Source organism: Pseudomonas sp. JE3303 (assembly GCF_056312565.1).
On record NZ_JBWGIF010000006.1, the window covers coordinates 1 to 55859 of the forward strand.

General features: G+C 63.1%; 51 protein-coding genes, 4 tRNA genes and 3 pseudogenes. 35 read left to right on the forward strand and 23 right to left on the reverse strand.

Going from position 1 to position 55859, the window contains the following annotated elements; all coding sequences use genetic code 11:
* Positions 1-53: 53 nt before the first annotated feature.
* The 5 genes from AC0ZZU_RS09735 to AC0ZZU_RS09755 are packed head-to-tail and all read left to right on the forward strand — an operon-like array spanning position 54 to position 1825.
* Positions 54-356 carry a hypothetical protein gene (locus AC0ZZU_RS09735; RefSeq protein WP_476340726.1) on the forward strand — a complete coding sequence of 101 codons (303 nt, stop codon included), beginning with the start codon at positions 54-56 and terminating at the stop codon, positions 354-356.
* Entirely contained in the window at positions 353-631 is a 279-nt protein-coding gene (locus AC0ZZU_RS09740; protein ID WP_476340337.1) for a tail fiber assembly protein, read from the forward strand. Before AC0ZZU_RS09735 ends, AC0ZZU_RS09740 begins: the two co-directional genes overlap by 4 nt.
* Positions 632-687: 56 nt before the next feature.
* Positions 688-1176, forward strand: a complete 489-nt coding sequence (locus tag AC0ZZU_RS09745; RefSeq protein WP_476340338.1) for a glycoside hydrolase family 24 protein — start codon at positions 688-690, stop codon at positions 1174-1176.
* On the forward strand, positions 1173-1550 hold the full coding sequence (locus AC0ZZU_RS09750; RefSeq protein ID WP_476340339.1) for a hypothetical protein: 378 nt from the start codon (positions 1173-1175) through the stop codon (positions 1548-1550). The genes AC0ZZU_RS09745 and AC0ZZU_RS09750 overlap by 4 nt, the downstream gene beginning before the upstream one ends.
* Positions 1547-1825 carry a hypothetical protein gene (locus AC0ZZU_RS09755; RefSeq protein ID WP_476340340.1) on the forward strand — a complete coding sequence of 93 codons (279 nt, stop codon included), beginning with the start codon at positions 1547-1549 and terminating at the stop codon, positions 1823-1825. The genes AC0ZZU_RS09750 and AC0ZZU_RS09755 overlap by 4 nt, the downstream gene beginning before the upstream one ends.
* A gap of 296 nt (positions 1826-2121) precedes the next feature.
* Here AC0ZZU_RS09755 and AC0ZZU_RS09760 read toward each other — a convergent pair whose 3' ends face one another.
* Together AC0ZZU_RS09760 and AC0ZZU_RS09765 are read right to left on the reverse strand one after the other, a co-directional pair.
* Positions 2122-2469 carry an addiction module antidote protein gene (locus tag AC0ZZU_RS09760; protein WP_476340341.1) on the reverse strand — a complete coding sequence of 116 codons (348 nt, stop codon included), beginning with the start codon at positions 2467-2469 and terminating at the stop codon, positions 2122-2124.
* A pseudogene (locus AC0ZZU_RS09765) lies at positions 2466-2761 on the reverse strand (type II toxin-antitoxin system RelE/ParE family toxin). The gene AC0ZZU_RS09760 and the pseudogene AC0ZZU_RS09765 overlap by 4 nt, the downstream one beginning before the upstream one ends.
* Before the next feature lie 525 nt (positions 2762-3286).
* On the opposite strand from AC0ZZU_RS09765, the gene AC0ZZU_RS09770 reads away from it, so the two are divergent.
* Both AC0ZZU_RS09770 and AC0ZZU_RS09775 read left to right on the forward strand, forming a co-directional pair.
* Positions 3287-3520, forward strand: a complete 234-nt coding sequence (locus AC0ZZU_RS09770; protein ID WP_476340342.1) for a hypothetical protein — start codon at positions 3287-3289, stop codon at positions 3518-3520.
* Between the two features lie 116 nt (positions 3521-3636).
* Positions 3637-3915: a DUF3077 domain-containing protein gene (locus tag AC0ZZU_RS09775; RefSeq protein ID WP_476340343.1), complete on the forward strand. Its 279-nt coding sequence runs from the start codon at positions 3637-3639 to the stop codon at positions 3913-3915.
* Positions 3916-4002: 87 nt separating this feature from the next.
* Here the strand turns inward: AC0ZZU_RS09775 and AC0ZZU_RS09780 are convergent, their stop codons facing one another.
* Complete coding sequence (locus AC0ZZU_RS09780; protein WP_476340344.1) at positions 4003-4905, reverse strand: LysR family transcriptional regulator; 903 nt, start codon at positions 4903-4905, stop codon at positions 4003-4005.
* Between the two features lie 81 nt (positions 4906-4986).
* Here AC0ZZU_RS09780 and AC0ZZU_RS09785 point away from each other — a divergent pair, with 81 nt between their 5' ends.
* On the forward strand, positions 4987-5937 hold the full coding sequence (locus AC0ZZU_RS09785) for an AEC family transporter (protein ID WP_476340345.1): 951 nt from the start codon (positions 4987-4989) through the stop codon (positions 5935-5937).
* Between the two features lie 39 nt (positions 5938-5976).
* Here the strand turns inward: AC0ZZU_RS09785 and AC0ZZU_RS09790 are convergent, their stop codons facing one another.
* Positions 5977-6300: a hypothetical protein gene (locus AC0ZZU_RS09790; RefSeq protein ID WP_476340346.1), complete on the reverse strand. Its 324-nt coding sequence runs from the start codon at positions 6298-6300 to the stop codon at positions 5977-5979.
* A 158-nt stretch (positions 6301-6458) separates the two neighbouring features.
* Positions 6459-7691, reverse strand: coding sequence for a M20/M25/M40 family metallo-hydrolase (locus AC0ZZU_RS09795; RefSeq protein ID WP_476340347.1), 1233 nt, complete (start codon positions 7689-7691; stop codon positions 6459-6461).
* A gap of 168 nt (positions 7692-7859) precedes the next feature.
* Here AC0ZZU_RS09795 and AC0ZZU_RS09800 point away from each other — a divergent pair, with 168 nt between their 5' ends.
* On the forward strand, positions 7860-8189 hold the full coding sequence (locus AC0ZZU_RS09800; RefSeq protein WP_476340348.1) for a DUF7673 family protein: 330 nt from the start codon (positions 7860-7862) through the stop codon (positions 8187-8189).
* 3 nt (positions 8190-8192) lie between these two features.
* Here the strand turns inward: AC0ZZU_RS09800 and AC0ZZU_RS09805 are convergent, their stop codons facing one another.
* On the reverse strand, positions 8193-8903 hold the full coding sequence (locus AC0ZZU_RS09805) for an SOS response-associated peptidase family protein (RefSeq protein WP_476340349.1): 711 nt from the start codon (positions 8901-8903) through the stop codon (positions 8193-8195).
* Positions 8904-9004: 101 nt separating this feature from the next.
* Here AC0ZZU_RS09805 and AC0ZZU_RS09810 point away from each other — a divergent pair, with 101 nt between their 5' ends.
* The 6 genes from AC0ZZU_RS09810 to AC0ZZU_RS09835 all read left to right on the forward strand — a co-directional run bounded on the left by AC0ZZU_RS09810 (position 9005) and on the right by AC0ZZU_RS09835 (position 15391).
* Positions 9005-9436 carry a LexA family protein gene (locus tag AC0ZZU_RS09810; protein ID WP_476340350.1) on the forward strand — a complete coding sequence of 144 codons (432 nt, stop codon included), beginning with the start codon at positions 9005-9007 and terminating at the stop codon, positions 9434-9436.
* Complete coding sequence (locus AC0ZZU_RS09815) at positions 9420-10697, forward strand: Y-family DNA polymerase (protein ID WP_476340351.1); 1278 nt, start codon at positions 9420-9422, stop codon at positions 10695-10697. The genes AC0ZZU_RS09810 and AC0ZZU_RS09815 overlap by 17 nt, the downstream gene beginning before the upstream one ends.
* Positions 10698-10851: 154 nt before the next feature.
* Positions 10852-13092, forward strand: coding sequence for a TonB-dependent siderophore receptor (locus AC0ZZU_RS09820; protein WP_476340352.1), 2241 nt, complete (start codon positions 10852-10854; stop codon positions 13090-13092).
* Between the two features lie 148 nt (positions 13093-13240).
* Positions 13241-13525: an iron transporter gene (locus AC0ZZU_RS09825; RefSeq protein WP_476340353.1), complete on the forward strand. Its 285-nt coding sequence runs from the start codon at positions 13241-13243 to the stop codon at positions 13523-13525.
* 1 nt (position 13526) lies between these two features.
* Positions 13527-15059: a PepSY-associated TM helix domain-containing protein gene (locus AC0ZZU_RS09830; protein ID WP_476340354.1), complete on the forward strand. Its 1533-nt coding sequence runs from the start codon at positions 13527-13529 to the stop codon at positions 15057-15059.
* Positions 15059-15391, forward strand: a complete 333-nt coding sequence (locus tag AC0ZZU_RS09835) for a DUF3325 domain-containing protein (protein WP_476340356.1) — start codon at positions 15059-15061, stop codon at positions 15389-15391. The genes AC0ZZU_RS09830 and AC0ZZU_RS09835 overlap by 1 nt, the downstream gene beginning before the upstream one ends.
* A 15-nt stretch (positions 15392-15406) precedes the next feature.
* Here the strand turns inward: AC0ZZU_RS09835 and AC0ZZU_RS09840 are convergent, their stop codons facing one another.
* The 13 genes and pseudogenes from AC0ZZU_RS09840 to AC0ZZU_RS09900 form a co-directional block, all read right to left on the reverse strand.
* Positions 15407-17635 (reverse strand): ATP-binding protein, encoded by a 2229-nt coding sequence (locus AC0ZZU_RS09840; protein ID WP_476340358.1) that lies wholly within the window; start codon positions 17633-17635, stop codon positions 15407-15409.
* Positions 17632-18234, reverse strand: a complete 603-nt coding sequence (locus tag AC0ZZU_RS09845) for a biliverdin-producing heme oxygenase (RefSeq protein WP_476340360.1) — start codon at positions 18232-18234, stop codon at positions 17632-17634. The genes AC0ZZU_RS09840 and AC0ZZU_RS09845 overlap by 4 nt, the downstream gene beginning before the upstream one ends.
* Before the next feature lie 146 nt (positions 18235-18380).
* The gene (locus AC0ZZU_RS09850) at positions 18381-19166 is read right to left on the reverse strand and encodes a sulfite exporter TauE/SafE family protein (RefSeq protein ID WP_476340362.1); all 786 of its coding nucleotides are present in this window, start codon (positions 19164-19166) and stop codon (positions 18381-18383) included.
* Between the two features lie 146 nt (positions 19167-19312).
* Complete coding sequence (locus tag AC0ZZU_RS09855; protein WP_476340727.1) at positions 19313-20098, reverse strand: methyl-accepting chemotaxis protein; 786 nt, start codon at positions 20096-20098, stop codon at positions 19313-19315.
* Between the two features lie 72 nt (positions 20099-20170).
* A pseudogene (locus AC0ZZU_RS09860) lies at positions 20171-21262 on the reverse strand (HAMP domain-containing protein); the annotation flags it as partial.
* A gap of 144 nt (positions 21263-21406) precedes the next feature.
* Entirely contained in the window at positions 21407-22192 is a 786-nt protein-coding gene (locus tag AC0ZZU_RS09865) for a methyl-accepting chemotaxis protein (protein ID WP_476340728.1), read from the reverse strand.
* A 72-nt stretch (positions 22193-22264) separates the two neighbouring features.
* Positions 22265-23293: pseudogene (locus AC0ZZU_RS09870) on the reverse strand (HAMP domain-containing protein); the annotation flags it as partial.
* Between the two features lie 148 nt (positions 23294-23441).
* Complete coding sequence (locus AC0ZZU_RS09875; RefSeq protein ID WP_476340363.1) at positions 23442-24434, reverse strand: hypothetical protein; 993 nt, start codon at positions 24432-24434, stop codon at positions 23442-23444.
* Positions 24435-24507: 73 nt separating this feature from the next.
* Entirely contained in the window at positions 24508-25194 is a 687-nt protein-coding gene (locus AC0ZZU_RS09880; protein WP_476340365.1) for a GntR family transcriptional regulator, read from the reverse strand.
* A 16-nt stretch (positions 25195-25210) separates the two neighbouring features.
* On the reverse strand, positions 25211-25915 hold the full coding sequence (locus AC0ZZU_RS09885) for a FadR/GntR family transcriptional regulator (protein ID WP_476340366.1): 705 nt from the start codon (positions 25913-25915) through the stop codon (positions 25211-25213).
* A 60-nt stretch (positions 25916-25975) separates the two neighbouring features.
* The gene (locus AC0ZZU_RS09890; protein WP_476340368.1) at positions 25976-27286 is read right to left on the reverse strand and encodes a C4-dicarboxylate transporter DctA; all 1311 of its coding nucleotides are present in this window, start codon (positions 27284-27286) and stop codon (positions 25976-25978) included.
* A gap of 233 nt (positions 27287-27519) precedes the next feature.
* On the reverse strand, positions 27520-32382 hold the full coding sequence (locus AC0ZZU_RS09895) for a dermonecrotic toxin domain-containing protein (protein ID WP_476340369.1): 4863 nt from the start codon (positions 32380-32382) through the stop codon (positions 27520-27522).
* Between the two features lie 66 nt (positions 32383-32448).
* On the reverse strand, positions 32449-34257 hold the full coding sequence (locus AC0ZZU_RS09900) for a sigma-54-dependent Fis family transcriptional regulator (RefSeq protein ID WP_476340371.1): 1809 nt from the start codon (positions 34255-34257) through the stop codon (positions 32449-32451).
* A gap of 213 nt (positions 34258-34470) precedes the next feature.
* Between AC0ZZU_RS09900 and AC0ZZU_RS09905 the strand changes: the two genes are divergently transcribed.
* The 6 genes from AC0ZZU_RS09905 to AC0ZZU_RS09930 are packed head-to-tail and all read left to right on the forward strand — an operon-like array spanning position 34471 to position 40402.
* Positions 34471-35565, forward strand: coding sequence for an ABC transporter ATP-binding protein (locus AC0ZZU_RS09905; RefSeq protein ID WP_476340372.1), 1095 nt, complete (start codon positions 34471-34473; stop codon positions 35563-35565).
* Positions 35565-36665, forward strand: a complete 1101-nt coding sequence (locus tag AC0ZZU_RS09910) for an ABC transporter ATP-binding protein (protein WP_476340374.1) — start codon at positions 35565-35567, stop codon at positions 36663-36665. The genes AC0ZZU_RS09905 and AC0ZZU_RS09910 overlap by 1 nt, the downstream gene beginning before the upstream one ends.
* Entirely contained in the window at positions 36662-37525 is an 864-nt protein-coding gene (locus AC0ZZU_RS09915; RefSeq protein ID WP_476340375.1) for a carbohydrate ABC transporter permease, read from the forward strand. Before AC0ZZU_RS09910 ends, AC0ZZU_RS09915 begins: the two co-directional genes overlap by 4 nt.
* 3 nt (positions 37526-37528) lie before the next feature.
* Positions 37529-38329 carry a carbohydrate ABC transporter permease gene (locus AC0ZZU_RS09920; protein ID WP_476340376.1) on the forward strand — a complete coding sequence of 267 codons (801 nt, stop codon included), beginning with the start codon at positions 37529-37531 and terminating at the stop codon, positions 38327-38329.
* A gap of 13 nt (positions 38330-38342) precedes the next feature.
* Positions 38343-38615, forward strand: coding sequence for a DUF2160 domain-containing protein (locus AC0ZZU_RS09925; protein ID WP_476340377.1), 273 nt, complete (start codon positions 38343-38345; stop codon positions 38613-38615).
* A 47-nt stretch (positions 38616-38662) separates the two neighbouring features.
* Complete coding sequence (locus AC0ZZU_RS09930) at positions 38663-40402, forward strand: ABC transporter substrate-binding protein (RefSeq protein WP_476340378.1); 1740 nt, start codon at positions 38663-38665, stop codon at positions 40400-40402.
* 107 nt (positions 40403-40509) lie between these two features.
* Here the strand turns inward: AC0ZZU_RS09930 and folD are convergent, their stop codons facing one another.
* Positions 40510-41364: a bifunctional methylenetetrahydrofolate dehydrogenase/methenyltetrahydrofolate cyclohydrolase FolD gene (folD, locus tag AC0ZZU_RS09935; protein WP_476340380.1), complete on the reverse strand. Its 855-nt coding sequence runs from the start codon at positions 41362-41364 to the stop codon at positions 40510-40512.
* 270 nt (positions 41365-41634) lie between these two features.
* Here folD and AC0ZZU_RS09940 point away from each other — a divergent pair.
* The 11 genes from AC0ZZU_RS09940 (at position 41635) to AC0ZZU_RS09990 (ending at position 51342) form a co-directional block, all read left to right on the forward strand.
* A tRNA-Arg gene (locus AC0ZZU_RS09940) sits at positions 41635-41711 on the forward strand.
* Positions 41712-41750: 39 nt separating this feature from the next.
* Positions 41751-41826, forward strand: a tRNA-His gene (locus AC0ZZU_RS09945).
* A 54-nt stretch (positions 41827-41880) separates the two neighbouring features.
* Positions 41881-41965 (forward strand) — tRNA-Leu (locus AC0ZZU_RS09950).
* Between the two features lie 47 nt (positions 41966-42012).
* Positions 42013-42088, forward strand: a tRNA-His gene (locus tag AC0ZZU_RS09955).
* Between the two features lie 236 nt (positions 42089-42324).
* Positions 42325-42630 (forward strand): DUF6388 family protein, encoded by a 306-nt coding sequence (locus AC0ZZU_RS09960; RefSeq protein WP_476340381.1) that lies wholly within the window; start codon positions 42325-42327, stop codon positions 42628-42630.
* Positions 42631-42878: 248 nt separating this feature from the next.
* Complete coding sequence (gene tig / locus AC0ZZU_RS09965; RefSeq protein ID WP_476340383.1) at positions 42879-44189, forward strand: trigger factor; 1311 nt, start codon at positions 42879-42881, stop codon at positions 44187-44189.
* A 91-nt stretch (positions 44190-44280) separates the two neighbouring features.
* Complete coding sequence (clpP, locus tag AC0ZZU_RS09970; protein WP_158460809.1) at positions 44281-44922, forward strand: ATP-dependent Clp endopeptidase proteolytic subunit ClpP; 642 nt, start codon at positions 44281-44283, stop codon at positions 44920-44922.
* Positions 44923-45030: 108 nt separating this feature from the next.
* A complete protein-coding gene (clpX, locus tag AC0ZZU_RS09975) occupies positions 45031-46314 on the forward strand; it encodes an ATP-dependent Clp protease ATP-binding subunit ClpX (RefSeq protein ID WP_476340384.1) in 1284 nt (427 codons plus the stop codon).
* A gap of 154 nt (positions 46315-46468) precedes the next feature.
* Positions 46469-48865: an endopeptidase La gene (lon, locus tag AC0ZZU_RS09980; RefSeq protein WP_158460807.1), complete on the forward strand. Its 2397-nt coding sequence runs from the start codon at positions 46469-46471 to the stop codon at positions 48863-48865.
* Positions 48866-49013: 148 nt separating this feature from the next.
* Complete coding sequence (locus AC0ZZU_RS09985; protein WP_158460806.1) at positions 49014-49286, forward strand: HU family DNA-binding protein; 273 nt, start codon at positions 49014-49016, stop codon at positions 49284-49286.
* A gap of 184 nt (positions 49287-49470) precedes the next feature.
* Positions 49471-51342 (forward strand): SurA N-terminal domain-containing protein, encoded by a 1872-nt coding sequence (locus tag AC0ZZU_RS09990; protein WP_476340386.1) that lies wholly within the window; start codon positions 49471-49473, stop codon positions 51340-51342.
* A 54-nt stretch (positions 51343-51396) separates the two neighbouring features.
* Here AC0ZZU_RS09990 and AC0ZZU_RS09995 read toward each other — a convergent pair whose 3' ends face one another.
* Positions 51397-52437: a patatin-like phospholipase family protein gene (locus AC0ZZU_RS09995; RefSeq protein WP_476340388.1), complete on the reverse strand. Its 1041-nt coding sequence runs from the start codon at positions 52435-52437 to the stop codon at positions 51397-51399.
* 156 nt (positions 52438-52593) lie between these two features.
* Here AC0ZZU_RS09995 and AC0ZZU_RS10000 point away from each other — a divergent pair, with 156 nt between their 5' ends.
* From AC0ZZU_RS10000 to AC0ZZU_RS10010, 3 genes are all read left to right on the forward strand, one after another.
* Entirely contained in the window at positions 52594-52872 is a 279-nt protein-coding gene (locus AC0ZZU_RS10000; RefSeq protein WP_476340389.1) for a hypothetical protein, read from the forward strand.
* A 14-nt stretch (positions 52873-52886) separates the two neighbouring features.
* On the forward strand, positions 52887-53654 hold the full coding sequence (locus AC0ZZU_RS10005; RefSeq protein ID WP_476340391.1) for a CHAD domain-containing protein: 768 nt from the start codon (positions 52887-52889) through the stop codon (positions 53652-53654).
* Between the two features lie 85 nt (positions 53655-53739).
* Positions 53740-54537 carry an acyl-CoA thioesterase gene (locus AC0ZZU_RS10010; protein ID WP_476340392.1) on the forward strand — a complete coding sequence of 266 codons (798 nt, stop codon included), beginning with the start codon at positions 53740-53742 and terminating at the stop codon, positions 54535-54537.
* On the opposite strand, the gene AC0ZZU_RS10015 is transcribed toward AC0ZZU_RS10010, so the two are convergent.
* Together AC0ZZU_RS10015 and AC0ZZU_RS10020 are read right to left on the reverse strand one after the other, a co-directional pair.
* Entirely contained in the window at positions 54534-54902 is a 369-nt protein-coding gene (locus AC0ZZU_RS10015) for an Mpo1-like protein (protein WP_476340394.1), read from the reverse strand. The two genes, AC0ZZU_RS10010 and AC0ZZU_RS10015, sit on opposite strands and share 4 nt — an antisense overlap.
* 67 nt (positions 54903-54969) lie before the next feature.
* Positions 54970-55782, reverse strand: coding sequence for a TatD family hydrolase (locus tag AC0ZZU_RS10020; protein ID WP_476340395.1), 813 nt, complete (start codon positions 55780-55782; stop codon positions 54970-54972).
* Between the last annotated feature and the right edge of the window lie 77 nt (positions 55783-55859).

Consider the following 55859-nt stretch of genomic DNA (forward strand, 5'->3'; position numbering starts at 1 on the left):
ACCGCAATCGGCAGGAAATTCTAATCATGAAAATCATTCTTTCCCCGGTCCGCATGGAAGAAACCCTGGCAGTCGCTCGGCAGGGCGATACCCTGACGGTGAACGGTGAAGCATTCGATTTCTCTCCACTCACTGATGGAGCAACGCTGCCGCGAGAGGCGATAAAATCAGAATGGTTCTACGGCCCTGTCGAGCGCATAAATGGTGACCTGGTTGTCACCCTGCGCTTGCCGCACGGATCAAATGCGCCAGAAACTACCAGGTTCCCGCAACCTCTGCTTATCACTGCCGACGGTGCTGTTCCGCTACCCATCTACGATATTCCGGCCTTGCTGGCTGAGGTGCAGAAACAATGAACAATATCGACTGGACGCAGATGATCACCGTCGAGGCGAAGGCGCAGGCCGCTGCAGAGCAGTTACTGGTCAAGATTGCTGGTGAAGTGGCCCAGCGCAGGCTCGTTGCCGATAGCGCAATCGCTCCCCTGCAAGATGCTGTCGACTTGGACGAAGCAACTGAGCCCGAGGTCGCGCTGCTGAAGGAGTGGAAGCGGTATCGCGTAGCGCTGAACCGGCTGCCCGACCAGCCAGGCTATCCAACCACCATCGACTGGCCCGCGCCGCCGGCCTGACCGCCACCCCATCCAATGCCGCCTTCGGGCGGTATTTTTTTGCCTGGAGAAAACCTATGGCTCGACTCACTGCGGCCCAGGCCGGCGGCGCGAACGTGCTGCTCTTCCTGGACCTGATCGCCTTTTCAGAGGGCACCTCGACTATCAAGGCTAGCGACGAAGGCTACAACGTCCTGTACGGCGGCGGGCTGTTCACTGGCTACCTGGATCACCCGCGCCGCCGACTGACCTTCCCCATCAATGGAAAGCCGGTGACCAGCACGGCAGCCGGCCGCTACCAACTCCTCGAACGGTACTGGGACGCCTACCGCCGTAGCCTGCAACTCAAGGGCGGCTTCACGCCAGAGAACCAGGACCGCGTGGCATTGCAGCAGATCCGCGAGCGTCGCGCCCTCGACGACATCAAGGCGGGCCGCATCGAGCAGGCCATCGCCAAGTGCTCGAACATCTGGGCCAGCTTCCCGGGCAACGACTACGGGCAGAACCCGCACAAGTCTGACAAGCTGATCGCGCAGTTCCAGCGGCTCGGCGGCGAACTCGCATGAGCGGGCCGGTGGCGTTGCTGAGGGTCATTCCCGCGTGGCTGTGGCTGGCCCTGGCTGCCGCTGGCCTCATCTGGTGGCAGGAGGGCAGGGTGGAAGAGGCCCGGCAGGGCCGGCGCGCGGCGGAAGATTCGGCCCAGGCCTGCGGCATCGCCCGGAAGAACCTGGTCACGCTCGCGGACGAGCAGGGCAAGGCGCTGGGCGACCTGGTCCAGGCTGGCAAGGACCGGGAAGCGCAGGCCCAGCAGGCGGCTAAGTCCGCCGAGGCCGGCGCGCGGGCGGACTATGCCGCGGCGAACCGATTACAGCAGGAGCGAACCGGCGGCGACCAGTGCGCGGCCGCCGGCGCGATCATCGACAAGGAGTTGGGCCTATGAAATTGCAGGCGCTGCAGGTGCTGCAGGTCTTGCTGGTCGGCCTGCTGCTGACTGCCTGCGCAGGCCAAGTCGAGCCGGAGCCCCGCACGGTCCGCGTCGAGGTGCCGGTCCAGGTGCCGTGCCGCGCGCCGCTGGTGGCCGTTCCGTCCTGGGCGGCCGCCGGGCTGAAGAAGGACGACAGCCTGGAAGTGAAGGTCCGGGCGCTGCTGGCAGAGCGCCGGCAAAGGATCGGCTACGAGAAACAGCTTGTTGCTGGGGTCGACGCCTGCCGCTGAATGTACCGCCCGTGTACCTGCAATTCCCGCCTAAAAAATGAGCGTTTATGCGGTCATTCCCACCTCTCCGCTTAATTTTTGCTACAGCAAAACTTGAACCGCCATAAACCTGCTGATTTTGCTGGGCTTTACCGATCAGTAGCCCCGATCCATCATGGGGGCGACAGAGAAGCGGCGGGACGGCTCGGAGCGCGTGGCCATTGGTTTTGAGACTGAGTCTAGAGACATATGAAAAGGCAACGATCAGAACAGGGAAAGAGCCGATAGGAGCGGCGGCTATGCCGTCCAGATCCGCGTCAGCGCGTATGTTGCGTGCAAGTTTCACCTTCGGCACGGTGTGTAACCACTTTCGACATCCCTACGCCCAGTGCCTGCAGGACCTTGAGAATCGTCGAAAGCTTTGGGTCGCCTCCGGCAGCGAACGACCGGTAGAAATTGCCTCTAGCCAGGCCGGTATGCTGCGAGACACTTCCCATCCCGCCTCTAGCCTCCGCTATGCGACGAACGGCGATCAGGAAGGCATCTTCTCCGCCCGCTTCATCAATTTCCTCGAGGGCCGCTGACAAGTATTCGATGGCAAATGCCTCGTCGTTTCTGAGCATTTCCAGAACGCTATCTTCATGGGGTCGAGTATGGGCTGTCATTTCTTTTTCACCTTGGCGTTGTGTCCTTTCCAGAGTGCTCTAGCCTGGTCAATGTCCCTCTGCTGCTTGTCCTTCGAACCTCCACCCAGCAGGAAAATCACCTTGCGATCCTTGATCGCGTAGTAGATGCGGTATCCGGGGCCAAGATCCAGCTTCATCTCGCAAACCCCTCCCCAACTGGCTCGGTAACTCCGAAGTGACCCAAAGAGGCTCGGTCGACCCTTGAGGTGATTCTTGCCTTCCTCCGCGTGTCTGCGCTTCGACTATTGGCTATCCCACCCAAAGCAATCAGGTGAGGAACTTGATGGGGCAATGCTACACCTCCTGACTCAGGCGTGGCCCAGTGGATTGTCGCGAGGTGTATCAAGGCGGCGTTGAGGGAATGAAGGAGGCCCCGCAGAGCGGGACTCTCACAATACCTAGTCTCATCACCGTTTCTGTATCCCGGGAGTGGAGGTTCCTAGGGCTGCCGGGACAGATACCAAGCGCCTGGTCCGCAGACCAGCTCCCAATAAACGCGAAAAGTTCAGACTTCGCCTATATCGTGTAGGACATTTCCGAATTATCCTTCAACCGCTTCTGAGCGCTTGCGATGTGATTTACGCGGGTCTAGTCTCGGCCAGTCGTTGCTCATCAACGACCGGTTTTGACAGACCGATGCTTATGAAGGTCGCACGTTCGCGCTTTATGGCGGCTGTACGTGGGGCACCTTGTGTGCGCCGAGTCCCTTCATCCTCGGTCTGTCAACCCGCGTACAGTTGCCACCTTCCTGTTTGACAGCAGGGTGTGGCGGCTCCACTTGATGAAGGGCTATGCCATGTTGAAAATCGTTCCAGACCCACCCGAGACCACCGATACACCTCCCTCCATAGAAGCCCTGCTTCTCCAGACCTCGGAATACCTGGTCTGCGCCTTGACCATCGCGCAGCAGACGGTGCTGCTCCATCCCAAACCTGCTGGACAGGTGATGACCTTGGCCGCGATGCATGAGATTGAAAATGCTCACAGTCTGGTCGAGATGGCGCTGAGTCGGGTGCGGGCTGTGCACTGATGAGAACCAAGTTGGGTTTATCGCGGCGGTTCCGCGGTCCGACAAGCCCGCTTCTACAGAGGGATGCGTGCGCCAGCTCAGCTGCGCACGCCTGGAGGTTAGGTATGAGTAGCAACATGAAACTTAAAGAGCTGAAGACTTCTGGCGTCGGTACCTTCGGGGAGGGCGTCGGCGGCACGATCGCGGACCGGTTGTTCAAGGTCCAGCCGGGGCACGACGCGGAATATGCGCTGGAGCAGGCGTCGGTGCTGTTGGACTGCGTGTACAAGATGACGCTGGACGCCGGGGTCGATGGCAATGGCCAGATGGTCTGGGGTGCCCATTATCTCAGCGGAATGGCCAAGGCGCTGGTCGAGGATGTGACGCACGGGATGATGACGGGGCCCGTTCGCTAGGCCTCGCTCGCATCATGGGTGGAAGGCGGCAGGGATTGCCTTCTGCCCATGTCTCCTGATGGCCGCAGGCTGTTGGGACAAGAAGTATTAACTACCAGCTTTCGTACTGCCAATGAACGCCGCCAGGCAAGGATTGGCGTTCTCACCGCTCCAGACCATGCCAAGCGTGATCTCGGGTGCGTCGGCAATCGGCAGGAACCTGACGGACTGCAAACTGGACTTGGACATGGACGTGGGAACGATCGAGACGCCGAGTCCTTCGCCAACCAGGTTCACTATGGTGCCTTGCAACTGGGTATACATTCGCACTCTGGGCTCGAATCCATGACGCTCGCAGAGCCCGACGATGCTGTCATGCAGGACCGAAGCGGTTGCTCGGGGGCTTAAAATGAAGGGCTCATGCTGAAGGTCTGCAACGCTGACGTTATCGCGTTGCGCCAGAGGGTGGTCGGCGGGCACTGCCATGCACAACCTTTCCTGTTGAAAACCTTGGTACCGCAATGGCTCTCGAACAGGCGTCCTGAAGGTCAGGCCAATGTCGCACTCGTCGTTCTCCACAGCCCTGAGCAGATCCTGGGGCAGCAGTTCGAAGAGTGTCAGGTCCACGCTGGGCGCGGCTGCCGCATAGGCCTTGATGATCCTGGGCAGTCCGGTCCAGGCGATCATCGAGGTGAATGCAATTCTCAGCTCGCCTTTCTCTCCACGCGCTACCGCTTGGGTCGAGCGAATGGCGGAGTTCAGCGTCTGCATGCTCAACTGTGCCCCTCGCTGGAATTCACGCCCCGCTGCCGTCAGTTCTACCGAGCGGGAGGTTCGTGAAAAGAGTTTGCAGCCTAGCGAGGCTTCAAGGTCGGCAATCTGACGGCTCAACGAAGGCTGGGAAACGTTCACTTGGGCAGCAGCCTTGCCGTAGTGCAGCACCTCGGCCAAAGCCAGGAAATAACGAAGGTGGCGGTGCTCGATCATCAATGCTCCGTAGCTATCAATCATGCACTCCATAGTAATTGGACTGCATCGATGCGCGATTCTAGACTGTTCGCGCTTAAATCCCCTCTGGAATCGTAGAAATCGATGTTCACCGTTCTCGCAATCGTCCTGCCCATTTTCGCACTGATATTGGCGGGTTTCATTTGCCGCAAGACGAACCGCCTGGGAGACAAGGCCGCTTCGGAAATCAACAAGATGGTCGTGTGGCTGTGTCTTCCAGCGCTGTTGTTCAAGGTGACCGCGACCGCTTCGTGGGCAGAGATCTGGCAGCCTGGATTCATCATTTCCTTTGGAGCAGGAACGCTGGCGATCTTCGTTGCCACCGTCCTATGGCGCCTCGGTACTGGGCATGGGCTGGCGAGCTCGAGTATCGATGGCTTGAGCGCCGGCTACGCGAACACGGGATACATCGGCATTCCCTTGTGCGCCATCGTGTTCGGCCATCAGGGCCTGCAACCTGCGCTGATCTCCACGCTGATCGTCGTCTGCCTGCTGTTTGCGCTCGCTGTGATCTGTATCGAAGTCGGTCTGCAGGAGGAGAAGCATGTTGGCAAGGCCGTTGCGGTTGTCGTCAAGGCACTGTCCAGGAATCCTCTGGTTGTAGCCCCGATCGCCGGTTCCGCCTGGGCACTGTCCGGGGTCCCGTTGGCTGATCCAGTCATGCACTTTCTCGACATGCTGGCCACCGCGACGACGCCTTGCGCGCTCGTTTCTCTGGGTCTGTTCCTGGGGCAGAAAACGGCAGCGCCGACGGCCAAGAGCAACCCTTGGCCCTTGGTTGCCATCAAGCTGCTGGGTCAGCCGCTTCTCACCTGGTTCCTGGCCTTCAAGGTGTTCGCCTTGCAGCCGATGTGGGCGAATTCGGCTGTCCTGCTGAGCGCGCTGCCGACTGGTACCGGGCCGTTCATGTTGGCCGAATTCTATCGCCGAGAGGCCGGGTTGATCTCCAGGACGATCCTGATTTCCACGCTCGGCTCTCTTGCGACGCTGACAGTGCTGATGGTGTGGATGAACGTTGGGCGGCCAGGCGCGTGAGGTAGGGGCCAGCGTGGCCGGTCGCTCAACGATTGCCAATCACATCGTCCTGTCGGCTTCATCCTCGACCAGCACCAGCTGGAATCCCCGCCGGTCCACAGAGGCGACGCGGCCTTGCAGTGTGCCGCCGCTGGGTATCGCCAGGTGAGCGTAGGAAAGGCCGGGGTCCTTGAGCAGGTCGCCGCCCAGGGCATGGCCGAGCACTACGGTGTAGGCGCCTTCGGTGGCCGTGGCCTCGATCAGCAGTTCCAGGTCGGCATGGCGGGCCTCGCGGTCCTCGCCACCCTTCTCGGCACTGTAGGTCAGCGTCAGCAGGACTGGCCCTTCGTAGGGCAGCTCGATGTCGTTGGTGATTTCCGTCATGGGTGAATCTCCTTCTCGGGATAGGGTGGTCTGGCCAGCGGATCTGTAGTGATAGACAAGCGGGCGGTGTGGACAGTCCAATGAACAAGGGTACAGCTCGTCGGATGGTTCGACCGCATTGCCCGGCGAGTCGGGCAGTGCGGCGTTACGGCCTGATCCTACTCCGCCAATTTCCTGATCATCGCCACCGTCAGATACAACCGTGGCGCGATGCTCTTCAGCTCGATGTACTCATCATCGGCATGCAACCCCGCCCCGACCACACCCATCGTCTCTAGCACCGCTGGCTTGGCGCTGCCCGGAACATAGGCATAGCCGGCATCGGTGCCGAAGCGCATGGCGATGGGTTCGATCTTCTGGTCGATCTGGCTGTAGAGCTGCTGGGCGGTCTTGGCCAACTGCTCGGAGCCGTCATTCTTCGCCAGCGGTGGGCGGCCTTTGATCAGGGTGACGGTGGTCTCGGTGTCGGCGATCAGGCGGTTCTGCACGATGCGCTTGGCATCGGCCAGCACACGATCGGACTCGGCGAGGTCGGAGTAGCGCATGTCCGCATCGGCGGTGGCCAGGGCGGGAATGATGTTGGCTTTTTCACCGGCCTTGGCCAGGGTCCAGTTGACCGTGGTGCCCTTGGAAGGGTCGCCGAGGTCCTTGAGCTGGATGATCTGGTGGGCCAGTTCGGTGAGGGCGTTGCGGCCTTCCTCGGGCGCGGAACCGGCGTGGGAAGAGCGGCCTTTGACCTCCAGGTTCACGCGGTTGATGCCGTTAGTGGCGACGGTGACGGCGTCCTTGTCGGGTGGCTCGTAGGAAAAGACGTAGTCATGCTTGCGCGCCAGCTCGGTGATGATCTGCTTCGAGCCGGCCGAACCCATCTCTTCATCCGGGTTGAAGAGCACGGTCAAGGTGCCGTAGCCGTCGAATTTCTGGTCCTGCAGCAGCTTGACCGCATGCAGGATCATCGCCACGCCGCCCTTGGCATCGGCGACGCCTGGGCCGTAGGCGCGTTCGCCTTCGGTGCGGAACGGGCGCTTGGCGACGGTGCCGGGGCCGAATACCGTGTCGTAGTGGACCATGAGCAGGAAGTTCTTGCTGCCAGTGCCCTTGAAGGTGCCGACGATGTTGTCGCCCACCGATGGCGTCGCTGGATGGGTCTCGACCTTGGCGCCGAGGGCTTGCAGGCGCTTGACCAGCAAGGCGCTGACCTCCGTCAGGCCCGGCTGCGTGCCGGTGCCAGTATCGACCGACACGAGGGTTTTCAGGGTTTCCAGATAGGCGGGGCGTTCGGCTTGCGCCTGCTTGAGCAGGTCACCAGGGGCCAGGTCAGCGGCGCTTGCGGTGGCGCAGGCGATGGACAGCGCGAGGGCTGCGGTGAAGGGCAGGGCGGACAACTGCATAGGTAGGGCCTCGATCCATGATGGGGAACAGCGGTGATTAGCTTAGCCCGCTCGCGGCACTCCACTATTTTTCTGCGCGCCATGCCACTTTTTCCCCTGCGCACCACTCCTAGCAGATAGCCCCCGTAAATCGACGAATCTCCTGTCCGTCCTAGGAGTGCACCGCTGATGTCCCTGACGCTGATTCCCGAGCTAGGCACCACCACCCGCGCCGCCCTCGAACGACTGCTCGCCGTGGCCGATGGCGACACTCCCCAGTCTCGCCACGTCGCGGATTTTCTGTTCGCCTGGTGGGCACCGGACATCCAGGGTGGCTTCGCCCTTACTGCTTTGTGGGAACTGGATGACGAACTGGCACGGGCCTGCGTACTTGTATTCGCCTGGGTCGCGGCCAACCGGGCCCATCCGGATCTCGTTGGATATGGAGCCCAGTTCGAGGCGTTGTTCCAGCGGGCAGGGTGCGCGGCTACGGGCGAATGGGAACAACTGGCTTCCTGACCGCTAACCCCACAAATCCGGCTCCTCCGGCTGCGCCACGATCAACTCCGCCCCCTCATTGCGCACATTCCCCACCGCCTTGCTCACCGCGAACCACTCGAACGCTTCAACCGGCAAGCACTCGTCCCGCGCCAGTTCCTCCGCCTCCCGCGCTGTCAGCGACGGATCGATCCACTGCCGTGCATGCTCCGGCGACAGCACCAGCGGCCGGCGGTCGTGGATATCCAGCATCCCCTGGTCGCTGGCTGCAGTGATGATGACAAAACCGTCCCCTTCATTCGGCTCGAGCCCGGCATGCACCTCGGCCAGCGCCGCCATGAACATGGGTGCCTGGCCCTTCAGGCGGATGAAGTAGGGCTGCTTGCGCTTGGGGTCCCGGGGGTCGCTTACCCATTCGTACCAGCCGTCGGCCATCACCAGCGCGCGGCCCTGGGGCCAGAGCGCCTTGAAGAACTTGCCGGTGGTCACGGTCTCGACCCGGGCGTTGATCGGCGCCGGGCGCTTGCTGGCGGCCCAGAAGGGCGCCCAGCCCCAGTGGCACGGATCGATGCGCAGGCCATCGTCGGCGTTGTGCAGGATCAGCACGCGGGTGCCGGGGGCGACGTTGTAGCGGTTGACCGGGGTGCGGTCGTAGCCGCTGATCACGTCCTGCTCGGAATCGAGTTCGTGCAGGTAATCCGTTATGTCCCTGGACTGGACGAATCGTCCGCACATGCGCTGCTCCTTCTGTCGATATTTGCACGTTGAATTTGACCGGATGCCCGCCAGCTAGTTAACTGTATGCATATACAGTAGAAATACAAGGCCGTCTTATCATGGTTTCCATTCTCGGTGCGATTGCGTCGGGCGGGCAGCTGCTCGCGCAGTATTCCTTTCAAGTGCCGGCGGGTTTTCCCTCGCCGGCAGCGGACCACATGGAGCAGCAGATCTCGCTGGACGAGCTGTTCAATATCCGCGCGCCACACATGTACCTGGTGAGGATAGACGGCGACAGCATGCAGGGCGCCGGCATCTTCGACGGCGACCTGATCGTGGTCGACCGGTCGCAGGAGGCGCGACACGGGCAGATCGTGATCGCCGCGATCAATGGCGAGCCGCTGTGCAAGCGCCTGCACAAGCTCGGGCACCAGGTCGCGTTGATGTCGGAAAACAAGCGCTTCCCCCCGCGTTATATCCTCGAAGGCGATGAATTGCTGATCTGGGGCGTCGTCACCTTCAGTGTGCGCAGCCATGACAACCTCGCCTGAGACGGTCTTCGCGCTGATCGACTGCAACAGCTTCTACGCGAGCTGCGAACGGGTATTCCGCCCAGACCTGCTGCGCACGCCCATCGTGGTGCTGAGCAACAACGACGGCTGCGTCATCGCCCGCAGTGCCGACGCCAAGCCGTTCGTGAAGATGGGCGAGCCGTATTTCCTGGTCAAGGACACCTTGCGCAAGCATGGGGTGGTGGCGTTTTCGTCCAACTATGCGCTGTATGGCGACATGAGCCAGCGGGTGATGTCGGTGATCGAGGGCATGGTCCCCAGCCTTGAGGTCTACTCCATCGACGAAGCCTTCGCCGAGCTGACTGGCGTGCCAGGCAGCCTCGACATGCTGGGGCGAGACCTGCGCGCCAAGGTGTTGCGCGACACCGGGATCCCGGTCGGCATCGGCATCGCCGGCACCAAGACGCTGGCCAAGCTCGCCAACCATGCCGCCAAGCGCTGGCAGATCCAGAGCGGCGGGGTGGTGGACCTGCGCGGCCCGGCCAAGCGCGACTGGGTGCTGAAGAAGTGCGAGGTCTCCGATGTCTGGGGCATCGGCCGGCGCATGACCGCGCACCTGCGCGAGATGAAGATCATCAGCGCCTGGGACCTGTCCCGGGCCGACCCCTGGACGCTGCGCAAGACCTTCAGCGTGGTGATCGAGAAGACCGCCCGCGAGCTGGCAGGCACGCCGTGCCTGGAACTTGACGAGCCCGACCCGCCGAAGCAGGAGATCTGTTGCAGCCGCATGTTCGGCCAGCGCGTGGCGGAGCTTGCGCCAATCAAGGAAGCAGTCGCCACCTATGTGATGCGCGCCTCCGAGAAGCTGCGGGCGCAGGGTTCGGTGTGCCGCAAGATGCGCGTGAGCATCCGCACCGGGATGTTCAATCCGGACGAGGCCAAGTACGCCAAGGGCCTGGTGGTGCAGTTGCCGTATCCCACCGATGACGTGCGCCTGCTGACCCGCATGGCGATGGAGGCGACCGCACGCCTGTACCGGCCGGGATTCAAGTACAGCAAGGCCGAGGTGCTGCTGCTTGACCTCTGCCAGCGCGGGGAATACACGGACGACCTGTTCACGGCCTCGCAGCCGCTGAAGGACGAACGGGTGATGCAAGTGCTCGATTGCATCAACGGCCGGTGGGGCAGGGGTACGCTGCGCCCGGCGGCGGTGCCGACGGATCCGGACTGGGCGATGCGTAGGGAGATGATGAGCCGCAGCTATACGACGCAGGTGGAGCAGCTTTGGCGGTTAGGGTGAGACAGGGAGAAATACTGCGGCATGTGATTGCCAGGGATGGCAGAAGGTGAGTTCCATACAAAGATGTAAATTTCGTAAATAAGATTTAAACCTATTTGAGAATCAATATATTTACCGTCCCTGTGGCTACCCAAATACACGGAGACGTAGAGAAATGCAGTCCAGAACCTCACCCAACAGCCTGGCCCTGGCCTTTGTCGCACTGGCATCGCCTGCGATGCTCGCGACACCGGTCCATGCTGAAGAAGTCACCTCCAGTGAGGTACTGGAAATCCCGGTCAGCGATAATGCGCTGGTGATCCAGAACACCATGGTCACCGCCGAGGAAGAAGCCCGACAGGCGCTGGGGTCTTCGGTCATCACCGAGGAAGATATCAAGCGTCGCCCACCGGCCAATGACCTGTCGGACATCATCCGCCGCGAGCCGGGCGTCAACCTGACCGGCAACAGCGCCAGTGGCGCGCGGGGCAACAACCGTCAGATCGACCTGCGCGGCATGGGCCCGGAAAACACCCTCATCCTGATCGATGGCAAGCCATCGAGCGGACGCAACGCGGTGCGCTACGGCTGGAACGGCGACCGCGACACCCGGGGCGAAACCAACTGGGTGCCGGCCGAGGCGGTCGAGCGCATCGAGATCCTGCGCGGTCCGGCGGCGGCGCGTTATGGCTCCGGCGCCATGGGCGGGGTGGTGAACATCATCACCAAGCGCCCGACGGACGAGCTCAAGGGCAGCCTCAACCTGTACACGCAGATGCCCGAGGACAGCGCCGAAGGCGCCAGCCGCCGCGCCAACTTCAACCTGAGCGGCGGGCTGACCGAGAACCTGGGTTTCCGCCTGTATGGTGGCCTGGCAAAAAGCGACGCCGACGACATCGACATCAACGCCGATCACGCCAACAGTGCCCTGTCCGCCGGCCGAGAAGGCGTTCGCAACAAGGACATCAACGGCCTGCTGAGCTGGAGGCTCAACGACCAGCATCGCCTCGAAGCGAGCGCAGGCTACAGCCGCCAAGGCAACATCTATGCCGGCGACACCATGAACAGCAACGGCGGCAGCAACCCGGACTACATCTCCAGCCTGTATGGCCATGAAACCAACGTCATGCAGCGTAACACCTACGACCTGACCCACCTGGGCGACTTCGACTGGGGCTCGACCAAGACCTCGCTGTCTTACCAGTACGTGCGCAACTGGCGCATGAACGAAGGCCTGGCCGGCGGTCCCGAGGGCTCGATCAACGATTCGGGCGCGGACATGTCGCGTCTGCGCAATACCCGCCTTGCCAGTGAAGTGAACCTGCCGTTCGCCATGGGCAACACCGAGCATGTCATGACCCTCGGCGGCGAGTACCTCTACGAGTCGCTCAACGACCAGGGCTCGTTCCGTGCCCAGAGCTTCGACCCGTCGGGCAATGGCGGCGATGTGATCGATGGCTTCGACCGCAGTGAGACCAAGATGACGGCCAAGAGCTATGCGCTGTTCGTCGAAGACAACATTGTCATCGGCGACACCACGGTCACCCCCGGCCTGCGCCTGGACCACCACGAAGAGTTTGGTGACAACCTCAGCCCAAGCCTGAACGTGTCGCACAAGCTGACCGACGCGCTGACCGTCAAGGGCGGCATCGCCCGGGCCTACAAGACCCCGAACCTGTACCAGTACAACTCCAACTATCTGCTCTACAGCCGCGGCAACGGTTGCAGCGTCCAGCAGACCAACTCCGGCGGCTGTTATCTGCAGGGCAATGCCGACCTCGAACCGGAAACCAGCATCAACAAGGAGATCGGCCTGCTGTACGACCGTGGCACCTGGCGTACCAGCGCGACCTACTTCCGCAACGACTACAAGAACAAGATCATCGGCGGCACCGACGTGATCTACGATATCAATGCCGGACGCCGCGTGACCCAGTGGGAAAACGCCGGCAAGGCCCTGGTCGAAGGCGTGGAAGGCAACTTCTTCATCGAGCTGACCCCGTCGCTGGACTGGAATACCAACCTCACCTGGATGCTCAAGAACGACAACCGCGATACCGGCGAGCCGCTCAGCGTGATCCCGGAGTACACGGTCAACACGACCCTGGACTGGCGCGCCACCGAGCAGCTGTCGTTCCAGGTCGCCGGTACCTATTTCGGCAAACAGAAGTCGCCCAAGTACAACTATCGCACCCAGGAAAGCTACGACATCGATGCCCAGGAGGACGTCGAAGCCTACGGCCTGGTCGATGTCAGCACCGGTTACAAATTCAACGAGCACTACGACGTGCGCCTTGGCGTGAACAACGTGTTCGACAAGCAGATCTATCGCGGTGGCAACGCCAGCAGCTCGGGCGCCAACACCTACAACCAGCCAGGCCGCGCGGTGTTCGCCGCACTGAACATCACGTTCTGACCTGATCCTGCGTTACCCCCGGCTGCCCTCGCCTCGTCGCGCATCGACCAGGCCTGGGCGGCTTTTCTCGTGTCGGGGCCGCGGTGTGGGCAGAGGGGGACAGCCTGCCTTCCGGCCGATCAAGGTAAACACCCAAAAGGAGCTTTGGATGATCAAGTCCACACCCGCCTGGCTGGCGATCCTGTCGCGCAGTGCCGCGGCGTTGCTTGGCGGTTACCTCTTTACCTATGCGATCACGGCCTTCCTGGCCCGTGTGCTGCCGCTGTCAGCCAGCGATGCGGTGATCGTGTCGACGCTGCCGGCCTTCGCCTTCTATACCGGGGCGATGCTCTGGGCGTTCGCCAGCCGCGATGCACTTCGGGCCTGGGCGCCGGCAGGGGTGGCAGCGCCACTGGCGCTGGTGGCGTTCTGGCCCATGGGGGGGGTGGCTTGAAATGAAGACCAAGACCTTTACCCAGAACATGTCCTGGCTGCATACCTGGGCAGGGCTGATCTTCGGCTGGCTGCTGTATGCGATCTTCGTGACCGGGACGCTGGCGGTGTTCGACAAGGAAATCGATCACTGGATGCACCCCGAGATCCCCGCCGCCGAGGTTAGTCAGGCCCAGGCCACGCGGCGGGCGCTCGCCTATCTGCAAGAGCACGAGCCAACCGCCGGCAATTGGGGGATCAGCTTGCCGACCGACCGGTCCCCGGGGCTCCGTGTGTCCACCGGGGACCGCCGCCACGGCAAGAGTGTGCAGCTCGATCCACAGACCGGTGAAGTGCTGGACGTGCGCGAGAGTGTTGGCGGCAACTTTTTCTTCCGCTTTCACTTCACCCTAAACCTGCCGCGCAACTGGGGCATCTGGGTGGTCGGCGCGCTGGCGATGGTGATGCTGGCGGGACTGGTGACCGGCATCGTCATCCACAAGAAGATCTTCAAGGAATTCTTCACCTTCAGGCCGAACAAGGGCCAGCGCTCCTGGCTGGACTTTCACAATGCCAGCGCGGTGCTGCTGCTGCCGTTCCACCTGATGATCACCTACACGGGACTGGTGATCTTCATGCTGATCTACATGCCCGCCGCCGTCGACACCCTGTTCGAGGGCGATACACGCGCCTACTTCCAGGCCCAGGGCAATGCACGCGTGGAGCAACCGCGCCAGGCGCTCAGGCAGCCGGCCCAACTGGTCGAGCTGGCGCCACTGCTGGCCCAGGCCGAGGCACGCATGGGGTCGATCGGCGGCGTCAACGTGCGTAACCCGAACACTGCGGGCGCGCGGGTCGAGATTCGTCCGGTGCTGGGCAACCGCATTGCACTGACCAAGGGCCAGGCGATGGTCTTCGACGGCGTCAGTGGCGAGCTGCTCGGCGATGTGCCCGATCTGCGGCCGGCGCCGCTGACCCAGCGGGTGATGTCCGGCCTGCACTTCGCCCAGTTCGGCGGCTACTTCATGCGCTGGTTGTACTTTGTCTGCGGGTTGGTCAGCTGCGTGATGATCGCCAGCGGCCTGGTGCTGTTCTGCGTCAAGCGCGCTCGCAAGTACGCGGGCAGCAAGGCCGATGTGTCGGCGCGGCGCTGGTACCGGGTGGCGGAGGTGTTCAACGTCGCCTTCGTCGCCGGTCTGCTGGTGGCCTGCATCGGCTTGCTGTGGGCCAGCCGCATGTTGCCGGCGGAACTGGGCCACCGCCAGGGCTGGGAAGTGCGGGCGTTCTTCGGGTTGTGGTCGCTGGCCTTGCTGCATGCCTGGGTCCGCCCGGCGAAGCGCGCGTGGGTCGAGCAGCTCGTGGTGGCGGCAGTGCTCTGCAGCGGCCTGGGACTGCTGGGTGCCTTTACCGGGATTGCCGATCGGACGCGAGTCGTTCTGGAGCTGAGCAGCCTGGTACTGGGCGTATTGCTGGCCCTGGCGGCGTGGCGTTGTGCGGTCGCAGGGGATGAGCCGGCCAGAGTGCGGGTTGGCGCCAAGACAGTGGAGGTCAGGTAATGGGGATGATGTTCATGGGTGGGCTGCTGTTTGCCTACAGCGGAATGCTCGCGCTGTGCCAGGGGCTGGAGCGGCACTACAAGCAGGTCTGGGGCCGGACGTGCACGGTCTGGCAGCGCAGGGTGCTGCGGGGGCTGGGCTGGACGGGACTGGCGGTGAGTTTTCTGCTCTGCGTGGCAGCGTGGGGGTGGGCGATGGGGCCGGTAGGGTGGTTCGGGGTGCTTTCGCTGGCGGGCCTGGTGCTGGTGATGCTGCTGCCCTATATGCCGCGTGTCGCCGTGTGGCTTGGCGCGGCGGCAGGGGTGTGGCTGCTGTTGCTGGTCATCGTCTGAGCAGTGTTGCGGCCGCTACGCTTCATCATGCCGCGGCACGGTGAAGTGGAAGGCGCTGCCTTCGCCCAGTTCACTCTGCGCGCTGATCACGCCGCCATGGGCCTTGATGATGCCCTGCGAAATGTACAGTCCAAGCCCGGTGCCGTTGGGGTTGCCTTCGCGGGCGGTCCAGTAGCGGTCGAAGACGTGCGGCAACTGCTCGGCCGGGATGCCCTTGCCCGTGTCGCGCACGCTGAAGGCGATGTGGGGACCGTCAGCCACTGCGGTGACGCCGACCTTGCCCGCGGCGCCGGTGAACTTGATGGCGTTGCCGATCAGGTTCGACAGCACCTGGAACAGCCGCTCGGGGTCGGCATGGATATGCAGGCCTGGCTCGGCGTGGAAGGTCAGCTCGACGGACTTGCTGGTGGCCAGGGGGACGAGCAGGGCGTAGGCCTCTTCGAACATGTGGTTCACGTTCAGCGGCTTGGGTGCGATGGTGTAGCGCCCCGCTTCGATCTTCGAGGTGTCGAGCAGGTCGTCGAGCAACGCGTTCATGCGGCTGGTGGCTTGCTGCATGGTGCTGATGGCCGTGGAGACGCGCTGCGAAGCATTTGCGCCATCGGCGCTGTAGGATTTCTGCAGCAGGCCGCAGAGCATCGAGATGATGGTCATCGGGTTGCGCAGGTCGTGGGAAACCACCGCCACCAGCTCATCGCGCGCGCGCACGGCAGCCTGTTCCTTGAGCACCTGGTGGCTCAGGTCGATCTCCAGCGCCGAGCGGCGCAGGTCGTTGGCGGCAAACCGGTCGCCATGCTCCCACTTGCGCGAGATCCCTTGCATCTCGACCTTCCAGATCTCGAACGAAGTGCGTGGGCGCAAGCGCAGGCCGGTGGCGGAATTCTCCATGTGCAGCGGCTTGTTCGGGTCGCCGCTCCAGTTGAGGGTTTCCTTGACCTCGGGGCGGAACCAGAGGATGCCGTTGGTGACCGGCTTGGGCAGGCTCAGCGCGAGTACACCACTTGCCAGCGTGCGGTAGGCCGCCGCTGGCGGGTACACGCTGCCGAGCGAGTCGCAGGCGTAGACCGGGGTATCCTGGGTCTCGATCCACTGGTGCAGTGCGTGGATCTGCTCGGGCTCCGGGCATAGGCCTGCTGTGCGCAGTTGCCCGTCTTCGATGATCGCAACGCCGCTGGCGCTGACCAGTCGCAGAAGCCGCCCGGTCTGCCCGGCCAGGCCGTCGAATACGGTGCCGGCGCTGTCGTGCATGGCTTGACCGAGCTCGCCCAGCGTGTCGAGCTTGGCGCTGCGCTGGGCGGCCAGCTGCAAGGCTTCAAGTGCGCTGATCTGCAACGACAGCACCTGGCCGATGGTCTTGCAGGCACTGCGCAGGCTGCTGGGCACATGCAAGGGCTCGCGGTTGCCACAGCTGATCAGGCCCCAGAGCTTGCCGTCGCTGATCAGGGAAATACTCATCGACGACAGCACGCCCATGTTCTGCATGTACTGGCAATGGATCGGCGAGACGCTGCGCAAGGTTGCGAAGCTCAGGTCCAGCGGGCTTCCGGTGTCGGGACGCATGGCCGGGACGATCGGCACCGGCTGGTAGGCTGCATCCGGAATGATCCGCAACCAGTTGCTCTGGTACAGCGCGCGCGCCTGCTGGGGGATGTCGGACGCCGGGAAGTAAAGACCGTTGAACAGCTCCATGCCCGGGCTGGTCGCCTCGGCGATGACCTGGCCATGGCCTTCTTCCTCGAAACGGTAGATCAGCACCCGGTCGTAACCGGTGAGGGCCTGGACTTCGCGCACGCTCAACTGGTGCAGCTCGTCCAGGCTGCGCGCCGCCTGAAGGCGTTGCAGCAGGCGATTGAGATGAGCGTGGGCATCGCCGTTGGCGCGGGCGAGGAGTTCCATCTCGAAAATCAGCAAGCCCTGGTGACGGTGCAGGAAACCTTCGAAAATCCGGCCGTTGACCTTGAGTGTCAGAGGCTGCAGGGTTTCATCGAGGTCCTGCTCGACTACCGTGCGCACTTGCCTGGCCAGACGCGCGCCAATCAGGGCCGCAAGGGACTTGCCCAACACCTCGTTGGCTTCAAGGCCAAGCAGTTCGCCAACGTTGGCGCTGACCTGGATGATCCCGAGGTTGGCTTCGCTGAGTGTCATCAGCACGCCATGGGGCTGGATGGCCCCTGGGTACTGGATCGGCTCGTCGGCGCAGTTGGCCAGCAGTTGCTCGAAAGTGTCCTTGTTGCCAGCAGTCACAGCAGCACCTCCCGGCTCTCGAGCCAGCGCTCGAAGCATGTGAATGTGTCGATGGCGGCTTGTGCCACGCGTGCCTGATCCGCAGGCGAGTTGGGGGCAGTCCCGAGATAGTGCAGGAAACCGCGCCAGAGCAATCCGGTCTCTGAGCCATAGACATCGAGAAAGGCACCGCCGTTGCCGGCGCCGATGGCCAGGCGTTCGGCCATGGCCCGCTTGAGCACCTGGCCACCCAGGGTCGAGCCCTCCAGCACGTAGGCAACGCCGAGGGCCTGGGCTTCGTCGGCGATGTGGGGCAGGTCCCGGCACAGGGGTAGCGCGTCTATTTGCGCTGGTGTCAGTCCGAGGTTCTGCAGGTCGGTGACCAGCGCGGGCGTCTTGAGCCGGCGCTGCGGTTCGATGGCGTGCAGGAAACCGGCCAGGGCCTGCTCGAGCGGTGCGTGGAAACCGTAGTAGGCGGTCACCAGGCGCTGGTAGGCAGGGTGGTCGAAGCGATCATCGAAGAAGGGCAGGCGGTCTTCCAGCGCCCGGTGACAGGGGCCGGTGCCTTGGCGCAGGGCAGTGAGCAGGGGGGATGGAGATTTGCCGGATGCGTCGGGCATCGTCAGGGACTCGCAGCAAGATGGTTGAACGACGCACCTTGGTGCAGACAGGATTAACGATTCATCCTACAGCAAATCTCGGAAATTCCTCACACTCAGAGGCGGGGGCCATTTGCGGCGGCTGCCACTGCCCGGCCTGGCTCTGGTCAGAAAGCCAGCTTGTAGCCGATCAGCAACAGCATCGCGGCCAGGCAAGGACGCAGCACATTGTCGGAGATGCGGCCGGTCAGGTGGCTGCCCATGTAGATCCCTGGCAGCGAGCCCAGCAGCAGGTAGCCCAGCAGCGACCAGTCCATGTTGCCCATGCTGGCATGGCCCAGGCCGGCGACCAGGGTCAGCGGCACGGCATGGGCGATCTCGGTGCCGACCAGGCGGCGGGTGACCAGGAAGGGATACAGCAGGAACAGCGCCACGGTGCCCAGGGCGCCCGCGCCGATCGACGTCAAGGTGACCATCACGCCCAGGACTACGCCGGTGAGCACCGTGAGGGTGTTCAGGGTGCGGTCGCTGAGGTGGTAGTGATCGCCCGCGTGCTTGCTGGCGAACGCCTGCAGGCGCGACTTGAACATGATGGCCAGGGCCGTGAGTATCAGCACCACCGCCAAGCCCTGCTTGATCACCGCGTTGAGCGCGGAGGTGTCGGCATGCAGGGTGCTCAGGAACCACAAGGTCAGGGCCGCCGCAGGGACGCTGCCCATGCTCAGCAGACCGGTAATCTTCCAGTCGATGTTCTTGTTGCGGCTGTGAACCCAGACGCCGCTGGCCTTGGTGATCGCGGCATAGAGGAGGTCGGTGCCGACGGCCGTGGCCGGGTGAATGCCGAACCAGAGCAGGATCGGGGTCATCAGGGAACCGCCACCCACCCCCGTCATGCCAACGATGAAACCTACAACCAGTCCCGCAAGGGTGAAACCGAAAGAACCAACATCCATACGCTACTCGACGCCCAACATGCCCGTGATCGGATGCGTGCCAGCATAAAGGTCTTTTATATAGCGAAATAGACTTGTTCGTTATTAGGTTATAACCGAGACCGATTAGTGCGCCGGCCCGCATGGGCACGGACGGCGCATGCGGATCAGATCCTGAAACTGCCTACCAGCTGTTTCAAACGTCCAGCCTGCTGGCTCAAGGCATCGCAATGGGCCAAGGTCTGGTTCAGGTGCTCCACGCCCTGCTGGTTCAGCGCATTGATCTGGCTGATGTCCATGTTCAGGCTTTCGACCACCGCCGTCTGCTCTTCGGTCGCGGCGGCCACCGACTGGTTCATCCCGTCGATCTCGCCAATGCGCTGGGTAACGCTCGACAGGCGGTCACCGGCGCGGTTGGCCACCTGCACGCTCTGCTCGCTGGAAACCTGGCTGGCGTTCATGGTGTGCACGGCCTCGCGGGAGCCGACCTGCAGCGTGGTGATCATGCGGTGGATCTCTTCGGCCGACTCCTGGGTGCGGTGGGCCAGGTTGCGCACTTCATCGGCTACCACTGCGAAGCCGCGCCCGGCCTCACCGGCGCGGGCCGCTTCGATCGCGGCGTTGAGCGCCAGCAGGTTGGTCTGCTGGGAAATGCCCTTGATCACGTCGAGGATCTGGCCGATGTCGTCGGTACTGGTGTTGAGCGTCTCGATCTGCTGGCAGGACTCGCTGATCTTCTGCGACAGCGCCGCCATGCTGGCGATGGTCTGCTCGACTACCTGGCGACCATCGCTGGCCTGCTCGCTGGCGCCACTGGCATGCTGCGAGGCATCGGCGGCATTGCGAGCGATCTCCTGGGTCGCGGCACCGAGCTGGTTGATGGCCGCTGCCACGCTGTTGGTGCGCATGCTTTGCTCTTCGGAGCCGCTGATCGAAGCGTTAGACGCCGTCATGACCCGCTCGGACAGGTCGTGCACCTGGCGGGTGACCGACGAGACTTCGCTGATCGAGCTATGGATACGCTCGACAAAGCGGTTGAACGAAGTGGCCAGTTCACCGAATTCATCCTTGTTCTCCACCACCAGGCGACGGGTCAAGTCGCCTTCACCTTCGGCGATGTCCTGCATGGCGCGGCCCATGGTGGTCAGTGGGCGCATCAGCACCGGGATCAGCAGGCCCAGCAGGCCGAGAATCACCGCCACGGCGATAAGCATGGCTATGATGGCCGAGGTACGGAACTGATCCAGCGCGGCGTAGGCTTTGTCCTTGTCGATGGACAGGCCGATGTACCACTGCGCCGACGGCAGGCCGCTGACCGGGGTGAACGAGATGATCCGCTCATGACCGTCCAGGGTAGCCTTCTGCATGCCCGGCTCTACCCGCAGGTTGGCGCCGGGATAGATGTCCTTGAGGTTTTTCATCACCTGGCCCTCGTCGGGACTGACGATTACCTGGCCGTCACGGTCGGCGAGAAACGCGTGTCCGATGCCGCCGAAGTCCACCGCGTTGATGATCTCGACCAGGGTGTCCAGGCTCACGTCGCCGCCAACCACCCCGAGCAGTTCGCCATTGGTCTTGCTGTTGACCGGGATGGCGACGGTGACCACCAGGCCGCCGACCGCGGCGCGGTAGGGCGGGGTGAGCACTGTCTGGCGCGCCGTTGCGGCAGTGCTGTACCAGGGACGCTGACGCGGATCATAGCCAGCGGGCATGGTGGCGTCGGGGCGCTGGGTGAACTGGCCGTCGGCCCGGCCCAGGTAGGTGAACAGGAAGTTGCGGGTGTAGGAGGGCTGGTCGACCAGGCCCGGCAGGTTGTCGCCAGCACCTTGCTGGGCGATGTCCTGGGCGAGGTTTTCCAGCACCAGGATGCGTCCGCTCATCCAGTTCTGCACGCTGCTGGCGGTCAGGGCGCCGGACTGGCGTACCGACGACTCGATGTTCTGGCTGATGGTGCTGCGTTGCAGGTAGTCGTTGTAGAGCGTGAACAGGGCGAAGGCCAGAACGACCACGCCGCAGGCGCTCAGGAGAATCTTGTGGCGGAACTTCAGGTTCATGTTTCGAGACCTTGGGCCTTGCTGAGAAATGGGTACCTTGCGCTGGTGAGGCGAAGAAGACATACCCTGACGCTAGCGATATCGGCCCAGGCCGTAAAAGATTGAAAGGACAGTGTTAATTCTTTCGTGGGTATCGACCAACGGCAGGCCACATCCATGGCGGCGATGAGGTCGTCCGGGCAGGCCTCATCGCCGGCGCTCCTGCGGTCAGATGCGGAAACTGCCCACCAGTTGCTTCAGGCGCCCGGCCTGCTGGCTAAGCGCATCGCAATGGCGCAGCGTCTGGTTCAGGTGCTCGACCCCCTGCTGGTTGAGCATGTTGATCTGCGTGACATCCAAATTCAGGCTTTCCACCACCGCCGTCTGCTCTTCGGTCGCGGCGGCCACCGACTGGTTCATGCCGTCGATCTCACCAATGCGCTGGGTAACACTCGACAGGCGGTCACCGGCGCGGTTGGCCACCTGCACGCTCTGCTCGCTGGACACCTGGCTGGCGTTCATGGTGTGCACGGCCTCGCGGGAGCCGACCTGCAGGGCGGTGATCATACGGCGGATCTCTTCGGCCGACTCCTGGGTACGGTGGGCCAGGTTGCGCACCTCGTCCGCCACCACCGCGAAGCCGCGCCCGGCTTCACCGGCGCGGGCCGCTTCGATCGCGGCGTTGAGCGCCAGCAGGTTGGTCTGCTGGGAAATGCCCTTGATCACGTCGAGGATCTGGCCGATATCGTCGGTGCTGGTGTTGAGGATCTCGATCTGCTGGCAGGACTCGCTGATCTTCTGCGACAGCGTCGCCATGCTGGCGATGGTCTGCTCGACCACCTGGCGGCCATCGTTGGCCTGTTCGCTGGCGCCACTGGCGTGCTGCGAGGCGTCGGCGGCGTTGCGGGCAATTTCCTGGGTGGCAGCGCCCAGCTGGTTGATCGCCGCCGCCACGCTGCTGGTGCGCATGCTCTGCTCTTCGGAGCCGCTGATCGAAGCGTTCGAGGCGCTCATGACCTGCTCGGACAGGTCATGCACCTGGCGGGTAACCGACGATACCTCGGCGATCGAGGTGTGGATGCGCTCGACAAATCGGTTGAACGAAGTGGCCAGTTCACCGAACTCGTCCTTGTTCTGCACCACCAGGCGCCGGGTCAGGTCGCCTTCGCCCTCGGCGATGTCCTGCATGGCGCGTCCCATGATGGTCAGTGGACGCATCAGCACCGGGATCAGCACGCCCAGCAGGCCGACGATGGCGGCCAAGGCGATGAGCATGGCGATGATGGCCGAGGTACGGAACTCGGCGAGGGCGGCATAGGCCTTCTCCTTGTCGATCGACAGCCCGATGTACCACTGCGCCGACGGCAGGCCAGCGACAGGGGTGAAGGAAACCAGGCGGGCCTGGCCATCGAGGGTCACTTCGTGGGTGCTCGCGTCAACGCGCAGGCCGCTGCCTGGATAGATCTCTTCGAGACTCTTCATCACCTGCCGTTTATCCGGGCTGACCATCACCTGGCCGTCACGGTCGACGAGGAAAGCCTGGCCGATACCGCCGAAGTCCACGGCATTGATGATCTCGACCAGGGTGGCCAGGGTCACGTCGCCGCCCACTACGCCCGTCAGCTCGCCGCTGGTCTTGCTACTGACCGGTGTGGCGATTGTCACCACCAAGCCGTGGACCGGATCCTGGTAAGGCGCGGTCAGCACCGTCTGGCGGGCAGACGCAGTGGTGCCGTACCAGGGGCGCTCGCGCGGGTCATAACCCGGGGGCATGGCCTCGTCCGGACGCTGGATGAACACGCCGTTGGCCTGGCCGAGGTAGGTGAAGAGGAAGTTGCGGGTGTAGGACGGCTGATCGATCAGGCTTGCGATATCACCGCCGGCGCCTTGCTGGGCGATGTCCTGGGCAAGGTTTTCCAGGACCAGGATGCGTCCGCTCATCCAGTTCTGCACACTGCTCGCGGCCAGCGCCCCGGATTGACGAACCGATGATTCGATGTTATGGCGCAAGGTGTTGCGTTGCAGGTAATCGTTGTAGAGCGTGAACAGCGCGAACGCCACGATGACCACGCCGCAGGCGCTGAGAAGAATCTTGTGGCGGAACTTCAGGTTCATGTTTCGAGACCTTGAGCCTTGCTGAGGAAAGCCGCCACGTGCTCGTGACGCATGGCGGAACTGAACCTGGCTGTATCGGCAAGCGCTGCGAAAGGTTTAAGACGCAAGACTCAATCATTTCTCGGGAGGCGACGAACGGACGAGCCGCCTACTGTGCCCGGCCGCGCATGAGCGAGTCCTCGACCTGTCCGGACAGGTAGTAGACCCCCGACATGGCACCGCTCTGGCGATTCTCCATCAGCCCTTGCCATTCCTCGTTCAATGCCACGTTGAGGATCACTCGGAGCTGCTCGACCATTTCCGGGTGTTCACGGTCATGGGTGATCATGCCGTAGCCCGCCGCGGCCAGTGATATCAGCGTGCCTGCCGCCTTGCCCACTGCCGCGGCCACGGCGCTGGCAATACCGCGCGGGGCCAGTGTGGCACCGAGCTTCTCGCTGGCACGGGTGGCCACCGAAGACAAGCCGACCTGGGTCTGTCCGGGTTCCTTGCTGGCTTGATCGTGCAAGTGCTGGCGCAACGCGCTGTAGGCGGGCAGCTGCTGCAGGGGCTTGGCACGCAGCAGCTGATAGAGGGTGGCATCGCGTGCGGAGGGCGGGCCCAGGGCGATGGCCGGTATGCGGTTGAGGCGCTGGCTCAGTTGGTCGGGCGGTGCACGGTATCGGCTGATGATGGCGGGCAGTTGCTGCCCGAAGAGCTGCAGGTACAACTCGGTGGCGCGGTCCCGGATGCCCTCGGGATTGATCTCGCGGGCCACCGGTTCGATGACCCGGTCGATGTATTGCGCCTGCAGGTAGAGCGCCAGGCGTTTTTCGGCGGGCTCATGGCCTTCGCCGCTGTTCATCCTGTACCAGGCCACCTTGAGGGTCAGCCATTGCTGGGTCCAGTAGCCGGTGAACCAGGGGATGAAGTCGCTTTCAGTGCGCTGTTGCACGCGCTCCTTCCACACGCGCATCGAGCGCCGGGCGTAGTCGTTGGCCGACCCCGTGGCGCCCAGAGAGGCCTGCACCAGCTCCTGGTCGATCTGGTGCCAGGCGGCAGGCGAGAGAATCACCGGCGGCGGCGCAGCGGTGCGCGGCTTGCCCGCGCAACCGGCCAGTGCCAGGAGCAGGCAGAGCAGGAGCGAGACAAGCAGCTTCAAGAGCGTGGTCCCCCTGTGCATGGACCGGGGCGGTATATGAGTATAGAGCCGGGTACGCTGGCCGTGCCCGCCGTCAATCCAGCGCCAGCTCCAGCTTGGCCTCCAGCCGGTCCAGGTGCTGGTGCATCAGCACCCGTGCGGCGTCGCCATCGCCGTCTTCCACCGCGTCGATGATTGCAGCGTGCTCTTGCCAGGCGCAGTGGTCGCACGCGTGCGACTCGTAACGGGCGATGATCAGTGAGGTCATCGGCACCAGGCCATTCAGGAATCGAGTGAGGGGGGCGTTGTTGGCGATCTGCGCAAGCTTGAGGTGAAATTCGCCGCCCAGGCGGATAGCCGCGCAGCGCTGGCCCTGCTCGTGATGCTGGCGTTCGCGTTCGACCAGCTGGCGTAGCTGGCGGATCTGCGCAGGGCGCGAGCGCTGTGTGGCGAGGTCGATCAAGGTGATCTCGGCCAAGCGCCTGGCACTGAGAATCTGCCGCGCCTGCTGCGGGTCGGGCGTGGCGAGATGCGCGGTGTGGCTGGGCTTCTGGACCACCACGTGCTGGTCAGACAAGCGGCCCAGCACGCGGCGGATCACCGTGCGGCTGACCCCGAATGCATCGCCCAGCGCCTGCTCGGGCAGGGGACTGCCAGGGGCCAGGCGCTGTTCGAGGATGGCATCGAACAGCCGTGGGTAGATCTGTTCAGCCGACAGGCGGGTTTCGCCGGCCGCGAGCAGGGGTGGCAGGCAAGGGACGGCTTGGGCGCAGGCATTCATCGTCTCGCTCCTGTAGTCATTGGCCCGGATGATCGTCCGGGATGTCGAGTTCGATACCCATGCGCAGGCCCTCCTGGAGGATATGCCGACGCATCTGGGCACTGGCCTGGGCACTGTTCTTTTCACGGATGGCACGCACCACCGCCTCGTTCTCGGTGAGGCGCGCCGCCAGGTGCTCGGGTGAATTGCGCAGCACCTGGGCGCTCTGCTTGAGGGCGTTGCCGGTCTGCTGCACCACGCTCTGGAAGATCGGGTTGGACGTCAGCGCGAACAGTTCTTCATGGAAGGCAATGTAGGCGTTGACTCCGGCGTCGCTGTCGTGGGCCTCCAGCGCTTCGCGCATGTCCATCAGGGTCAGGCGCAGCTGGCCGATGTCCTTGCTGCTGGCCGACTGGGCCACCAGGCCGACGATGAAAGGTTCCAGGGTGTAGCGCAGTTGCAGCACGTCGGCGAGGCTCGCCTTGGCCACTGCGTCCTGGCTGTAGGCGGGCTCAGAGGCGTCGGCATCAAGTACCAGCACCCCCTTGCCGGGCAGCGAGCGCACCAGGCCCAGGGTTTCCAGCACGATTACCGCTTCGCGCAGGCTGGGCCGGCTGATACCCATTTGCTCGGCCAGTTCGCGCTGGCCGGGGAGCATGTCTCCGGAGCGCCACTGGCCCCTTGCCAGGGCCTGGCGTAGTTTTTCCACCACCGAAGTGACGACGGTCGATGAACTGATCACGGTATGCTCCTTGGCGTCATTGCCTTGGACAGGGCCGGCATCGTTGCCGGCCCTGTTCGGTCAGAATTCCTGTTGATGCGCGTTGGGCTGCTTGCGCGTCACCGGCGCGAAGCCTGGCTTGTTCGCCAGTACGTTCTTCGCACGTTCCAGGTCGATATCGCGTTCCCAGCGGGCAATGGCCACGGTGGCGACGCAGTTGCCGATGAGGTTGGTCAGCGCCCGGCCGATGCCCATGAACCAGTCCACCGCCAGCACCAGCACCAGGCCCACCACCGGAATGGCCGGCACCGCGGTCAGGGTCGCGGCGAGAATCACCAGGGCCGAGCCGGGAATACCGTGGGCCCCCTTGGAAGTCACCAGGGACACCAGCAGAATGGTCAGGAGATCGGTCATGGCCAGCGGCGTTCCGGTGGCGTTGGCGATGAAGACGATGGCCAGGGTCAGGTAGATCGAGAAGCCGTCGAGGTTGAACGAGTAGCCAGTCGGGATCACCAGCCCAACGGTCGAGCTGCCGATGCCCAGGTGCTCGAGCTTGCGCATGATCTGCGGCAGCACGGCGTCGGACGAAGCGGTGCCCAGGACGATGGTCAGCTCTTCACGCAGGTACTTGATGAAGGGCAGCAGCTTGAGACCGGACAGGCGCATCACCGTGCCCAGCACCACCAGCACGAAGCCCGCGCAGGTGACATAGAACAATGCCACCAGTCCGCCCAGGTGTTGCAGCGATTCGAGGCCATATTTGCTGGTGGTGAAGGCGATGGCGCCGAACACGCCGATCGGGGCCAGGCGCACGATCATGCCCATGATGCGGAAGATCACATGGCTGAGCTCATTGATCAGCCGCGAGATACCCGAGGCCGCCTCGCCGACCAGGTTCAGCGCGCTGCCGAACAGTACCGAGAACAGCAGTACCTGAAGGATATTGTTGTCGGCGAAGGCACCCACCACCGAGGTCGGGATCAGGTCCATGAAGAACGCTGACGCGCCATGGATATGCTGGCCGCGCTCGGCCAAAGCGCCTGCGTCGGCGCTGGAAAGCTGGTCCAGGTGAATGTTCGCGCCGCTGCCGATGCCGGTGCTGAACGCGAATATCAGGCCAATGACCAGCGCGATGGTGGTCAGGACCTCGAAGTAGATGACCGATTTGAGACCGATGCGCCCGACCTTCTTCAGGTCGCCCGCGCCGGAGATGCCGCTGACCACGACACAGAACACGATCAGGCCGATAAGCATCTTGATCAGCTTGATGAAGCCGTCGCCGAGAGGTTTGAGTTGCAGGGAAAGTTCGGGAGCACTCAAGCCACAGGCAACGCCTAGAAGCAGGCCGAGCACCACTTGGAGGAAGATCGAACGCGAGCACCATTTGAGCATGGGAGGATCTCTGATCGGTGTCCTCGCTTCAATGCCTGTGCAGGCAGAGAGCAACGGACTTAATTATTGTGGTCTTACCGGTTTGTCCAGTCCGGCTGCAGTGTAGGCGTTATTTTTTGAGCTTGGCAAGGTGCCTGGAGACGAAACTCAGATTTATGGATTGACCGGTCTGACCAGTTGAGCGCTGAGGGCCTGATCGCGGTATGCCCGCGACCAGGCCGTGCTGATGCCCCTTACTCAGCGACCGCCAGGTTCAGGCCTGTTGCGATGATTTCTTCGGACACCTGCACATAGAGCGCCTGCTCCGCTTCGCCCCGCGTACTTAGCAACAGTTGACCGGCCTGCTCGTATAACGCGCTCTCCCCGGCATAACGGTTCGACACAAGATCGATGCGCTGCAAGACGCCATCGATACGCCAGGTCAGGCCCGGCACGTTGCCCATCTGCTGCTCCAGGGCCTGGATAAAACGCTCTGGCACGCTGGGCCCGCGGTATGGAACGGCGCCTGCGCTGGCCTCGCTCAACTCGGTGTAGTACTCCGACGCCGCGCCCCACTCGCGTTCGAAAGCCTCGAACGGGGCAGGGCGCAAGCGCCTGATCCATGCCCGCCAGAAGCGCTGGTCGCTTGCCCAGGCCGCTAGCCGGGTCGCATCGACCTCGGACAGCACGGCCTGCGCGAGCCGGCTCAGCGTCGCGTCGCTCAAGCGCGCCAGTCCACCAAACAGAATGTCCTGTGGCTGCATCGGCAATCCCAGGCGTGCCTGGAGCTGAATACGTGCATACAAGGCCATCTCGAGTTCATCGAGCAGATAGTTGGGCTCGGTCAAGCTGTCGTCGCTCAGGTCGTCAGCTGGATGCAGGGCTGGCGCCGCTTGGCGTGCGGGATCATCGGCGGCCTCGGCCAGGGCACGGCGGCGGGCAACCCTCGCGCTGTACAGTTCGGCCACGCGCTCGTCCAGGCGGCCTTGGCGCAGCAGGCCCGCCGCTGCGCCGAGGGCAACCGTTTCATCGGCGGCCCCTGGCTCGGCATTGGCCACGGTCCGCCAGATCATGACCTCGGTTTCGATCCCCTGGAACAGCAGACTGGCCTGGTCGACGCAGGTTTGCGTGGCGTCCTCGAGGTCATCCAGCACCTGTTGGTGCAATTGGGCCTGCCCCCAGATTCCATCGCCCTGCTTGTCTGCAGGCAGGACGAGCGCCTGCAGCACCCGCGTCAGGCGGGCACGCATGTACTCAGGGTCGGCCTGGTAGTCGCCCGTGTCTTGCAGGCGCTCGAACAGCGCGTACAACGGTTCCCACTGTGAATCCTGGGCGGTGGCGCTACGGTGCGCCTGGAGGTCCTGCGGCAGGTCCTGATACCAGAGGTCATCCGTCTCGAAGTACGGGGTCACCTGGAAACCAGCGTCTGCGAGGTTGCGCAGCGCAGCGTCGCTCCAGGGATTACCGTCGAAGTCATAGATCACCTCGTCCCCCTGGCGGTTCAGCGCTTGGGCAAACGCGCTGCCGCGCAAGACCGGGACCTCGGTCAGGCCGTTGGTGTTCAGCGCCAGCGTACGCAACGTCAACGGTTGCTGCTCGAGCAGGGACTGTAGTCCCTGCGGCCATTCGGTGATTCCCGTGCTGGCCAGGTCCAGCTCGCGCAGCGCATTCCACCCGCTGACGTCTGGCGCCAGCTGCAAGGGATTTTCCTCCAGGAACAGCACCTCCAGGCGATTCAGGCCGGCCAGCGCCGTACGGCTCTCGACGGTCAGGGTGATGTCATTGGAGCCCAGGCTCAGATGGGTCAGTGCGGGCCATCCTTGCAGTGCCTGAAAATGCGCGGCTTCCATCGACAGGCTGTTGAGATCCGCCTGCATCGAGTACAGGGCAGGCAACTGCGCGAGGCGCTGCAGTACCGCGACCGGTAGCATGTCCATGGCGTCGGTCAGGTTGAGCCGTCGCAGACCGGTCAGTTGGGAAAGCACGCCCAGGTTGTGTTCATCGTCCAGTTGCAGGAAGTTCTCCGAGAGATCCAGGGACTGCAGCTCGCTGAGACCGGCCACCTCCTGCGGAATGAAGCGCAGCAGGTTGGAGGCGATGTCCAGATGCTGTACCTGGGGAAACGCCTGAATGAACGCGCCCAGGTTCTGCGGTGCGCCGCGCTGCCAGCCATTGAGCGTCAGTTGCCTGACATGCGGGAGTGGGTCCGGCAGCAGCGGCAGCGGGCCAAGGTGTTGCGCCTCGAGGGAGAGGTGTACATGGTCGAGGGTGGCGCTGCTGTCTGCTGGACTTTCCCGGCGCCAGGCCTGGCGGATGGCGTGGGCGGCCTGCACGCGGGCGCCACGGCGCAGGGTTGCGTCCTCCGCTGGCGCGCCAGTGTCGTCATGGATCCAGTGATCGAGGGTTTCATCCAGGCGGCGCTGAGCGTCTTGCAGGCTTTCCAGCAGCCTGCCGAATGCGCCAGGACTGTCGCCAGCTTCCTGGCGAAGGCGTTGGCGCAGCACGTCGCGATCGCCTTGCCCAGGGCCGGGAAACAGTGCGTCGAACAGCTCATCTTCGCTCCGCCAGCCCTGGCCACGGCCGCTCAGGACATAGCCGATGCGAGCGTCGCTGAGCAGCCGGGTCGGCAGCCTGAACAGCGGGCGCAGCGGCGCCATGCCCAGTTGCCGGGCGCTGCGCTGGCGGTCGCCAGCGGCTCGTTCGAATAACGCGTCTCGCAGCGCAAGCGGCTCATGGATCTGCAGGCCGAGGGCATCGCGCGTCTGATCAGGCAGGGCATTGAGAAGACCTTGGTAGATATCCACGGTGCCGGCCAGGGGTTCGCCCTGTTCGTCGCGCGGCTCGTAGCCCTGGGCGCTGCGCAGAAGGATCTTGGCCGGGCCGTCCTCGGGCCCTGCCGCCGCTAGCAGCGCACCACCAGGACGATGTTCGCGCAGCTCGATGCGTACCGCGCCGTCCCAGCCGGGCAACCGTTCAAGCGTGGCAAACACGAGGGCGTCCCGATCCTGGACCGGACCCTTGGCCTGAAAAAAACGCAGCAGGGCGCGGTTCAGCCGCGCTTCGCGAAGATACAGTCGGGCAGTCTCGGCAATGGGGAGGGGCAGGCGGCCGCTGCTGCGCAGCTGGTTCAGGTCCTTGGCGTTGGCCTGGGCGAGAATCTCTCCCCGAGACCTTGGGCTCAGGGATGGAAAGTCGCGGCTCAGCAAGGCGGCATCGGCATCCGCCGCCGCGACCCGCTGAGTGGCGCCCAGAGCCTGCAAGCTGTCGAGCAGCAAGGCCGGGGCGGGGCGCTGGTCAACCATCACCCGCCGCAGGGCCCCTTCGCTGTAGCCGCTACAGCGCAGTGCGCGCAACAGGGTCTGGTCGCTGACGCCCGCGGTGGGGCTGGACAGGCGCCGAAGCAGCGTTGCCGCGTCCCAGCCGAGCGGTTGTTCATGCGCCAGGCGCCACGGGATCTCGTCATCGCCGAGCAGCGCTGGCTGGTACTGGTGTCCTTTGGTCGCAGCCAGCTGCCATCGGCCCTGCGGTGCGGGTTCCACTGGCATGGCCTTGCCATCCATGACCAGCCACTGCTGGCCTTGCCACTGATGCAGACCGTTGGCCGATGCGCGCGTGCCAACCGGCCATGGGGTCTCGCGGGTGAAGGGCGCCAGGTCACCATGCCACAACCGCCGGCCCTGCTTGCCAGGGATGCTTATCCAGTTACGCAACGGGCCGGACGCCTCGATGGCACGGTGGACGGCGCCGAGCGCCGCGAATTGCGACAGGTTTTCAACGACCTCGAATAGATGAGCAATGGCCGCATCGGTTTCGCCTTCATTCAGCGCATGCACACCCTCGAGGAACTCATCGACGACTTGCGCACCGCCCACTACAAGCACCAGCTCTCCCAGGGCTGGCACGAAGAAGCTGGCTACGTTCAACACGCTCAGCCCCACGCCCAGCCAGGCGAGGATGTACGCCTGCCGCGCGGCGGCGTCGAGCTGTGCGACCGGCACTGCCAGGCTGGCGGCATCGGTGAGGATGCGCTGCACCTGAGTGCGCGCCCGGGCGCCGAAGCACTCTGCACTCCAAGGGGTAAAGTCCATGGACAGGTGGGCATTCTGGTCCAGGGTCTCCTGCCAGATGTCGTGGGGTGCCGGGAACAGACGCTTGATCCAGCTGAACGACTCGCCCTTCCTGAGTACCGGGGGCTGCGGATACAGTTGCGCGTAGGGATAGCGCGGGTAAAGGGTTTCGCTCAGGCGTGCATTGAACGCAGGCTGCTCGGCATGGCTGACGAACCGCGTGAACAACTGCCGGAAGTCCTGCGTCCACAACCGCTGCGTCAGTGCCGTTCCCACCGCTTGCAACGACGCGTACTGCTGCACCGCGCCCTGTGGATCGCCGGGCAGGTAGAGCAGGCAGGGTTCGGTCTGTCCGCGCGGTTCCAGGCGCACCAGCAGGGGTCCACCCAGGGCGAACCCCAGCAGGCTCAGGTAGCCGCATTGCAACCGGCGCGAGCTGTCAGCGAGACCCGGTGCAGCGCTGGTGCCTGCCAGAACAGCCTCGCCCATCTCTTCACCGCGGCTGTCGATGCGGCCCTTCAAGCGTGCGGTGGTCAGTTCGGCGGCGAAGGCGGCACGGTCCTGCTCGCGCAGCAGCGTGCGAAAAGCGTCATTGTCGACGACGTCCCCCAGGACATGCTGGTAACGCTGTCCAAGGTCCAGGTTGCGAATGCCTTTGACGAACAAGGTACTGTCCAGCGCCATCGGCGCAAGCGCATCGGTACTGGGGTAGAGCGATACCGGTGTGTCGGCGGCAAGGTTCTGCAATGCCGCTTCCAGCCAGGAGACCTTGCGTGGGCTGTCCGAGGTGCGGTCCAGTACCTGGGCCTGGTCCACCGAGGGTAACGGCGTGTCCGGATACCAGTGCCGCAGGGCGTCGCGCAGCAGCGGGCGGCTGAATGTATCGATCGAGGGGATCGCGGCCATCGCACTGGCCAACTGCCGGGCGGCGCGATGACTCTTTCGCACGCGCGCCTGGAGCGTAGCTCGCTGGGCCGCAGTGGCCTCTCGTAGCCACTGCGGCATGCCCTGGTTGAGCAATGCAAGGTCAAAGGGCAAGGTAGGGGTCATGGTCTGCTCCTGAAAGACGAGGAGCAGCGAGACTAGGGCGGGACGCTCGGATTCTGCGGTATCCCGCTAATACCCCGCGGTGCGTGTGGGGTCCAGGCCCTGTTCGCGCATCCGCTTGTACAATGTGGTGCGACTGATGCCCAGGCTTCGCGCCAGCGAGGAGACATTGCCCTGGGCCGAACGCAGCAAGAGGGCAAGGTCAGCGGCTGGCGCAGTGCCAGCCGCTGCGCTGGCAACCGCTGGCGCGCCCGGCAACTCGGCGATGAAACTCTCCGGCAGATGCTCAAGACCCACCGGTCGCGGCCCTGCCAGCGCCAGTGCGACCTGCAGCACATTGGCCAGTTGCCGCAGGTTGCCTGGCCAGGGATGGCGCAGCAGCAGATCGAGCACCTCGCAGGCCAGACGTTCGGGTTGCCCGGGCTCGCGGTACTGGGCATGGACCTGTTCGATCAGTGCGCGGCGGTCGCTGCGTTCGCGCAGCGCCGGCAGGGCCAGCGTGAGACCGGCGATACGGTAGTACAAGTCTTGGCGAAAACGGCCGCCGCGCACCTCGGCGGCGAGGTCGCGGTTGCTCGCCGAAACCACCCGGATGTCCACGGCGATCGGCTCGCCGCTGCCCAGTGGCTGGATGCTGCGCGATTGCAGCACACGCAGCAGGCGGGCCTGGGTGGGCAGCGGCATGTCGCCGATCTCGTCGAGAAACAGGATGCCTCGGTCGGCCTTGCGGATCAGGCCGGGATTGCCCTTGTGGTGGGCACCGGTGAAGGCACCCTTTTCGTAGCCGAACAGCTCGGATTCCACCAGCTCGGCCGGGATCGCGGCGCAGTTCACGGCCACCAGGGGGCCATGGGCGCGGCTGCTGGCACGGTGCAGGGCGTGGACGAGCACGTCCTTGCCCACCCCGGTCTCGCCCTGGATCAGCAGCGGGATGTCCTTTTCCAGCAGTAATCCAGCCTGGACCTGCACCTTGGCCACGCGTACGTCGCCCGGCGGGCACGGCGGTACTGGTCGGCTCGCTGCCGGGTCGGCGAGCGGTGCCTGCCACTGGCAGTGGAAACGGTTTCGGCCGGTGACCTGCAAGGCGAAAGGACGCCCCTGGGGCTGGGCGACAAGCCGGGCCAGCGGTGTCTGGAACAAGTGCTCCAAGGTGCGCTTCAAGGGATTCTGCCCGAGCAGGCTGTCGGCACGGTGGTTGGCCGCCAGCACCTGGCCACGGTCATCGAACACCAGCAGGCCGGCCCATGGGCTGTCGAGGTTGTCCGGCCCGGTATTGAACAGCAGTTGCCGGTAGTGCGTGGCGAACCGCGCGAGGATCAGACGGTTCTCCAGGCTCTGGCCCATCATGCGCACCAGGCCCAGGGTCTGCGAGGCGGGCAGGTAACTGTCGCTGGAGACATCAAGCACCCCTGCCAGGCGCCGCTCGGCGTCGAACAGCGGCGCCGCCGCGCTGGCCATGAAGCGGTTCTGCCGGAGGAAATGCTCGTCCTGCCCCACATGCACCGGCCCGCCACAGGCCAGCGCGGTGCCGATGGCGTTGGTGCCGACCCCATGCTCGCGCCACTGTGCTCCGGCGGCGAAGCCGTGCTGCTGGCGCGGGTCGATGAAGCGCCGGGTGCCCCACGCATCGAGCAGGCAACCCTGGGCATCGCTGAGCATGACCAGATAGCTGGAGTTGCCCAGCAGGTGGGCGTACTGCGGCATGACCTCATCGCGGGTGATCTGCAGCAGGTCCTGCTGGCGCTCAAGCAGCGCGCGTAGCTCGCTGGGGCTCAGGCTGTCGAAGTCTGGCGCGCTGTGCGGGTCGAGGCCGTAGCCGCGGCAACGCGCCCAGGAAGCCTGGATCAGCTGGGCATGGGTCGAAGCGGATGCGGCCATGGGCCCGTCCTGTGTGGTTGTTGTTTTGCCGACCGCTGTTCAGTGTTGTTCAGGACTGTGCAGTTGTACAGGCCGGTGGACAGGGAGCGCCGCGCCCTGGGCGTGACCGCACCCGCAGGCATGTGCAGTGCAGTGGCCTGGCACGGATCTGGCTATGTCGCTCTGCAGTCGCTGTGTAGCCGCGCCTGCCCACAACAACAAGAAGGACACGCCATGTCGCTGGTGCTGGAGCATGTCTGCCGCAGTGTCGACGGCCAAGTGTGGATCGACGACGCCTGTCTGCGCTTCGAACCCGGCTCGTTCAACGTGCTGCTGGGCCGCACCCTGGCGGGCAAGACCAGCCTGATGCGCTTGATGGCGGGTCTTGACCGCCCAGACCGCGGGCGTGTGTTGATGAACGACGAAGACGTGACCGGACGCCCGGTGCGCCAGCGCAACGTCTCGATGGTCTATCAGCAGTTCATCAATTACCCGACCCTGAGCGTGTTCGAGAATATCGCCTCGCCGCTGCGCCAGGCGCGCATGGCCGAAAAGGAGATCCGGCAAAGGGTCCGGCAGACCGCAAGCATGCTGCGTATCGAAGCCTTCCTCGCGCGCCTGCCGCTGGAACTGTCCGGTGGCCAGCAGCAGCGTACGGCCATGGCCCGGGCGCTGGTCAAGGATGCAGGATTGATCCTGTTTGACGAGCCTCTGGTCAACCTCGACTACAAGCTGCGTGAAGAGCTGCGCCAGGAAATGCGCAAGCTGTTCGCCGCCCGCAACTGCATCGCTGTGTACGCCACCACCGAGCCGAACGAGGCCCTGGCCCTGGGTGGCACGACCACCGTCCTGCATGAAGGGCGCATCGTGCAGAGCGGGCCCACCGCCCAGGTCTATCACCGGCCCGGCAACATCCTGGCTGCGGAGCTGTTCGGCGAGCCGCCGATCAACCTGGTCCCGGGGCGCATCGCCGGCACCGAGGTAAGCCTGGCCGGCGCGGTTCACTTTGCCCTGAACGCCGGCCTGCGCCGCATCGGCGATGGGGAGTACCGCTTCGGCGTACGGCCGAGCCATATCAGCCTGGTGCCGTCCAACGACGATGACCTCGAACTGGCGGTGCTGGTCGAACTGGCCGAGATCAGCGGTTCGGAAACCTTCCTGCATGTGCGCAACGAGCACTGGCGGATGGTCCTGCACCTGCCAGGCGTGCACGAGTACCCGGTCGACACGCCCATCCGCGTGTTCATCCCTATCCACAAGCTGTTTGTCTTCGACGCGGCCGGGCTGCTGGTGCAGGCCCCAGGCCTGCGTGAAGCGAGGACCGCCTGATGGCCGAGATCCGCTTGCAGCACCTTGCCCACAGTTACAGCCGCCGTCCCGGTTCAATCGATGACTACGCGCTGCGCGAGCTCGATCATGTCTGGGAGCAGGGCGGCGCCTATGCCTTGCTTGGCCCGTCGGGGTGCGGCAAGTCGACCTTGCTCAACATCATCTCCGGGCTGATCAGCCCGTCCCGGGGCCAGGTACTGTTTGACGGCAAGGTGGTCAATACCCTGTCTCCGCAACAGCGCAACATTGCCCAGGTGTTCCAGTTTCCGGTGGTCTACGACACCATGAGCGTGTTCGACAACCTGGCCTTCCCGCTGCGCAACCAGGGGGTGGCGGACGCGCGGGTACGTGCCAAGGTGCAGGAGATCGCCGAGGTACTCGACCTTGCCGGGGTGCTCCACAAGAAAGCGCGCAACCTCAGCGCCGACGAGAAACAGAAGGTGTCCATGGGCCGCGGCCTGGTGCGCGACGATGTCTCGGCGATTCTTTTCGATGAGCCTCTGACGGTGATCGACCCACACCTGAAATGGAAGCTGCGGCGCAAGCTCAAGCAGATTCACGAGCAGTTCAACATCACCATGATCTACGTCACCCACGATCAGCTGGAGGCCTCGACCTTTGCCGACCGGATCGCGGTGATGCACGGCGGACAGATCGTTCAGTTCGGTACCCCGCGCGAGCTGTTCGAGCGGCCACGGCACACCTTCGTCGGCTACTTCATCGGCAGCCCCGGCATGAACTTCGTCGATGTCCGCGTGGAGGGCGACGGGGTCGGCTTTGCCGGGGTACACGTAAGTCTGCCCGAGACGCTGCGCCAGCGCCTGGCGCACCAGGCGGCGGGCCGCATACAGCTAGGCATCCGTCCAGAATTCGTGCAGGTCTGGGAAAGCCCGCTGGATGACGCCTTGAGTGCCCAGGTAGTCGACGTCGAAGACCTGGGCACCTACCGTATCCTGACCTTGGACCTGGGTGGCGGCACGACCCTCAAGGCGCGGCTTGGCGAAGACCGGCCGGTACCCGGAGGACAGGCCTGGGTCAGCTTGCCAGCGCAGTGGCTGATGCTCTTCGTCGATGATCTGCTGCTGGAGAGCGCGCCATGAACCGGGTGCCGAACAACAAGGCCTGGTGGCTGGTGCTGCCGGTATTCCTGCTGGTGGCGTTCAGCGCCGTCGTACCGATGATGACCGTGGTCAATTATTCGCTGCAGGACATCTTCGACCCGTCCAGCCGCTACTTCGTCGGTGCCGACTGGTACCGCCAGGTGCTGCAGGACCCGCGCCTGCATGACTCGCTGCTGCGCCAGTTCATCTACTCGGGCTGCGTGCTGCTGATCGAGATCCCGCTGGGCATCGCCATCGCGTTGACCATGCCGGCCAAGGGGCGCTGGTCATCGCTGTGCCTGATCATCATGGCGATTCCGCTGCTGATCCCGTGGAATGTGGTCGGCACCATCTGGCAGATCTTCGGGCGCGCCGATATCGGCTTGCTGGGAGCGGCCTTGAGCGCGCTGGGGATCGACTACAACTATGCCGGCAATACGCTGGACGCCTGGGTCACGGTGCTGGTGATGGATGTCTGGCACTGGACTTCGCTGGTGGCCTTGCTGTGCTACTCAGGCCTGCGCGCCATCCCCGACGTCTACTACCAGGCCGCACGCATCGACCGCGCCTCGGCCTGGGCGGTGTTCCGGCACATCCAGCTGCCCAAGCTCAAGAGCGTGCTGCTGATCGCCGTGATGCTGCGCTTCATGGACAGCTTCATGATCTACACCGAGCCCTTCGTGCTGACCGGCGGCGGCCCGGGGAATGCCACCAGCTTCCTTAGCCAGACCCTGACGCAAATGGCGGTAGGGCAGTTCGACCTTGGGCCGGCCGCGGCGTTTTCGCTGGTGTATTTCCTGATCATCCTGCTGGTGTCCTGGCTGTTCTATACCGCCATGACCCATGCCGACAAGGACTAGGCCATGAACGCGCGCAAGACTGTGCCCTTGTTGCTGTATTTCTTCTTCCTGCTGGTGCCGATCTACTGGCTGCTCAACATGTCGTTCAAGAGCAATACCGAGATCCTGGGTGGGCTGACCCTGTGGCCCCAGGCGTTCACCCTCGACAACTACCGGGTGATCTTCACCGACCCCAGCTGGTACACCGGGTATATCAATTCGCTGTACTACGTATGCCTCAATACACTGATTTCCCTGGGCGTCGCGCTGCCAGCGGCGTATGCCTTCTCGCGCTATCGCTTCCTGGGCGACAGGCACCTGTTCTTCTGGCTGCTCACCAACCGCATGGCGCCGCCTGCGGTGTTCCTGCTGCCTTTCTTCCAGCTTTACTCCTCCATCGGCCTGTTCGACACGCACATCGCCGTGGCCCTGGCCCACTGCCTGTTCAACGTGCCATTGGCGGTGTGGATCCTTGAAGGGTTCATGTCCAGCGTGCCCAAGGAAATCGACGAAACCGCCTACATCGATGGCTACAGCTTTCCGCGGTTCTTCGTGAAGATCTTTGTCCCATTGATCGGCTCGGGCATCGGCGTCACGGCATTTTTCTGCTTCATGTTTTCCTGGGTCGAGCTGCTCCTGGCACGCACCCTTACCTCGGTGAACGCAAAGCCGATCGCCGCGGTGATGACCCGCACTGTCTCGGCTTCCGGGATCGACTGGGGCGTGCTGGCGGCGGCGGGCGTGCTGACCATCCTGCCGGGGATGCTGGTGATCTGGTTCGTTCGCAATCACGTGGCCAAGGGCTTTGCCTTGGGTCGCGTATAGAGGAGGCTCGGCGATGGAGTGGATGGCCTGGACCCTGCCGACGGCGCTGTTCTTTTCCGCCATCGGGCTGTTGCTGCTCGGCATGACCGTGTACGAGCTGCGGCGTCCGTGTGTCGCCCGGCGTGGCGTGTTGCCGATCGTCACGACGCGTGGCGACCGGCTGTTCATTGGTTTGCTGGCCAGCGCATACCTGCACCTGCTGGTCATCGGGCTCAGCGCCTGGCCCCTGTGGGTCGCCTCGCTGCTTTCGATAGTCCTGCTCTTGGTGGTGATGCGCTGGGGCTAGCCGTGCGTGATCGGTGCCTCTTGGAATAACTCAAACGGGAGATCGCAATGTTCGACAACAACAAGAACCGGCGACAGTTGACCCTCGCGGCGCTGCTGGTGCTCGGCAGTTTGCCTGCCGCTGCCTGGGCCGATGCTTATGAAGATGCGGCGAAGAAATGGCTCGACAGCGAGTTCAAGCCCTCGACCCTGACTCCACAGCAGCAGATGGACGAACTCAAGTGGTTCATCAAGGCCGCCGAGCCTTTTCGTGGCATGAAGATCAACGTGGTGTCCGAGACCATCGCTACCCACGAGTACGAGGCCAAGGTGCTGGCCAAGGCCTTCAGCGAGATCACCGGCATTCGCCTGACCCACGACCTGTTGCAGGAGGGCGACGTGGTGGAGAAGCTGCAGACCCAGATGCAGTCGGACAAGAATATCTATGACGGCTGGGTCAACGACTCAGACCTGATCGGCACGCATTTTCGCTACGGCAAGACCCAGTCGATTACTGACCTGATGGCCAATGAGGGCAAGGACTACACCTCGCCGACGCTTGATCTGAAGGATTTCATCGGCATCTCCTTCACCACCGCGCCTGATGGCAAGGTCTACCAGTTGCCCGACCAGCAGTTCGCCAATCTGTACTGGTTCCGCGCCGACTGGTTCGAGCGGCCCGAGCTCAAGGCCAGGTTCAAGGAGAAGTACGGCTACGAGCTGGGAGTGCCGGTCAACTGGTCGGCCTACGAAGACATCGCCAGATTCTTCACCGAGGACGTCAAGGAAATAGACGGTAAACGCGTCTATGGCCACATGGACTACGGCAAGAAGGACCCGTCGCTGGGCTGGCGCTTCACCGATGCCTGGTTCTCCATGGCGGGCGGGGGCGACAAGGGCCTGCCCAACGGGCTGCCGGTGGATGAATGGGGCATCCGTGTCGAGGACTGCCATCCGGTTGGCTCCAGCGTGACCCGCGGGGGCGACACCAACGGCCCGGCCGCGGTGTACGCGACGCAAAAGTATGTGGACTGGCTGCGCGCCTACGCGCCCAAGGAGGCCCAGGGCATGACCTTTTCGGAGGCCGGGCCGGTGCCGGCGCAGGGCAATATTGCCCAGCAGATATTCTGGTACACCGCCTTCACCGCCGACATGACGAAGCCCGGCCTGCCGGTGATGAACGCCGACGGCACGCCGAAATGGCGCATGGCGCCGTCGCCGAAAGGCCCGTACTGGGAGGAGGGCATGAAGCTGGGGTATCAGGACACCGGTTCCTGGACCTTCCTCAAGTCCACCCCGGAGAAGCAGCGCGTCGCAGCCTGGCTGTATGCACAGTTCGTGACGTCCAAGACAGTGTCGCTGAAGAAGACCATCGTCGGCCTGACACCGATCCGCGAATCGGACATCAACTCCCAGGCAATGACCGAGCTTGCGCCCAGGCTGGGCGGGCTGGTGGAGTTCTACCGCAGTCCTGCGCGGGTGCAGTGGACGCCGACCGGCACCAACGTGCCCGACTACCCGCGGCTGGCGCAGCTGTGGTGGAGTCATATTGCCGAAGTCGCCAGTGGCGAGAAGACCCCGCAGCAAGCGCTTGATGGCTTGGCCCGGGACCAGGATCGTATTCTTGAGCGGCTGGAGCGGTCGAAGGCCCAGGCGACTTGCGCGCCCAGGTTGAATCCGGAGCGCGATGCCCAGTACTGGTTCGATCAGCCTGGCGCACCGAAGCCCAAGTTGGCGAATGAGAAGCCGAAGGGGGAGACGGTGGGGTATGCAGAGTTGCTGAAGTCTTGGGAGGCGGGGAGGAAGTGAGGGCATACCTTGATTTTTGCAGCGCCGCCTAGATCGAGCGCCGCGCGGGCGGCGCTCGATTTACGGGGCGCTGCAAAAACCAAGCGCACGCCTCGGAAAAACGCCTCTTACTTATGCAACTCCTCAGCCGCATACAACGTATTCTCCAGCAAGCAGGCGCGGGTCATCGGCCCTACGCCCCCCGGCACCGGAGTGATCCAGCCAGCGCGGGGCAGGGCGGTCTCGTAGACCACGTCGCCCACCAGCTTGCCGTCTTCCTGGCGGTTGATGCCCACATCGATGACGATGGCGCCTTCCTTGATCCACTCACCCTTCACCAGCCCCGGCTTGCCCGCGGCCACCACCACCAGGTCGGCGCGGCCGACGTGGGCGGCCAGGTCCTTGGTGAAGCGGTGGGTCACGGTGACGGTACAGCCGGCCAGCAGCAGTTCCATGGCCATCGGCCGGCCAACGATGTTCGAGGCGCCCACCACCACGGCATCCAGGCCGTAAAGATCCTGGCCAGTGCTTTCCAGCAGGGCGATGATGCCCTTGGGGGTGCAAGGACGCAGCAACGGGATGCGCTGGGCCAGGCGGCCGACGTTATAAGGATGGAAGCCGTCGACGTCCTTGTCCGGACGGATACGCTCGAGCAGCAGCGAGGCGTCGAGGTGAGCAGGCAATGGCAATTGCAGGAGAATGCCATCGATGGCCGGGTCATCGTTCAGGCGATCGATCAGATCGGTCAGGGCTTGCTGCGTGGTCTCGCTGGGCAGGTCGAAGGCCTGGGAAATGAAACCGACTTCTTCGCAGTCCTTGCGCTTGTGCGAGACATAGACTTGAGAAGCAGGGTCGGTGCCGACCAGGATCACAGCCAGGCCTGGCGTGCGCAGGCCCTGCTGGCGACGCTCCACGACACGTTGAGCAATCTGCTGGCGCAGGTTGGCGGCGATCGCCTTGCCGTCGATAAGGTGTGCAGTCATAGACGCGTGATTAACCATCGAGAAGAGAACAAAAGAGGCGCGCATTCTCTCACGACCCAGCGCGAGGGCAAAGGCGGTTGGTCCGGCAAATGCCCTAAGCCCTTAAATAAAATGAATTTTTTTGAGAAAAGTGTTGACGGCTTTCCGGCTCGCCATTAACATTCGCCGCACTTGTCGGGCATGGCCTAGCACTGGTTGGCAAGGTCGGGCAGAATGAGTGGTTTACCAGGTTATCTGATAAGCTCTCGTTCGGTTAGGCAGATTGCTTATGCGCCCGTAGCTCAGCTGGATAGAGCATCCGCCTTCTAAGCGGATGGTCGCAGGTTCGAGTCCTGCCGGGTGCGCCATTAGGCAGCTTGGGCAAGCAAGTGTTGTATCGCGTCATGGTGGGCGTAGCTCAGTTGGTAGAGCGCTGGATTGTGATTCCAGTTGTCGTGGGTTCGATTCCCATCGTCCACCCCATATTCTTCAAGGGCGCCTTGATTGTGTATCTGGCGCCTTTGTTTTGAGTGTTAAGCGGACGTGGTGGAATTGGTAGACACACTGGATTTAGGTTCCAGCGGCGCAAGCTGTAAGAGTTCGAGTCTCTTCGTCCGCACCATGTTTCTGTAAGGTTGTAACTGGTTTGTAATGCAGCACCGCAACATGGTGGGCGTAGCTCAGTTGGTAGAGCGCTGGATTGTGATTCCAGTTGTCGTGGGTTCGATCCCCATCGTCCACCCCATATTCTAGCGAAGGCGCCTTGATTATATGATCAGGCGCCTTTGTTGTTTCTGCTCCCGTGCCGCAAACTTTCACGGTGTTGCTCTGGTACATGTAAGTCTCGAAAGATGCCGCCTTGAGCGGCATCTTTCGTTTCCTCGGCCAGGTGCGGTCCGTCTCTGGTTAAAGTCCACCAAAACCTGATAGATTTCAGCTGGTTGAAACGTGGCCGCAGATCGCTGTGGAAGGAAAAGTCGCATGATCGCAAAAGAATCGCGCCAGGCTCTGGCGCTGCAACGTTTCGCCGAGGCCAATCCGCAGCTGCTCGAAGAAATCCGCGCGCTGGATGCCCGTGAGCAGGCTCAGCAGATCGAGTGGGCATTCGAAGACGCGGCTCAAGAGCAGGGCATGGAGCCTTGGGAGCTGACGCTGCGGCTGGTGGCCGACTCCGCCGAGGAGCTGCAGGCCATGCGACTGGAAGTACACCATGAGGTGGCCGAGGCGCTGGGCATGAGTTGGGAAGAGTACTGTCAGTGCAACGAGATCGACCCTGCGGCGCCCTGACCACTGAAGTTTGACAAGGTTTTTCAGCTGCCCGCCCGCATCGCGGCACAGGTGCCGGCTATCGGCGTGCAGCCTTTATAGAGCGGGCCCTGACGGTATGTCCGTCGAGGTCCGTAATCGAAATCGACCGGCGTTATCTCCTGTGATCCTTAACGGGGTGACTTCTTGTATATGAGTCACTAGAATGCTTGCCCTTGATTCTGGAGTCGGGCTATCGCCGGCTAACGTCTGTGCAACGAGGAATATCCATGCAAGTTTCTGTTGAAAACACCTCCGCTCTCGAGCGCCGCATGACCATCGCCGTCCCGGCCGAGCGCGTCGAGACCGAAGTCAACAAGCGTCTGCAGCAGACCGCCCGTCGCGCCAAGGTTCCAGGCTTCCGTCCTGGCAAGGTACCCATGAGCGTGATCCGTCAGCGCTACGAAGATGCAGCCCGTCAGGAAGCCTTCGGCGACCTGGTTCAGGCTTCCTTCTATGAGGCCGTTGTCGAGCAGAAGCTGAACCCGGCCGGCGCGCCTGCCGTCGAGCCGAAATCCTTCGAAAAAGGCAAGGACCTGGAATTCGTCGCCATCTTCGAAGTGTTCCCTGAGTTCACCGTTGCCGGCTTCGACTCGATCGCTGTCGAGCGCCTGGGCGCCGAAGTGGCTGACGCTGACCTGGACAACATGCTCGAAGTCCTGCGCAAGCAGAACGTACGCTTCGAAACCGTCGAGCGCGCCGCTGAAAACGAAGACCAGCTGAACATCGATTTCGTCGGCAAGGTCGACGGCGAAGCGTTCGCTGGCGGTTCGGCCCAGGGCACTCAGCTGGTGCTGGGTTCCGGCCGCATGATCCCAGGCTTCGAAGACGGCCTGGTTGGCGCCAAGGCTGGTGAAGAGCGCGTTCTGACCCTGTCCTTCCCCGAGGACTACCAGAACCTGGACCTGGCCGGCAAGGCTGCCGAGTTCACCATCACCGTCAACGCCGTTGCCGCTCCACAGCTGCCTGAGCTGAACGAAACCTTCTTCGCCCAGTTCGGCATCAAGGAATCGACCCTCGAAGGCTTCCGCACCGAAGTTCGCAAGAACATGGAGCGCGAGCTGCGCCAGGCGATCAAGACCAAGGTCAAGAACCAGGTCATGGACGGTCTGCTGGCCGCCAACCCGATCGAAGTGCCAAAGGCACTGCTGGAAAACGAAGTCAACCGTCTGCGCGTGCAGGCTGTCCAGCAGTTCGGTGGCAACATCAAGCCTGAGCAACTGCCGGCCGAGCTGTTCGAAGAGCAAGCCAAGCGCCGTGTCGTGCTGGGCCTGATCGTAGCCGAAGTGGTCAAGCAGAACGAACTGAAGCCGGACGAAGACCGCGTACGCGAAATGATCCAGGAAATGGCCTCGGCCTACCAGGAGCCTGAGCAGGTCGTGGCCTGGTACTACAAGAATGACCAGCAGATGAACGAGGTTCGTTCGGTTGTGCTGGAAGAACAAGTTGTGGATACTGTCCTTCAGAAAGCGACTGTGACCGACAAGTCGGTCTCGTACGAAGAAGCTGTCAAGCCAGTGCAGGCACCTGCCGCTGACTGATTTCCTTCTCTCGTAGGAAAACACCACAAGCCAGCCTTCGCGCTGGCTTGTGCGTATTCAAGACATGACTATTTGGGAGTGAGTGCAGGACATGTCCCGCAATTCTTATTATCAGCAGAACTCCGACATCCAGGCCGCAGGCGGCCTGGTCCCGATGGTTATCGAGCAGTCCGCTCGTGGCGAGCGCGCCTATGACATCTATTCGCGCCTTCTCAAGGAGCGGGTGATCTTCCTGATCGGCCCTGTAGAGGACTACATGGCCAATCTGGTGGCAGCGCAACTGCTGTTCCTTGAAGCGGAAAACCCGGACAAGGACATCCATCTCTACATCAACTCTCCAGGCGGTTCGGTGACTGCGGGCATGTCGATCTACGACACCATGCAGTTCATCAAGCCGGACGTCTCGACCATCTGCATCGGCCAGGCCTGCAGCATGGGCGCGTTCCTGCTGACCGCCGGCGCCAAGGGCAAGCGTCACTGCCTGCCCAACTCGCGGGTGATGATTCACCAGCCACTGGGCGGTTTCCAGGGGCAGGCCACGGACATCGAGATCCACGCCAAGGAGATTCTCTCCATCAAGTCGCGTCTCAACGAGCTGCTGGCCTACCACACGGGTCAGGACCTGGAGACCATCAAGCGTGACACCGAGCGCGACAATTTCATGAGCGCGGAACGCGCGGCCGAGTACGGCCTGATCGACTCGGTCTACGACAAGCGGCAACTGGTGTCCTGATTCAAGGTGCCAGAGCAGGCAGGTGCTCACCGCGCCTGCCTGCGGACTTGAAAAAGCCCGCAATTGCCTTCATCTTGTGTTGCAAGCCTACCGGATTGGATCGATCGAATGACTGACACCCGTAACGGCGAGGACAACGGCAAATTGCTTTACTGCTCCTTCTGCGGCAAAAGCCAGCATGAAGTGCGCAAATTGATTGCCGGGCCCTCGGTATTTATCTGCGACGAGTGCGTCGACCTGTGCAATGACATCATCCGTGAGGAGGTGCAGGAAGCCCAGGCCGAGAGCAGCGCGCATAAATTGCCTTCGCCTAAAGAAATCAGCGGCATCCTGGACCAGTACGTCATTGGTCAGGAGCGCGCGAAAAAGGTGCTGGCCGTAGCGGTGTACAACCACTACAAGCGCCTGAACCAACGCGACAAGAAAGGCGACGAAGTCGAGCTTGGCAAGAGCAACATCCTGCTGATCGGGCCAACCGGCTCGGGCAAGACCCTGCTCGCTGAAACCCTGGCACGCCTGTTGAACGTACCGTTCACCATCGCGGATGCCACGACCTTGACCGAAGCCGGCTATGTCGGCGAAGACGTCGAGAACATCATTCAGAAACTGCTGCAGAAGTGCGACTACGACGTGGAAAAGGCCCAGATGGGCATCGTCTACATCGACGAGATCGACAAGATCTCGCGCAAGTCGGACAACCCGTCCATCACCCGTGACGTCTCGGGCGAGGGCGTGCAGCAGGCGCTGTTGAAGCTGATCGAAGGCACGGTTGCCTCGGTACCTCCGCAAGGGGGCCGCAAGCACCCGCAGCAGGAGTTCCTGCAGGTCGACACCCGCAACATCCTGTTCATCTGCGGTGGCGCGTTCTCGGGCCTTGAAAAGGTCATCCAGAACCGCTCCACCCGCGGCGGCATCGGCTTCAGTGCCGAAGTGCGCAGCAAGCAGGAAGGCAAGAAGGTTGGCGAGTCGCTGCGTGAAGTCGAGCCGGACGATCTGGTCAAGTTTGGCCTGATCCCCGAGTTCGTGGGCCGCCTGCCAGTTCTGGCGACCCTCGACGAGCTGGACGAGGCCGCGCTGATGCAGATCCTCACCGAGCCGAAGAACGCGCTGACCAAGCAGTACGGCAAGCTGTTCGAGATGGAAAGCGTCGACCTGGAGTTCCGCAGCGATGCGCTCAAGGCCGTCGCACGCAAGGCCCTGGAGCGCAAGACTGGCGCTCGTGGCCTGCGTTCGATCCTCGAGGGCGTGCTGCTCGACACCATGTACGAGATTCCTTCGCAGAAGGAAGTCAGCAAGGTGGTGATCGACGAGAGCGTCATCGAAGGCACTTCCAAGCCGCTGCTGATCTACGAAAACAGCGAGCCGAAGGCCAAGGTCGCGCCAGACGCCTGAGTCGTCGCGTGCCTGCAGTAACGCAAAGGGGCCTTCGGGCCCCTTTTGCTTTTACTGCCGCAAAGCTTGTTTTTTTGCGAGGCTGCCCCCACATTAGCTCCATGCACAATTTCCACCGGTTTCCGGCCACAAGGCCGCTGTTAGAGGCGAAATCATGAAGACCACCCTCGACTTGCCTCTTTTGCCATTGCGCGATGTCGTCGTATATCCGCACATGGTTATCCCACTGTTCGTGGGGCGCGAGAAATCCATCGAGGCCCTCGAGGCCGCAATGACGGGCGAAAAGCAGATTCTCCTGCTGGCCCAGAAGAACCCTGCCGACGATGATCCGGGCGAAGACGCCCTGTACCGCGTCGGTACCATTGCCACCGTGCTGCAATTGCTGAAACTGCCCGATGGCACCGTCAAGGTGCTGGTCGAGGGTGAGCAGCGTGGCTCGGTCGAGCGCTTCAGCGAGGTGGAAGGGCACATCCGCGCCGAAGTGGCGCTGATCGACGAGACGGACGCTGCAGAGCGCGAGTCCGAGGTCTTCGTGCGCAGCCTGCTTTCGCAGTTCGAGCAATACGTGCAGCTGGGCAAGAAGGTCCCGGCTGAAGTCCTGTCTTCGCTGAACAGCATCGAAGAGCCTGGCCGCCTGGTCGATACCATGGCCGCGCACATGGCGCTGAAGATCGAGCAGAAGCAGGAAATCCTCGAAATCATCGACCTGCCGACTCGTGTCGAGCATGTCCTTGCGCTGCTGGATGCCGAGATCGACCTGCTGCAGGTCGAGAAACGCATCCGTGGACGCGTCAAGAAGCAGATGGAGCGCAGTCAGCGCGAGTACTACCTGAATGAGCAGATGAAGGCCATTCAGAAAGAACTCGGCGACGGCGACGAAGGCCACAACGAAGTCGAAGAGCTGAAGAAGCGCATCGACGGTGCAGGCCTGCCGAAGGATGCATACGCCAAGGCCCAGGCCGAGCTGAACAAGCTCAAGCAGATGTCGCCGATGTCGGCCGAGGCCACGGTTGTCCGTTCCTACCTCGACTGGCTGGTCCAGGTGCCATGGAAAGCCCAGAGCAAGGTCCGCCTGGACCTGGCCAAGGCCGAAGAGATCCTCGATGCCGACCACTATGGCCTTGAAGAGGTCAAGGAACGCATCCTCGAATACCTCGCGGTGCAGAAGCGCGTGAAGAAGATTCGCGGCCCGGTGCTGTGCCTGGTAGGTCCGCCAGGGGTCGGCAAGACTTCCCTGGCCGAGTCCATCGCCAGCGCCACCAACCGCAAGTTCGTTCGCATGGCCCTGGGCGGCGTGCGTGACGAGGCCGAGATCCGCGGTCACCGCCGCACCTATATCGGCTCGATGCCGGGTCGCCTGATCCAGAAGATGACCAAGGTCGGCGTGCGCAACCCGCTGTTCCTGCTCGACGAGATCGACAAGATGGGCAGCGACATGCGCGGCGATCCTGCCTCGGCGCTGCTCGAAGTGCTCGACCCCGAGCAGAATCACAACTTCAATGACCACTACCTTGAAGTCGACTACGACCTCTCGGACGTGATGTTCCTCTGCACCTCGAACTCGATGAACATTCCGCCGGCGCTGCTTGACCGCATGGAAGTCATCCGCCTGCCGGGTTACACCGAGGACGAGAAGATCAACATCGCCATCAAGTACCTCGTGCCCAAGCAGACCAAGGCCAACGGCCTGAAGAAGGGCGAGCTTGACGTCGAGGTGTCGGCGATTCGCGACATCATCCGCTACTACACCCGCGAGGCGGGTGTGCGTGGGCTGGAGCGCCAGATCGCCAAGGTGTGCCGCAAGGTGGTCAAGGAGCATGCGGGCAACAAGCCGCCTGCGATCAAGGTCGCCGGCGAGCAGCTCGAGCATTACCTGGGCGTGCGCAAGTTCCGCTACGGCCTGGCCGAGCAGCAGGACCAGATCGGCCAGGTAACAGGCCTGGCCTGGACCCAGGTTGGCGGCGAACTGCTGACCATTGAGTCGGTGGTGATCCCTGGCAAGGGACAGCTGATCAAGACCGGTTCCCTGGGGGATGTTATGGTCGAATCGATCACGGCCGCTCAGACCGTGGTCCGCAGCCGTGCCCGCAGCCTGGGTATCGCCGCCGACTTCCACGAGAAGCACGACGTGCATATCCACATGCCTGAAGGCGCGACTCCGAAGGACGGCCCGAGCGCTGGCGTTGGCATGTGCACCGCGCTGGTCTCGGCGCTGACGCAGATTCCGGTCCGCGCAGATGTCGCGATGACCGGCGAAATCACCTTGCGCGGTCAGGTTCTGGCCATTGGCGGATTGAAGGAAAAGCTGTTGGCGGCGCACCGTGGCGGCATCAAGACCGTGATCATTCCAGAAGAGAATGTTCGCGATCTAAAGGAAATTCCTGAAAATATCAAACAGGATCTTCAGATCAAACCGGTCAAATGGATTGACGAAGTCCTGCAAATTGCGCTGCAATACGCCCCCGAGCCCTTGCCAGATGTGGCTCCGGAGATTGTCGCCAAGGATGAAAAGCGCGACAGCGATGCCAAGGAAAGAATCAGCACGCATTAATACGAATTTCGCTGGGGTGGCTTTTCTTGACAGTTTTTTGGGGGCTTGCCACAAAGGCGCCGCCCAAGTGTCACCAGGCCACCCAGCGCTCGTTTCAAACTTTATACATACTTAGAAACATACTTAAATAGAGATAAGGGGACTTAGAGTGAACAAGTCGGAACTGATTGACGCTATCGCCGCATCTGCTGATATTTCGAAAGCCGCCGCGGGTAAGGCCCTCGATGCCGTGATCGACTCCGTGACCGATGCCCTGAAGGCAGGCGACGATGTCGTACTGGTCGGCTTCGGTACTTTCTCCGTCAAGGAGCGCGCCGAGCGCACCGGCCGCAACCCGCAATCCGGCGCGGCGATCAAGATCGCAGCTGCCAAGGTTCCAGGTTTCAAGGCAGGCAAAGGCCTGAAAGACGCCGTCAACTAAGTCGTCTCTTTCAGCGGGACCTGGCTAGCCGGGTCCGGTCGCATGACGGCGGGGCCGCAAACGTACCCGCCTGGCGCGCACGCTACGAAAAGGCGCATCCCCTCCGGATGCGCCTTTCTTTTATCAGGTTTCTACCCACGCTCCGCGGTTGTCGACGCAGTGGTACAGCCGTTCTGGGGGACGCATGCTGCAAAATATCAGGGACAATTCACAAGGTTGGATTGCCAAGACCATCATCGGCCTTATCGTCGTATTGATGGCATTGACCGGCTTCGATGCCATTTTCCAGGCCGCCAGCCATAGCCAGGATGCCGCCAAGGTCAACGGCCAGACCATCAGCCAGAATGAGCTGAGTCAGGCCGTGGACATGCAGCGCCGCCAGCTGATGCAACAGTTGGGCAAGGACTTCGACCCGGCGATGCTCGACGAGAAGATGCTGCGTGAAGCGGCGCTCAAGGGCCTCATCGAGCGCAAGTTGCTCTTGCAGGGTGCCGAGGATGCAGGCTTCGCCTTCTCCGAAGGTGCATTGGATCAACTGATCCTGCAAACGCCCGAGTTCCAGGAAGACGGCAAGTTCAGCGCCGCACGCTTCGACCAGGTCATCCGCCAGATGGGCTACGGCCGCATGCAGTTCCGCGAGATGCTGGCCGAGGAAATGCTCATCGGCCAGCTGCGCACTGGCTTGGCCGGCAGCAGCTTCGTCACCGACAAGCAGGTCGAGTCATTCGCCCGTCTCGAGAAGCAGACCCGCGACTTCGCTTCGCTGACCCTCAAGCCGGACACGGCGGCGGTGAAGCTCGGTGACGACGAGATCAAGGCGCACTACGACGAGCATGCGAAGGAGTTCATGAGCCCCGACCAGGTGGTGATCGACTACATCGAGCTCAAGAAGTCGGCATACTTTGATCAGGTCGAGGTCAGCGAAGACCAGCTCAAGGCGCTGTACGAGAAGGAAATCGCCAATCTCTCCGAGCAGCGTCATGCCGCTCACATTCTTGTCGAAGTCAACGACAAGGTCGACGATGCCCAGGCCAAGGCGCGTATCGAAGAGATCCAGCAGCGCGTTGCCAAAGGTGAGGATTTCGCCACCCTGGCCAAGGAACTGTCCCAGGATCCGGGCTCTGCCGGCACTGGCGGTGACCTCGGCTTCGCGGGCCAGGGCGTCTACGATCCAGCCTTCGAAGAGGCTCTGTATGCCCTCGACAAGGACCAGGTCTCCGCGCCGGTACGCACTCAGTTTGGCTATCACCTGATCAAGCTCCTGGGCGTCGAGGCTCCGCAAGTGCCAAGCTTCGCCAGCCTGAAGGACAAGCTCACCCGTGAGCTGAAGACCCAGCAGGTCGAGCAGCGCTTCGTCGAAGTCACCAAGCAGCTGGAAGATTCCGCATTCGAATCCTCCGACCTGGCCCAGCCAGCCCAGGAACTGGGGCTGAAGGTACAGACCGCGGCGCCGTTCGGCCGTGAAGGCGGCGAAGGCATCACCGCCAACCGTGCGGTGATCCAGGCAGCGTTCAGCGAAGAAGTGCTCGACGAAGGCTCCAACAGCAACGCGATCGAGCTGGACCCTGAAACCGTCATCGTGCTGCGTGCCAAAGAGCACCGCAAGCCTGCGCAACTGCCGCTGGAGGCAGTGGCCGACAGCATCCGTGCGCACCTGGTGAAGGAAAAGGCCATCGCTGAGCTCAAGGCCAAGGCCGATACGCTCATCAAGGGCCTGCGCGACGGTTCCATCGATGCCAATGCAGGTCACGATGGCCAGCAGTGGGCAGCCCACGAAGCAGTGACCCGTAGCCAGGAAGGTATCGATCCGGCTTCACTCAAGGCGCTGTTCCGCATGGGCAAGCCGCAGGCCAAGGACAAGCCGGTCTACGGCAACGTGGTCCTGGGTGACGGCAGCCTGGTGGTCCTGCAGCTCAAGGGCGTCAACGAAGGCACGGCCGCCACCGAAGAGGAGAAGACGCAGTACCGCGGCTATCTCGCTTCGCGTGCCGGCCGCGAAGACTTCGCTGCGTTCCGCAAGCAGCTGGAAGCCACGGCGGACATCACTCGCTACTGAGTGATGGACCCAATACGAAACAGGCCGCTCATGCGGCCTGTTTCGTTTCCGGCTTCAGCGCCGTTCATGCTCATAGTTGTCGAGCGTATCCCGGGCGATTTCCCGGCCCAGGGCGATCAGCTCGGGTGCCTTGTAGAACTCGAAGAAGCGGCAGACCCGCTTGGGTACGTTGATCAGCACATCGGGCGGATAGCCGGCGATCTTGTACTGGGCCAGGGAGGTCTGCATGACCTCGAAGCTCTGGTTGATCAGATCGAGCAATGAGGCTGGGCCCACGTTGTCGATGATGAAGGAGCCGGTGGCCGACTTGGGCGCGCCCGGGCTTTCAGGCGCAGCCGCCGGCTGCTGGGCCTCGGGGCTTGCCGCTTCGCTGAGCCAGGGATTGGGCGGCTGCAGGCTCTCGGCGGTCATCTCCTGCTCGAGCTGGATCAGCTTTTCGGCAGGTTTGCGCCGAAACGGCAGGTGCGATCCCAGCGAGTTGATCAGGTTGTCGAAACGCATCCTGAAGGCCGCGGGCCGCTCGATGACGGGCAACTGATACTGTTTCTGATTGGTGGCATTGAGATTGACCGCGATGATCAGGTCGCAGTGCGCGGACACCACCGGGATGATCGGCAACGGATTCAGGATGCCGCCATCCACCAGCATGCGATTGCCTTGCACAACAGGTGTGAACAGGCTGGGAATCGCCGCCGAGGCGCGCATCGCCTGATGCAGGCAGCCTTCCTGGAACCAGATCTCCTGCTGGTTGGTGAGGTCGGCTGCCACGGCGGTGTAGGGGATGCGCAGGTCTTCGATGTTCACTTCGCCGACGATCTTGCGGATCTGTCCAAACACCTTTTCGCCACGAATGGCGCCCAGGCGGAAGCTCACATCCACCAGGCGCAACACATCGAGGTAGTCCAGGCTCTCGATCCAGCGACGGTACTCGTCCAGCTTGCCTGCGGCATAGATCCCGCCGACCACTGCGCCCATCGAGCAGCCGGCAACGCAGGCGATCTGGTAGCCGCGCCGTTCGATTTCCTCGATCACTCCAATGTGGGCATACCCCCGCGCTCCCCCTGAGCCCAGTACCAGTGCGACGCGTTTGCTCATGGTGCCTCCCGGACAGCCGATTCGGCGATGCCCTGACAGTGCCTCAGTCGCTTGCGGTCTTCAATGGCCAGCAGCCCTGACTAGGCTTGACGGGGCACTTTGGGCGAGGATAGCCGTCGAACAGCCATCACGCTTCCCACTTTTGAGGTAATAACGATGAAAGCCTGGATCTGCCTTCCATTGATTGCTCTGGCCCTGGCCGGTTGTGCCGGCAAGACGGCCTACCGCGACAGCTGCGCCTCCCAGCTGGACGGAGCGTGGAAGGAGCTGGACCTGGCGAAGGCCGAAGGTTTCGCCGGTACCGTGAGCTATTCCAAGGCGCTGTCGCTGCTGACGGGTGCCAAGACCCAGCAGCAGTTCGAAGGCTTCGAAGGGTGCACGCGCAAGGCAGAGAAAGCGCGTTTCTACATTCGTGAATCCCGCGCCGGGCGATGATCAAGGAGAATCGCATGTCTGCAATGCTGGATCATGTCGTAGCCCGAATTCTTGCCCTGCAGGTGCGCCTGCTGGCCTGCCAGGAGCGGCTCGCCGCCGATACCGACAGCGAGGCGCTGCATGACTTGCGCACCACGCTGCGGCGCCTGCGCAGCCTGTTGCGGCCTTTGCGCGACTTGCCGGGGGTGGAGCAGCTCGAAGAGGCCGCCAAGGCGCTGGGCACACTGACCACGCCTTTGCGTGACCGCGAGGTGCTGGGCGGGCAGTTGCTCGCCCGTGGCCAGGAGGCGGCCGGTCAGCGGCGGTTGGCAGACCGCACGCGTACGTTCTCTGGAGTAGCGGCCAGCCCTCAGTTGCAGCGTGTGCTGGCAATTGTCGATGTGTTCCCGCACTTCCTGCGCGCCGCGGACCGGGAAGGGCAGGTCAGGGGACTGCACAAGCGTATCGACAAGCGCTTGCACAAGCAGTGGGAAAAGCTCGAGAAGGCGCTGAAGGACCCGGCGCATGACCGCCATCGCCTGCGTCTGCTGATCAAGCGGGTGCGCTACGGGGATGAGGCCTATCCGCAGCTCGACCATGCCCGCAAATCGCTCAAGCGCCTGCTCAAGCGCGCCCAGGGAGACCTTGGCGACTGGCATGACCGTTTGCAATGGTTGCTGCAAGCCGAGCAGCACGCGGACCTCGCTGACTGCGCACAGGCCTGGACACGGGAGCTGGCCGACAGCGAGAGGACAGCCGACGCCACCCTGGAGCGCCTGCAGGCGGCACTGGCGCGCCGCTAGCCACTGCATATGGCCGATATGCGGGCTGCCGTATGGCGGCCCACTGGTTAAGATCGGGCCTTCAACTTCCGGGAACGAGGTCGACATGAACTTTTCACAGTTGCTGGCAGCGGTACGAGACGGCGATCAGCATGTCAGCGTGCCTGCTTCCTGGGCACAGGGGCGCGCCAGTTTTGGTGGCCTCATGGCTGCCTTGCTGTTCGAATCCATGCGCCGGAAGACGGAAGGCGGCCGGCCGGTACGCTCCCTTGCGATCACCTTCGTTGGCCCGGCCGCCCCCGAAGTACCGATCACTTTCGAGGTCGAGGTGCTGCGCGAGGGCAAGGCCGTCAGTACGCTGCTGGGCCGAGCCGTGCAGAACGGTGAAGTGGTCACGCTGATGCAAGGCAGCTTCGGCGCGGCGCGTGAATCGGTGGTGCGGGTCGAAGCGCTGCCGCCGCCCGACATGAAGCCGCTGGCCCAGGCAGCTCCCGAACTGCCCTACATCAAGGGCGTCACTCCGGAATACATGCGTCATGTAGCCCTGCGCTGGGCGGTAGGCGGCATGCCATTCAGTCAGGATACTTCACGGCGCATGGGCGGATGGGTTCGCCTGCGTGAAGCCGGGGAGGAGCCTTTGAGCGAGGCGCACTTGCTGACACTGGTCGACGCCTGGCCGCCGACGCTGCTGTCGCACCTCAAGCAACCTGCAGCAGGAAGCAGCCTGACCTGGACAATCGAATTCATCCAGAGGGTGTCGCGCCCGTCAACGCTGGACTGGTGCCAGTATTGTGCCGAAACCGAGTACGCCCGTGATGGCTATGGACATGCGGCGGCATCGCTATGGTCCCCCGGAGGTGAGCTGCTGGCGCTGAGCCGGCAGACCGTGACCGTATTCGCCTAGCGGTGATGCTTGTGGCGCTTGCGCCAGGCACGCCACCACCCGCCGCTCAGTACGAAGCGGGGGAAGGTGATGAATTGCTCGGTCAGCAGGCGTTTCAGGGCGTCGTTGCGATTGGCGAAGGGCTCGGGTTGCTCCGCTTCCAGCCGATGCCCATGACGCTGCAGGCCCAGGCCCGCAATCAAGGCGATGATGCCGACCGCCAGCTGGCCCAGGTCCAGGCCGAACAGCCCCGACAACACCAGCAAGGCGCCCAGGATGAACAGTGGCACGGCGATCAGGTGCAGCACCAGATTGGCCGGGTGCCGGTGATTGTTGTGATAGCCACGCCATTGCCAGGCGTGAAGATTGGGCAAGCGTCTGCTCATGGACATGTTCCTCTGGCTCATGTCTGAAGCTTAGTGCGGCCCCAGGATCAGGGCCAATTCAGGCTGGCTATCGACGGCATAGTTCCGGCAGGTCAAAGAAGGCGCGGGCGCAAGCGGTGGTGTGGCTAGCGGCATGCTCCACGCTTTCGCCTCGGTGCAGGGCTACCTCGCGCAGTACTTCCGGCAGGAAGGCCGGCTCGTTGCGGCCGCTCTTCGGCTTGGGCCGCAGGCTGCGCGGCAGCAGATAGGGTGCGTCACTCTCCAGCATCAGGCGACCGCTGGGGATGCTGGTCATCAGCGGATGCAGGTGGGTGCCGCGACGCTCGTCGCAGATCCAGCCGGTGATGCCGATGTGCAGGTCCATGTCCAGGTAGCCGAACAGCGCCTCGCGCTCGCCGGTGAAGCAGTGCACCACGGCCGCTGGAAGGTGGTCGCGGTAGTCCTTGAGGATTGCCAGCAGGCGCTCGCTGGCATCGCGCTCGTGCAGAAACACCGGCATCTGCAACTTCACCGCCAGGGCCAGCTGCGCTTCGAGGGCTTTTTCCTGCTGGGGGCGAGGAGAAAAGTCGCGGTTGAAATCCAGGCCGCATTCGCCGACAGCCTTGACCCGGGGGTGCTCCAGCAGATGAAGCAGCTGGCGGCTGCTGTCGGCGTTCCAGCTCTTGGCGTCGTGCGGGTGCACGCCCGCAGTGCTGAACAGGTGCTGGCCGGGCTCGTCCAGGCGCTGGCAGAGTTCGACGGCTTCTTCGCTGCCCGCAAGGCTGGTGCCGGTCAGCATCATCTGCACGACCCCAGCAGCCACGGCACGTTCGACGACCGCCTCCTGTTTGTCCTTGAAGCTGGCATTGGTGAGGTTGACGCCGATATCGATGAGTTGCATTGTAATTTCTCGTGCCGCGGGTCGGGCAGCATAACAAAGCCGCAGCAAATCCGACAAAATGCCAGAACTTCACCTGT

Bases quoted from the DNA above. Each gene is read 5' to 3' on its own strand.
- AC0ZZU_RS09735 (WP_476340726.1), top strand. From the start codon at position 54: ATGGAAGAAACCCTGGCAGTCGCTCGGCAGGGCGATACCCTGACGGTG.
- AC0ZZU_RS09740 (WP_476340337.1), top strand. From the start codon at position 353: ATGAACAATATCGACTGGACGCAGATGATCACCGTCGAGGCGAAGGCG.
- AC0ZZU_RS09745 (WP_476340338.1), top strand. From the start codon at position 688: ATGGCTCGACTCACTGCGGCCCAGGCCGGCGGCGCGAACGTGCTGCTC.
- AC0ZZU_RS09750 (WP_476340339.1), top strand. From the start codon at position 1,173: ATGAGCGGGCCGGTGGCGTTGCTGAGGGTCATTCCCGCGTGGCTGTGG.
- AC0ZZU_RS09755 (WP_476340340.1), top strand. From the start codon at position 1,547: ATGAAATTGCAGGCGCTGCAGGTGCTGCAGGTCTTGCTGGTCGGCCTG.
- AC0ZZU_RS09760 (WP_476340341.1), bottom strand. From the start codon at position 2,469: ATGACAGCCCATACTCGACCCCATGAAGATAGCGTTCTGGAAATGCTC.
- AC0ZZU_RS09770 (WP_476340342.1), top strand. From the start codon at position 3,287: ATGTTGAAAATCGTTCCAGACCCACCCGAGACCACCGATACACCTCCC.
- AC0ZZU_RS09775 (WP_476340343.1), top strand. From the start codon at position 3,637: ATGAAACTTAAAGAGCTGAAGACTTCTGGCGTCGGTACCTTCGGGGAG.
- AC0ZZU_RS09780 (WP_476340344.1), bottom strand. From the start codon at position 4,905: ATGATTGATAGCTACGGAGCATTGATGATCGAGCACCGCCACCTTCGT.
- AC0ZZU_RS09785 (WP_476340345.1), top strand. From the start codon at position 4,987: ATGTTCACCGTTCTCGCAATCGTCCTGCCCATTTTCGCACTGATATTG.
- AC0ZZU_RS09790 (WP_476340346.1), bottom strand. From the start codon at position 6,300: ATGACGGAAATCACCAACGACATCGAGCTGCCCTACGAAGGGCCAGTC.
- AC0ZZU_RS09795 (WP_476340347.1), bottom strand. From the start codon at position 7,691: ATGCAGTTGTCCGCCCTGCCCTTCACCGCAGCCCTCGCGCTGTCCATC.
- AC0ZZU_RS09800 (WP_476340348.1), top strand. From the start codon at position 7,860: ATGTCCCTGACGCTGATTCCCGAGCTAGGCACCACCACCCGCGCCGCC.
- AC0ZZU_RS09805 (WP_476340349.1), bottom strand. From the start codon at position 8,903: ATGTGCGGACGATTCGTCCAGTCCAGGGACATAACGGATTACCTGCAC.
- AC0ZZU_RS09810 (WP_476340350.1), top strand. From the start codon at position 9,005: ATGGTTTCCATTCTCGGTGCGATTGCGTCGGGCGGGCAGCTGCTCGCG.
- AC0ZZU_RS09815 (WP_476340351.1), top strand. From the start codon at position 9,420: ATGACAACCTCGCCTGAGACGGTCTTCGCGCTGATCGACTGCAACAGC.
- AC0ZZU_RS09820 (WP_476340352.1), top strand. From the start codon at position 10,852: ATGCAGTCCAGAACCTCACCCAACAGCCTGGCCCTGGCCTTTGTCGCA.
- AC0ZZU_RS09825 (WP_476340353.1), top strand. From the start codon at position 13,241: ATGATCAAGTCCACACCCGCCTGGCTGGCGATCCTGTCGCGCAGTGCC.
- AC0ZZU_RS09830 (WP_476340354.1), top strand. From the start codon at position 13,527: ATGAAGACCAAGACCTTTACCCAGAACATGTCCTGGCTGCATACCTGG.
- AC0ZZU_RS09835 (WP_476340356.1), top strand. From the start codon at position 15,059: ATGGGGATGATGTTCATGGGTGGGCTGCTGTTTGCCTACAGCGGAATG.
- AC0ZZU_RS09845 (WP_476340360.1), bottom strand. From the start codon at position 18,234: ATGCCCGACGCATCCGGCAAATCTCCATCCCCCCTGCTCACTGCCCTG.
- AC0ZZU_RS09850 (WP_476340362.1), bottom strand. From the start codon at position 19,166: ATGGATGTTGGTTCTTTCGGTTTCACCCTTGCGGGACTGGTTGTAGGT.
- AC0ZZU_RS09855 (WP_476340727.1), bottom strand. From the start codon at position 20,098: ATGACGGCGTCTAACGCTTCGATCAGCGGCTCCGAAGAGCAAAGCATG.
- AC0ZZU_RS09865 (WP_476340728.1), bottom strand. From the start codon at position 22,192: ATGAGCGCCTCGAACGCTTCGATCAGCGGCTCCGAAGAGCAGAGCATG.
- AC0ZZU_RS09880 (WP_476340365.1), bottom strand. From the start codon at position 25,194: ATGAATGCCTGCGCCCAAGCCGTCCCTTGCCTGCCACCCCTGCTCGCG.
- AC0ZZU_RS09890 (WP_476340368.1), bottom strand. From the start codon at position 27,286: ATGCTCAAATGGTGCTCGCGTTCGATCTTCCTCCAAGTGGTGCTCGGC.
- AC0ZZU_RS09895 (WP_476340369.1), bottom strand. From the start codon at position 32,382: ATGACCCCTACCTTGCCCTTTGACCTTGCATTGCTCAACCAGGGCATG.
- AC0ZZU_RS09900 (WP_476340371.1), bottom strand. From the start codon at position 34,257: ATGGCCGCATCCGCTTCGACCCATGCCCAGCTGATCCAGGCTTCCTGG.
- AC0ZZU_RS09905 (WP_476340372.1), top strand. From the start codon at position 34,471: ATGTCGCTGGTGCTGGAGCATGTCTGCCGCAGTGTCGACGGCCAAGTG.
- AC0ZZU_RS09910 (WP_476340374.1), top strand. From the start codon at position 35,565: ATGGCCGAGATCCGCTTGCAGCACCTTGCCCACAGTTACAGCCGCCGT.
- AC0ZZU_RS09915 (WP_476340375.1), top strand. From the start codon at position 36,662: ATGAACCGGGTGCCGAACAACAAGGCCTGGTGGCTGGTGCTGCCGGTA.
- AC0ZZU_RS09920 (WP_476340376.1), top strand. From the start codon at position 37,529: ATGAACGCGCGCAAGACTGTGCCCTTGTTGCTGTATTTCTTCTTCCTG.
- AC0ZZU_RS09925 (WP_476340377.1), top strand. From the start codon at position 38,343: ATGGAGTGGATGGCCTGGACCCTGCCGACGGCGCTGTTCTTTTCCGCC.
- AC0ZZU_RS09930 (WP_476340378.1), top strand. From the start codon at position 38,663: ATGTTCGACAACAACAAGAACCGGCGACAGTTGACCCTCGCGGCGCTG.
- folD (WP_476340380.1), bottom strand. From the start codon at position 41,364: ATGACTGCACACCTTATCGACGGCAAGGCGATCGCCGCCAACCTGCGC.
- AC0ZZU_RS09960 (WP_476340381.1), top strand. From the start codon at position 42,325: ATGATCGCAAAAGAATCGCGCCAGGCTCTGGCGCTGCAACGTTTCGCC.
- tig (WP_476340383.1), top strand. From the start codon at position 42,879: ATGCAAGTTTCTGTTGAAAACACCTCCGCTCTCGAGCGCCGCATGACC.
- clpP (WP_158460809.1), top strand. From the start codon at position 44,281: ATGTCCCGCAATTCTTATTATCAGCAGAACTCCGACATCCAGGCCGCA.
- clpX (WP_476340384.1), top strand. From the start codon at position 45,031: ATGACTGACACCCGTAACGGCGAGGACAACGGCAAATTGCTTTACTGC.
- lon (WP_158460807.1), top strand. From the start codon at position 46,469: ATGAAGACCACCCTCGACTTGCCTCTTTTGCCATTGCGCGATGTCGTC.
- AC0ZZU_RS09990 (WP_476340386.1), top strand. From the start codon at position 49,471: ATGCTGCAAAATATCAGGGACAATTCACAAGGTTGGATTGCCAAGACC.
- AC0ZZU_RS09995 (WP_476340388.1), bottom strand. From the start codon at position 52,437: ATGAGCAAACGCGTCGCACTGGTACTGGGCTCAGGGGGAGCGCGGGGG.
- AC0ZZU_RS10000 (WP_476340389.1), top strand. From the start codon at position 52,594: ATGAAAGCCTGGATCTGCCTTCCATTGATTGCTCTGGCCCTGGCCGGT.
- AC0ZZU_RS10005 (WP_476340391.1), top strand. From the start codon at position 52,887: ATGTCTGCAATGCTGGATCATGTCGTAGCCCGAATTCTTGCCCTGCAG.
- AC0ZZU_RS10010 (WP_476340392.1), top strand. From the start codon at position 53,740: ATGAACTTTTCACAGTTGCTGGCAGCGGTACGAGACGGCGATCAGCAT.
- AC0ZZU_RS10015 (WP_476340394.1), bottom strand. From the start codon at position 54,902: ATGAGCAGACGCTTGCCCAATCTTCACGCCTGGCAATGGCGTGGCTAT.
- AC0ZZU_RS10020 (WP_476340395.1), bottom strand. From the start codon at position 55,782: ATGCAACTCATCGATATCGGCGTCAACCTCACCAATGCCAGCTTCAAG.